The following is a 57,671-nucleotide window of genomic DNA, read 5'->3' as shown; positions in this document are numbered from 1 at the left end:
GTCTTCGCGGAGGGTTCGGAGGAAGTAGTTGGACATACGAATAGGCACCCCCCTACTTTACGGCGGCTCAGTTACGGAGAAAGCACCCTCGTCGCGCGAGGGTGCCTTCTCCGCAACTCAACGCGCGGGAAGGGTGCGTCGGGGCGGGAGGGGGCTACTTCGAGACGGTGACTACCGGGGCGCCGAGGGAATCCTCGCCCGCAGGCATCTCCGCGGCCAGGCGGTTGGCCTCTTCGATCAGGGTGGCGACGATCTCGTCCTCCGGCACGGTCTTGATGACCTCGCCGCGCACGAAGATCTGCCCCTTGCCGTTGCCGGATGCCACGCCCAGGTCGGCCTCGCGGGCCTCGCCCGGTCCGTTGACGACGCAGCCCATCACGGCAACGCGCAACGGCACGGTCATGCCCTCGAGCCCGGCGGTGACGTCGTTGGCGAGCTTGTAGACATCCACCTGGGCCCGGCCGCAGCTCGGGCAGGAGACGATCTCGAGCTTGCGCTCGCGCAGATTGAGCGACTGCAGGATCTGCAGGCCGACCTTGACTTCCTCGGCCGGGGGCGCGCTGAGCGAGACCCGGATGGTGTCGCCGATGCCCTCGCCGAGCAGGATGCCGAACGCCGTCGCGCTCTTGATGGTGCCCTGGAACGACGGGCCGGCCTCGGTGACGCCGAGGTGCAGGGGCCAGTCGCCGCGCTCGGCGAGCAGCCGGTAGGCCTTGACCATGATCACCGGGTCGTTGTGCTTGACCGAGATCTTGAAGTCGTGGAAGTCGTGCTCCTCGAACAGGCTCGCCTCCCAGACCGCGCTCTCGACGAGCGCCTCGGGGGTGGCCTTGCCGTACTTCTGCATCAGGCTCGGCTCGAGGGATCCGGCGTTGACGCCGATCCGGATCGAGACGCCGGCGGCCTTCGCGGCGGCGGCGATCTTGCCGACCTGGTCGTCGAACTTGCGGATGTTGCCCGGGTTGACCCGCACGGCGGCACAGCCGGCGTCGATCGCGGCGAAGACGTAGCTGGGCTGGAAGTGGATGTCCGCGATGACGGGGATCTGGCTCTTCTTCGCGATGATCGAGAGCACTTCGGCGTCGTCACGGGTCGGCACGGCGACGCGCACGATGTCGCAGCCGGATGCCGTGAGTTCGGCGATCTGCTGGAGCGTCGCGTTGATGTTCGTCGTGGGCGTCGTCGTCATCGACTGGACGCTGACTTGAGCGTCACCGCCGACGAGGACCTTGCCGACCTTGATCTGGCGACTCTTACGTCGCGGAGCGAGAACCTCGGGTACTTTGGGCATTCCCAAATTGATAGCAGCCACGGCCATATCCTAAGTCAGGCAACTGGGAGATGATCCGATTCGGCGGCAGGGACACGCCTCGGCCGTGACCTGGCGCCCGGGCGGCACGGCTACGCTCGGTGGACGACGCATGCCACGGTCCCACGAGGACGGCGCGCGAACACGGTTACACGAAGACGAAGGAGTCATCATGAGCTCGATCGAAGTGGTCATCCTGGCCGGGTCCCGCACTCCGCAGGGGCGGGTGAACGGCCAGTTGGCCGGCCTGAGCGCCGTGCAACTGGGCAGCGCCGCCATCACAGGCGCACTCGACCGTGCCGGGGTGTCCCCCGGCCAGGTCGACTCGGTGCTGATGGGGCAGGTGCTGCAGGCCGGCTGCGGCCAGAATCCGGCCAGGCAGAGTGCGATCGCGGCCGGCATCCCGTGGAACGTGCCCGCGATGACGCTCAACAAGGTCTGCCTCTCCGGCCTGGCCGCCGTCGTCGACGCGGCCAGGCTCATCCGTCTGGGCGAGGTCGACGTGGTCATCGCCGGCGGCCAGGAGTCCATGTCCCAGGCCCCGCACCTGCTCCCCGGGTCCCGCCAGGGCTGGCCGTACGGCAGCGTCACCGCGCTGGACCACGCGGCGCACGACGGGCTGACGGATGCCTTCGACGGGCTCTCGATGGGACTCTCCACCGAGCAGGTGAACGGCAGGCTCGGGATCGACCGGCCCGAGCAGGACGCCATCGCGGCCGCCTCGCACCAGCGCGCGGCAGCAGCCGCCCGCGGCGGCCTCTTCGACGACGAGATCACGCCGCTGAGCGTGCCGCAGCGCCGCGGGGACCCACTCCTGGTCACGGCCGACGAGGGCGTGCGCGGCGACAGCACCACCGAGACGCTCGGCCGGCTGCGCCCGGCGTTCACGGCGGACGGCACCATCACCGCCGGGAACTCCTCGCCGCTCAGCGACGGCGCGAGCGCGCTGGTGCTCTGCAGCCGGACCTGGGCGGAGGAACGGGGGCTGGACTGGCTCGCCGTGGTGAAGGCATCCGGCCATGTCGCCGGACCGGACAACTCGCTGCACTCCCAGCCGGCGAACGCGATCAAGCACGCGCTCGACCGGGAGGGCTGGGCCGCCGGTGAACTCGACCTGGTCGAGATCAACGAGGCGTTCGCGGCGGTCTCGCTCGAATCGACCAGGGAACTCGGGCTCTCGCCCGAGCTGGTCAACATCCACGGCGGCGCCATCGCGATCGGCCATCCGATCGGCGCCTCGGGTTCGAGGCTGGCGCTGCACGCGGCGCTCGAACTCGCCCGTCGCGGCAGCGGGAAGGCGGCCGTGGCGCTCTGCGGCGGCGGCGGCCAGGGCGAGGCTCTGCTGCTCTCGCGCTGACCTGCCGGCGCCCGGTTCGCAGCGCTATTGCGGCGGCGCGGCCGCGTCGTCGGCGCGGTTGGCCCGGAGCACCTCGAGCCTGGCCCGGTACTCGACCTCGTCGATGTCCCCCTGGGCGAACCGCTCGGCGAGGGTCTTCTCCGCGCTGCGGGTGTCCCCGCCGGCCTGCCAGTGCGACGGGCCGCCGGGGAAGCCCGGCCCGCCCGGGTATCCGGGGCCGGCCATTCCGCGCCGCCAGCGGCGGCCGAGCAGTGCGAAGAGGAGTGCGAAGAGCCCGAGGCCGAACAGCGGGATCAGGACCAGCAACCAGATCAGCCCGCCGCCCCAGCCGTGGCCGGGCCCGGGGCCCGGGTAGGCGGCGAGCCCGGTGAGTACCGCAGTCGAAAGCATGATGTGTCCATTCTGTGGAGAGGCCCGGTGCGCTGTTGCCCGGCGGAAGGTCCGCCCTGACCGGTATTCCTAGTCTCGCGAGCCGCCCCAGCCGCCGAATCCGCCCCGCGGCGACACTTCGGGTACTCCCCCGGGTGCAGTGCGCCCGCCCTACCAGCCTCCGACGAGGCCTTCCTCGTAGGCGATGATGACCAGCTGCACCCGGTCGCGAGCGCCGAGCTTGCTCATGATCCGCGACACGTGGGTCTTCGCGGTCAGCGGGCTGAGGAACAGCCGCACCGCAATCTCCGTGTTGGTCATTCCGCGGCCGACCAGGCCGAGAACCTCGCGCTCCCGTGCTGTCAGCGGCTCGAGCGAGGTGTGACCCTGCGGGGCCCGGAGCCCGGACTCCAGCCGTTCGAGCAGGCGCCGGGTGACGCCGGGCGAGAGCAGCGCGTCCCCGGCCGCGGCGACCCGCACCGCCCGGATCAGTTCGGTCGGTTCGGTGTCTTTGACCAGGAAGCCGCTGGCCCCGGCCCGGATCGCCTGGGCGACGTAGTCGTCGAGCTCGAAGGTCGTCACGATCACGATGCGGGTGCCGGCGAGCGCCGCATCCGCTGCGATCCGCTCGGTCGCCCACAGGCCGTCACCGCCGGGCATCCGGATGTCCATCAGCACCACGTCCGGCCGGTGCCGGGTGACCTGGTCAACGGCCTCCGCCCCCGTCGCAGCCTCCGCGACCACGTCGAAGTCGGGTTCCGACTCCAACAGGGCGCGAAACCCGGCCCGGATCAGCTGCTGGTCGTCGGCGATGACGACGCGGATCATCGGGGCCTCCGCAGCGGAAGGCGAGCCTCGACCAGGAACCCGCCGGCCGGCATCCGCTCGACCCGCAGGCTGCCGCCGAGCAGTTCGGCCCGCTCCCGCATCCCCAGCAGGCCGCCGCCGGGCATGATCGAGGCATCACCCGGGCGCGTCGTGCCGTCGTCGGTCACGGTCAGCCGTACCTCTGCGCCGTCGACGGCCAGGTGCACGGATGCCGCGCGAGCCCCCGAATGCCGCAACACGTTCGTGAGCGCCTCCTGGCAAATCCGGTACAGGGCGAGCTGGGTGGCGGCCGGCGCTGAGGTCCCCTCCGGGCCGAGCTCGTTCACCAGCTCGACCCGCAGGCCCTGGGCGCTGAACGACTCGACCAGGGCAGGCAGCCCCGCCAGGTCCGGCTGGGGCGTGCGGGGGGCGTCATCGTCTGCGCCGGATGCGCCGGATGCGCCGGATGCACCGGATACGCCCGATACGCCCGACGGGTCGACGTCGGAGCGCAGGATCCCGAGCACCGTGCGCACCTCGTCGAGGGCGTTCTTGCTCGTGGCCTTAATGCTGGCCAGGGCCTCAGCGGCCTTGCCCGGCTGGCTGTCGATCAGGTGCAGCCCGACGCCGGCCTGCACGTTGATCTGGGACAGCGAATGGGCGAGCACGTCGTGCAGTTCCCGGGCGATCCGCACCCGCTCGCGCTGCTCGGCGGACTGCCGCCGCGCATCCGCCCGGCGACGCAGGTCGTGGATCTGCTCCCGCCGGGTGCGGATCGCCTCGCCGAAACCCATCAGCAGGGCCAGGCCCAGGGTGGTGAGTGCGATCCGGCCCGGCTGCAACGGGATGCCGTAGAGCCCGGCGAGGCCGATAGTGGCCACCCAGACGGCGGCGACCGAGGCATACACCCAGACCCGGGCGCCGCGCACGATGCCGAGCACGATCGCGAAACCGACCGCGACGTAGGGCAGCCCGATGTCGGGCCGCAGCAGCACGAGCGCGCCCGCGGCCGCGGCGGCGACGGTCACGACGGGGCCAGGGTAACGGCGGGCGCCGATCAGGGCGAGCGGACCGATGAGGGCGAGCACCACGGCGAGGTACCAGCCGGGCCGGAGCCCGCCGTGCACGAGTTCCCGGCCGAACACCCGGCCGATCTCCCGGCCGGCGTCTGGGCCGAACTCACGGCCGGAACGGGCGAGGACCGCGACCGCGGGGACCTGCACGAGGAAGGACACGACCACCGGGATCCACAACCGGGCCGCAGCCGGGATCCGGGCGCCGTAGCCTCCGCCGGGGCGGCCGCGGTCGTGGTCGTACCACGGAGCGTCCGAATCCCAGTGCGGTGGCATGTTCTGATGCTACGACCCGGGCGGGGACGCGGCATCCGCCCGGGGGCCGTCTCCGGCTACTCCCCCGGGAGTAGGCGCGGGAAGCCGGGTCAGCCGAACAAGCTGATCGGCTTGACGATGTCGGCGTAGATCAGCAGCAGGCTCATCCCGCCGAGCACGATCACGACGGCGAAGGTGAGCGGCATCAGGCTGGCGGTGTCGACGGGGCCCGGGTCGGGGCGCTTGAACAGCCGGGCGATCCAGCGTCGCAGGCCTTCCCAGAGCGCCCCGGCGACGTGACCGCCGTCGAGCGGCATCAGCGGGATCAGGTTGAACACGAACAGGGCGATGTTGAGCGAGGCGAGCAGCCCGAGCATGCTGGCGATCTTGCTGTTCACCGGGATGCTGTCGATGCTCGCGATCTCGCCGGCGACGCGGCCGACGCCGACCACGCTGATCGGGCCGTTGGGGTCGCGCTCGCCGGGGCCGAAGGCGGCGTTCGCGATGTCGACCATCCGCTGCGGCAGGTTGGCGATCATGTGCACCACGGCGCCGATGTTGTCGCCGACGGCCGGGAGGACCGCCGTGGCCGGCTGTTGCACGAGTTCGCCTGCCGGGCCGATGCCGACGAAGCCGACCTCCTGGGTGAGCGCCTTGCCGGACTGGTCCTTCTCGACCTTGCCCGCGGCATCCATCACATACCGCTCGGTGAGCTTGGGCGTGATCGTGAGGGTCTGCTTCGCGCCGTCGCGCTCGACGACGACGGTGAGCGGGATGCCGGGCGAGTTACGGATCAGGTCGGTGGACTGGGCCCAGCTGTCGATGGCCGTGCCGTTGATGCTGATGAGCCGGTCACCGGGCTTCAGACCGGCCGCGGCGCCGGGAGCCTTCTCGTCGGACGCCTCGCAGGACTGCCGGGCGCTGGTGGCCGGCAGCACGCAGGCTGAGACGCTGCCGACGGTGGTGCTCGCCTGCGCGGTGCCGAAACCCATCAGCAGCACGGCGAACAGCACGAGCGCGATGAGCAGGTTCATGGTCGGCCCGCCGAGCATGATGATGATGCGCTTCCAGACCGGGAGCCGGTAGAACGCGCGGTGGTCCTCACCCTCACCGATGGTGTCGGCGCTGGACTGGCGCGCGTCGTCGACCAGGGTGGCCAGGGCGTTCGGTTTCTTCTCCGGTGCGCCCTCCTGAACGAGCTGGTTGAAGAAGCCGGTGCTGGAGACCTGGACCTTGCCACCCTTCTTCGCCGGCGGGAACATCCCGATCATCGAGATGTAACCGCCCAGGGGGATGGCCTTGACGCCGTATTCGGTCTCGCCCTTGCGGCGAGACCACAGTGTCGGACCGAATCCGATCATGTACTGGGTGACCTTCACCCCGAACGCTTTGGCCGGCAGAAGGTGGCCGATTTCGTGCAGGCCGATGGACAGGGCGAGCCCGATGACGACGATGACGACGCCCAGGAGATACAGCAGCACGGTTTCCACAGTCGTAGATTACCCACTTCAAGCTGCGAAGGCGCTGGCCGTTCCCGGCCCAGGGTGTGGTTTGCTTAACCGTTGGACCTACTAGGAGGACCCCTCTGTCTGAGCCTCGCATTCCCAGCCCGATCGGCGTTCGACTCGCCGACCGGTTCCGCATCGACCGTTTGATCGGAACGGGCGGCATGGCAGTCGTCTACGAGGCGACGGATGTCGTGCTCGGGCGGACCGTGGCGGTCAAGCTTTTCCGCATGGACACCGCCGACGACGCCGGCCCTGAGCGCCAGAGCGGCGAGGTCGCCGTGCTGGCGAGCCTGAACCACTTCGCCCTGGTCACCCTGTTCGACGCCGGAACCGCCGTCATCGAGGGCGTCCCCCGCACCTTCATCGTGATGGAGTTCGTCAACGGGCGCGACCTTCGCAGCCGGATCAACGACGGCCCGGTGCTGCCGGCGGAGGTCGCCGAGATCGGCGCCGACCTGGGCGAGGCCCTGCATTACGTGCACTCTCAGGGAATCATCCACCGCGACATCAAACCGGCCAACGTGCTGCTCGCGCCGTCCGGTTTCCCCGGCCGGGGCATGCACGCCAAACTCGCCGACTTCGGCATCGCCCGGCTGTTCGACGCCACCCACCTCACGAAAACGGGGGCGCTGCTCGGCACCGCCGGCTACCTCAGCCCCGAGCAGGCGTTGGGCGAACCGATCGGACCGCCCAGCGACGTCTACTCGCTCGGCCTCGTCCTGCTCGAGTGTCTGACCGGCGAGCGGGCCTTCCCCGGCCCGGCGATCGAATCCGCGATGGCCAGACTGGCGCGTGACCCCGTCATCCCCGAATTCCTCGGCAGCGGCTGGGCCGAAGTGCTCGGCGGCATGACCAACCGGGTCGTCGAGGAGCGGTTCACCGCCGAGCAGGCCGCCGTGCGCCTGCGGGCACTCGTGGCCGAGCCCGGACCGGCCGCGGACGCGGCGCACTCAGTGCTCGACGACGCCGACGGGACCGCACTCCTCGAACCCACGGCAGCAACCGTGCTGCTGGAGAAGACCGCGGCCCTCGACAAGACCGCCCTTCTGGAGAAGACCGCCCTTCTCGAACAGACCGCCGGGCTGGAGAAGACCGCCCTTCTCGAACAGACCGCCGGGCTGGAGAAGACGGCCCTGCTGCCGACACCGTCCTCCGCGACCTCTGACGCCTCCGCGGAGGATTCCAGGGCCGTGCGGGCGGACGCGCCGACCGAGTTCCTTCCCGCCCGCGGACGAACCGGCCTGACCCGCCCCTCCCCCGCTGCCTCGCCGTCGACCTCGACTTCGAGCCGGAGACCTACCCGCCGCACGATGGGGGTCGTCGCCGTCGCCGTGGTGCTGGTCGCCCTGGCCGCGATCCTGTTCGCCCCCCGTCTCGCCGCCCCGGCGGCCACGCCCGCGAGCTACCCGGCCGTCGACGGCACCCTCGGCACCCACCTCCGGCAACTCCAGGAAAGCCTCAGACCATGACCATCCGCTCCCGCCTCTCCGCCGGCGTTGTCGCCGCGCTCCTCGTCGCCGCCACCCTGACCGCCTGCTCCAGTGCATCGCCGGACCTGGCGACCCCGACGGCCGACAAACTGCAGTCCGGCGTGCTCGCTGTCAGCACCGCCGCGGCAGCCGGCGACTTCTCCGGAGCGCAGTCCGCCCTCACCGCCGTGCAGGCCGACCTGCTGACCGCCGCCGCGGCCGGGCAGGTTTCGGCCGCGCGGTCCGCCGAGATCCAGTCCGCGATCAACCTCGTGACCGGCGACCTCACTGACGCGATCGAGGCCAGCCGTCCCACCCCGACGCCCACTCCGACCGAGGACTCACCGTCGGTTGACAAGGACGGCAACAAGGACAACGGTAAGTGCAAGAAGAACGACGATTGCGGCGACTGACCGCGTGGAGGATGCCATGACCGCCCAACTCGTCGTCGGTGCCGGTCTGATCGGGCGTCCTCTGGCCGAGCGCCTCGCCGCGCGCGGCGACCGGGTCACCATTGGCACCCGGTCCGGCTCCGCGGCCGCGGGGGCCACGGCGATCGTACTGAACGCCGGCGACCGGGAGGCGTTCACCCGTGCCGCCGCCGGTGCTGCGACGATCTTCCTCTGCACGAATCCGCCGTACACCGACTGGGCCACCCAGTGGCCGCCGATGATCGACGCGGCGATCCACGCGGCATCCGCCACCGGCGCGGCCCTGGTCGTGATGGGGAACCTGTATCCCTACGGCTCGCCGACCGGCCCGATGACCGAGCACTCACCGGAGACGACCACGGAGGCCAAAGGCCTCGTGCGGAAGGAGGGCTGGCGGAAGGTGCGCGAGGCCCACGGACGCGGCGAGCTGCGCGGCGTCGAGGTGCGCGCGAGTGACTATTTCGGTCCGGGAGCCACCGGCACGGCCCACCTGGGCGAAACCTTCTTCACCTCGATCCTCGCGTCGAAGACCGCCCGCGTCGTCGGCAGGCCCGGCCTCCCGCACAGCTGGAGCTACCTGCCCGATATCGTCAGCACACTGATCGCCGCCGCCGACCACGACGGGGAGTGGGGCCGGCTGTGGCACGTTCCCAGCGCCGCCGCCAGCCGGATCGAGATCGCGGACCAGGTCAACCGGCGGTTCGGAACGCACGGCAAGGTGGCCGCGTATCCGCAGTGGCTGCTTCGTTCCCTCGGCATGGTGAACCCGATGATGCACGAGATCTGGGCGTCGAGCTACCAGTTCACGGTGCCGTACCTGATCGACTCCACCGAGACCCAGCGCGAGCTCGGGGTGTCGGCCACTGTCTGGGCGGATGCCCTCGCCACCAGCGCGGAGAGCTACCGCCGCTGAGGTCCTCCCACTCTCCCGCCGGCGGGGCGGGTCAGCGGGCGAGGAGCTTGTCCGCCGCAGCGCGGGCCCAGTCCTCGGCGGCGGAGAGCGACTCACGGGTGAGCGGGCCGTCCTGCTCGTGCGCCTCGACGACCCGCTGGATGGTGTCGACAATGGCCAGGAAGCCGATGGCGCCGGCGTGGAATGCCGCGACGGCCTGCTCGTTCGCCGCGTTGAAGACGGCCGGGTAGGTTCCGCCGGCCCGGCCGACGTGCTTGGCCAGGTTGACAGCGGGGAACGCCGAATCGTCGAGGGGTTCGAAGGTCCAGTTCTGCGGGACGGTCCAGTCGATCGGGGCCCCGACCGCGGCCACCCGGTTCGGCCAGTCCAGGCCGAGCGAGATCGGCAGGCGCATGTCGGGCGGGGATGCCTGGGCGATCGTCGACCCGTCGATGAACTCGACCATCGAGTGCACGACCGACTGCGGGTGCACGACCACGTCGATGCGTTCGTAGTCCACGTCGAAGAGCAGGTGCGCCTCGATCACCTCGAGGCCCTTGTTCACGAGCGTGGCAGAGTTCGTGGTCACCACCGGCCCCATGTTCCAGGTCGGGTGGGCGAGCGCCTGCGCGGGCGTGACATCCGCCAGCTGGCCGCGGCGACGGCCGCGGAACGGCCCGCCGGATGCCGTCAGCACCAGGCGCCGCACCTCGCCGGCGGTGCCGGAGCGCAGCGCCTGCGCGATGGCCGAGTGCTCGGAGTCGACCGGCACGATCTGGCCGGGTGCCGCCAGCGACTTCACCAGGTCACCGCCGACGATGAGCGACTCCTTGTTGGCCAGGGCGAGGGTGCGGCCGGCGGACAGCGCCGCGAGGGTGGGGCCGAGGCCCACCGAACCGGTGATGCCGTTGAGCACGACGTCGGCGTCGACATCCCGCACCAGCTGTTCGGCCTCGTCGGCGCCGAGGGCGGTCGCGTCGACCTCGAACTCCGCGGCCTGGCGCTCGAGCAGCGCCCGGTTGCTGCCCGCGGAGAGCCCGACCACCTCGAACCTGGTCGGGTTCGCCTTGATGACATCGAGGGCCTGGGTTCCGATCGAGCCGGTGGACCCGAGAATTACTACTCGTCTTCGCACCCTCCCATGCTAGGTGCACGGTCGGGGATCGGCCGGACTTCCCGCTCACCGTCCACTCGATTCGCGGGCGTTGCGGGTGCGTCCTTTCGGCGTGCGGCGCCGCTGGCGGTAGTGTCGACGGGTGACCGGTGCCAAAGTCGAACCCCAGGACGAACCCCTCGCCGACCCGTCGGAGGCGACGCCGGAGCCCACGAAACGCCCCGGCTTCGTCTATTTCCTCGGCTACGGCATCATGGCGCCGATCGCCCGCCTGGTCTTCCGGCCGACCATCACCGGTCGCGAGAACATCCCGCGCCAGGGGCGGGTCATCCTCGCCAGCAATCATCTCTCCTTCATCGACAGCATCGTGATCCCGCTGTCCGCGCCGCGCCGGGTGCAGTTCCTGGCCAAGTCCACCTACTTCACCGGCACCGGGATCACGGGTTTCGTCTCCCGCACCTTCTTCACCTCGATCGGCGCGGTCGGGGTCGAACGCGGCGCCGGGCAGGCCGCTCAGGACGCCCTCGACGCCGGGCGGAACATCCTGGAGTCCGACAGCGCCTTCGCCATCTACCCTGAGGGCACCCGCTCGCTTGACGGCCGGCTCTACAAGGGCCGCACCGGCGTCGCCTGGCTCGCGCTTACCACCGGGGCGGTCGTCGTACCGGTCGGGCTGGTCGGCACCCAGGAGATCCAGCCCGTCGGGGCGAAGTTCCCGCGCATCCGCAAGGTCACCGTCACCTTCGGCACACCGATCGACCTGAGCCGTCACGGCTCGGCGGAATCCGGCAAGGCCAGGCGCGGCGCCACCGACGAGATCATGGCCGCGATCCACGCGTTGTCCGGGCAGGAGCTGGCCGGGAAGTACAACGAATCGCCGCCTTCAGGAACCCTGCAGAAACTGGCCGATCGCGTGTTCCCGCGCGAACGCGTCTAGCTCGTCCAGCGCGTGCGGGGCATCCGAAACACGGCGGAAACCGGCGCAACCTAAGCTGGGGGCATGTCTGCCCAGTATTCGGTCCCCCAAGAACGCAAACTCGTCACCGCCCTCCCGGGCCCCAAATCGATCGAGCTGCAGGAACGTCGCCTGCGCTCGGTGTCCCGCGGCGCGGGCACCCTCGCCAATATCTACATGGACCACGGGGCCGGCGCGATCCTCGTCGACGTCGACGGCAACCAGATCATCGACCTGGGTTGCGGCATCGGCGTGACGACCATCGGCCACGCCAACACCGAGGTGGCCGCCGCGGCCGCCGCCCAGGCCGCGAAGCTCACCCACACCCTGTTCACCGTCACCCCGTACGAGAACTACGTCGCCGTCGCCGAGAAGCTCGCCGAGATCACCCCCGGCGACTTCGAGAAACGCTCCGTGCTGGTGAACACCGGTGCCGAGGCCGTCGAGAACGCGGTCAAGATCGCCCGCAAGTTCACCGGCCGCCGCGCGATCGTCGCCCTCGACCACGCCTTCCATGGCCGCACCAACCTGACCATGGCGATGACCTACCGCCCCTGGCCGGAGCGCGCCGGGATGGGCCCCTTCCCCGGTGAGATCTACAGCGTGCCCACGAGCTACCCGTACCGCGACGGACTGACCGGCGAGGAAGCCGCCGAGAAGACCATCGACTACATCACGACCCACATCGGCGCCACCGAGATCGCCGCGTTCTTCGTGGAGCCGATCCAGGGCGACGGCGGCATCGTCATCCCCGCTCCCGGCTACTTCAAGCGGATCCGCGAGTTCTGCACCGACAACGGGATCGTGCTCGTCGCCGATGAGATCCAGGCCGGAATCGCCCGCACGGGAACCTGGTACTCGATCGAGCACCACGACGTCATCCCCGACCTGGTCACCACCGCCAAGGGGATCGCGGGCGGTTTCCCGCTCGCCGCGGTCACCGGCCGCGCCGACATCATGGACTCCGTGCAGCCCGGCGGCATCGGCGGCACCTTCGGCGGCAACCCCGTCTCCACCGCCGCCGCCCTGGCCGTGTTCGACCTGATCGAGCGCGATGACCTGCTCGGCGAGGCGAAGCGCGTCGAGAAGGCCCTCTGGGCCCGCATCGGCGACTGGACCGAAAGGTTCCCGGTCGTCGGCGACGTGCGCGGAAAGGGCGCCATGTTCGGCGTCGAGCTCGTGCACCCCGGCACGACCACGCCGTACCCCGAGGCGCTCACCGCGATCATCAAGCACGCGACCACCAACGGCGTGATCGTGCTGGATGCCGGCAGCTGGGACTCCGTGCTGCGCATCATGCCGTCGGTCGTCATCTCCGAGGCGCTCATCGACGACGCGATGAGCGTCATCGAGGAGACCCTCACGGCCCTCTCGGGCTCCTAACGCGGCAGGTCTCGGCGCGGCGTCGGGGCGCGGCACCCGGGGTGCGGCGTCGGGGCGCGGCACCCGGAACTGCGCCGTGAGCAGGCGCCGCGGACGGTGGTCGAGCCTGTCGAGACCGCGGACGGTGATCTCGACTGGCCCGATCACCGTGAGGCGGCGACGGCCTGCGGGGCGTGGCGGACCGGGAAGTTGACGGATGCCGCGATGAAACAGAGACTCGCCGCCTCCGCGTGCAGGCTCTGGGCCAGGTCGATCTGGCCGGGGTCCCGCACGGTCACCCTGGGGCGGAGGACGGCCTCGGTGAAGTGACCACCGCCATCCTTCGTCTGCACCATGGTGCCGGTCGCGTCGTCGGTGTAGCCGACCACGACGACCCCGTGCCGCACGGCGACGTGCAGGTAGGACATCAGGTGGCATTCGCTGAGCGCCGCCAGCAGCAGTTCCTCCGGGTTCCACCGGTCGGCGTTGCCGTGGAAGCTGCGATCGGCGGATGCCTCGATCGGCACCTTGCCGGTCGCGGTGATCGTGTGTTCCCGGCCGTACTCCCGGTAGTCGCTGGTGCCGGTGCCCCGGTTCCCGGTCCAGGCGACCGTCACGGCATAGCGGTGCTCACCATTCATGGCATCTCCTTCGGGTCCGCGGCTGCAGGAACCGATTCTCGCAGCAAATCGCCGCCGCGCGCGCCGGGCTGGTCGGTAAACTGGTTGCATCATGACTGACACGCTGACGCCCTCGACTACCCCGTCCACTTCCGCCGCACCGGTCTACACGGTGACGCAGGAACGCAAGATCGTGACCGCGATTCCCGGGCCGCGCTCCACCGAACTGCAGCAGCGACGCCTGGCCACCGTGTCGGGCGGCGTGAGCAGCGCGCTCCCCGTCTACATCGCCAAGGCGAACGGGGCGATCATCGTCGACGTCGACGGCAACCAGTTCATCGACCTCGGCGCCGGCATCGGCGTGACCACGATCGGCCACACCGAGACGAGCGTCGTCGCGGCCGCCGTCGCCCAGACCCAGGACTTCATCCACACCCTGTTCACGATCACGCCCTACGAGGAGTACGTCCGCGTCTGCGAACTGCTCGCCGCGCACACCCCCGGCGATTTCCCGAAGAAGTCGGTGCTGATCAACTCCGGCGCCGAGGCCGTGGAGAACGGCGTGAAGATCGCCCGCAAGTACACCGGCCGACGCGCCGTCGCCGTGCTCGACCACGCGTACCACGGCCGCACCGTGCTCACCATGGCGATGAACTACAAGGCGATGCCCTACGCGACCGGCTACGGCCCGCTCGCCAGCGACGTCTACCACGCACCCAGTTCCTACCCGTACCACGACGGCCTCAGCGGCGCGGATGCCGCCAACCGCACGATCACCTACCTCGAGAAGGTCGTCGGCCCGACCGACCTGGCCTGCCTCGTGGTCGAGCCGATCCAGGGCGAGGGTGGCTTCATGGTCCCGGCCGACGGCTATTTCACCGCCCTGCAGGAATGGTGCACGAAGAACGGTGTCGTCATGATCGCCGACGAGATCCAGAGCGGCATGGCCCGCACGGGCAGGTACTACGCCAGTGAGCACTTCGGCTGGACCCCCGACCTCGTGCTCACCGCCAAGGGCATCGCCGGCGGCATGCCGCTGGCCGCCGTCACCGGTCGCGCCGAGATCATGGATGCGTCCCAGCCCGGCGGCCTCGGCGGAACGTTCGGCGGCAACCCTGTCTCCTGCGCCGCGGCCATCGCGGTCTTCGAGTCGATCGAGAACAACGACCTGCTCGCCGAGGGCGCCCGGATCGAGAAGACGCTGCGTGCGGGTCTCGGCGCGCTCCAGGAGAAGTACGACATCATCGGCGACATCCGCGGACGCGGCGCCATGATCGCGATCGAGCTCGTTCAGCCCGGCACCGGGGACACCAGCAAGGAGCCCAACGCGGCCGCTGTCGCCTCGATCGCCGCCTACGCCGCGCAGCACGGCGTGCTGCTGCTCACCGCCGGCACCTACGGCAACGTGCTCCGTTTCCTGCCGAGCCTCGCCGTGACCGACGCCCTGCTCGCCGATGCCCTCTCGGTCATCGACGACGCGATCGCCGCACTGTAGTCCCGCCTGACCCCGTGACCTCTCCCTACACAGCCGCGACCCTGCACGGTCCGCACACGTTCACGGTCGCCGATGCGGTCGAACTCGCCGTCGTCGAGCGCAGCGGCTTCATCGAGTCCAGGCACGCGGGTTCCGCGGTCGTGCTCACCAGCGAGGGCGCGGTCCTCCGCGCCCTCGGCGACGTGACGACCCCTATCTTCCCCAGGTCGTCGATGAAGCCGTTCCAGGCCATCGCCGTGATGGCCAGCGGCGTCACCCTGCGCGGTGAGGACGCGGCGATCGCCACGGCCAGCCACAGTGGCACCCAGCGCCACGCCGACCTCGTGCGGGGCCTGCTGTTCCGGGCCGGGATCCCCGAGACGGCTCTCGCCTGCCCCGCCGCGTGGCCCGACGACTCCGCCACCCGCGATGCGCTGGTGCGGCTGGGAGCCGGCAAGGCCCCGGTCTACATGAACTGCTCGGGCAAGCACGCCGCGATGCTCGTCGCCTGCAAGCAGAACGGCTGGCCGCTGAACGGCTACCTGGACCCGGAGCATCCGCTGCAGAAACGCATCCTCGACGTCGTCGAGCGGTTCACCGGCGAACGGCCGTCCGCGACCGGGATCGACGGCTGCGGCGCGCCCGTGCACGCCCTCTCGCTGACGGCCCTGGCCCGCGGCATCGCCCGGATCGCCACGTCCAAGTCGAACTCGCCGTTCGCGATCTACCGCGAAGCCGGGTTCCTCGCCGAGGCGGTGCGGCAGAACGGCTGGGTCATCGCCGGCCCCGGGCTGCCCGACACCATCGTGATCGAACGGCTCGGCCTGTTCATCAAGACCGGCGCGGAGGGCATCATGGTCGCCTCGGCCGCGAACGGGATCACCGTGGCCCTGAAGATCCTCGACGGCAACCTGCGGGCGGCCACCATCGTGGCCCTGCGCCTGCTGGCGGATGCGGGCGCGATCGCGCACACCGACGTCGAGGCGCTGCTCCCCGACCTGGGCCTCGCCGTCTACGGCGGCGGACGCCAGGTCGGCCAGATCCACGCCAGCTACGTCTGACCCTCTCCGATCAACCCGACTTCGCGAGCCGTTTCGCCCGAGCCGCGGCTGACACCTGAGCGCTGACCACGATCACCAACGCCAGGATGAACACGGCGGAGGCCACCACGTTCGCCTCCGCCGGGATGCCGCGCGACGCCGAGATGTAGATGTACTTCGGGAACGTCGTCACCGCCCCCGAGTTGAAGTTCGTGATGATGAAGTCGTCGAAGCTGAGCGCGAAGGAGAGCAGCGCGGCGGCGAGGATCCCCGGCAGCAGCAGGGGGAACGTGATCCGCAGGAAGACCTGTCCCGGCGAACCGTACAGGTCGCGGCCCGCCTCCTCCAGGGCCGGGTCGAGGCCGGCCACCCTGGCCTTGACCGTGACCACGACGAAGCTGATGCAGAACATGGTGTGCGCCAGGATGATCGTCACCATGTCCTTGGGCACGCCCACGGACAGGAACTGGGCGGCCAGACCCGCGCCGAGCACCACCTCCGGCGTGGCCATCGGCAGGAACAGGAGCAGGCTCACCCCGGAGCGGAACCGGAACCGATACCGCACGATGGCGATCGCGATCATGGTGCCGAGCGCGGTCGCGGCCACGGTGGCGACCGCGCCGATGATGAGGCTGTTGCCGAACGCCTCGCAGACGGCGCCGTTCTGAACATTGCAGACGTTGAGCCACTTGTCGAGGGTGAAGCCGCGCCAGGTGATGTTCGACTTCTGCGAGTCGTTGAACGAGAAGATGAAGGTGTAAACGATCGGTACCATCAGGAAGAGCAGGGCGAGCACGGCGTAGACCGGCAGCAGCCACCGCCCGAGGGAGAATTTCACAGCAGCTCCTCCGTTCCGGCCCGCTTGACGTAGACGCTCACGATGACGAGGATCACGCTCATCAGGATGATCGAGAGCGCCGCGGCGGCCGGGTAGTTCTGCAGCACCAGGAAGTTGGCCTCGATCACGTTTCCGATCATCTGGCTGTCCGGCCCGCCGAGGAAGTCCCGGCTGGCGTTCACGTAGTCGCCGGCGGCGGGGATGAAGGTCAGCAGGGTGCCGGCCACGATCCCAGGCATCGACAGCGGGATGGTCACCTTGCGGAACACCTCGACCGGGTGCGCGTACAGGTCTCTGGCCGCCTCGAGGTAGCGCAGGTCGAGGCGTTCGAGGGTCGTGTACAGCGGGAGGGTCATGAACGGGATGAAGTTGTAGGTCAGACCGAAGATGACGGCTGCGGGCGTTCCGGTGAAGTGGGCATCCGGCGCCATCAGGGCCACCGCCTTCAGCGAGGTGATGATGAACGATTCATCGGAGAGGATCTGCTTCCAGGCGAGGGTGCGTAGCAGGAAGCTGATGAAGAACGGCGCGATGACGAGCACGAGCATGAGGCTCTGCGCCAGCGGCCAGCGCCTGGCCGTCACACCGATGAAGTAGGCGAGCGGGTAGCTGAAGACCAGCGCGAGCACGGTCGCGATCAGCGCGAAACCGAACGAGCGCAGGATGTGCGGCAGATAGTCGGTGACGACCTGCACGTAGTTCTCCCACCGGAACGCGTAGGTGTACTGGCCGATGTCCCCGAACTCGGACGGGGCCTGGAACGACGTCAACAGCAGGGAGACGAGCGGGGTGAGGAAGAACAGCACCAGGTAGAGGATGCCGGGAAGCAACAGCAGGAGCGCGACCGGGCTCTTGCGCCGCGGCACCTGCTCGGCCTCGCTGGTGGTCGTGGCGAACGCGGCGAACGCCATCGTCAGACCTCCTCGAGCTCCGTGATCAGGGACGCCCGCCTCTGCGCCGCGATGCTCCTCGTGGTGGTGTCCGCCTCGAACCGTGGCGTGTCGGCGGGCTCGTCCTCCAGGCCGAAGCCGTGCGTGATGTCCCAGCTGACCCAGACCTCCCCGCCCTCCTCAGCGACGGGCCCGAAGGCCATGTTCTGGGCGAAAACGATGAGGGTCCCCACCTGCGGGACGGTGATCAGATATTGCGTGCTCACCCCGCTGAAGGAGACGTCGATCACCCGGCCGGGGCCCATGGTGTTGCGGGCCGGGTCGTCGGCGGGGGCCGACAGGTGCAGGCTGAGCTTCTCGGGGCGGATCCCGATGGTGACCTCGCCGGCGTGGCGATGGGCCCGGGCGGCCGGCACCACGATCCTCTGCCCGGCGACCGCCACCGCGATGGCGTCGCTGGTGCTGCCGACGACAGGGCCGGTGAAGAGGTTCGACTGGCCGAGGAAGTTCGCCACGAACGCGGTCCTGGGCAGTTCGTACAGTTCCTCCGGGGCCCCCATCTGCTCGATCCGGCCCTTGTTCATCACCGCGACGGTGTCGGCCATGGTCATGGCCTCCTCCTGGTCGTGGGTCACGTGCAGGAACGTCAGGCCCACCTCTTCCTGGATGGTCTTGAGCTCGAGCTGCATCTGCCGGCGCAGCTTGAGGTCCAGGGCGCCGAGCGGCTCATCGAGCAGGAGCAGGGCCGGCCGGTTCACGATCGCCCGGGCCAGCGCCACCCGCTGCTGCTGTCCGCCGGAGAGCTGCTGGGGTTTGCGGGCTGCGAGGTGGTCGAGTTCGACCAGGCGCAGCGCCTCGTGCGCCTTGGCGACCGGTTCGTCGATCCGGCGCCGGCGCAGCCCGAACGCCACGTTCTCGAGCACGGTCATGTGCGGGAAGAGCGCGTAGCTCTGGAAGACCGTATTCACCGGCCTCTGGTAGGACTTCTGCCCGGTGATGTCCTTGCCGCCGATCAGGATGCGACCCGCAGTGGGTTCCTCGAGTCCGGCGACCAGGCGCAGGGTGGTGGTCTTGCCGCATCCGGACGGCCCGAGCAGGGCGAAGAACGACCCGGCCGGGATCTTCAGGTCCAGGTGTTCGATTGCCGTGAAACCGGGGAACCGCTTCTGAATGCCGACCAGTTCCAGGTCGGCCCCCTGCGCCGCGAACGCGCTCGTCGTCATGGCTCAGGACCCGAGCAGGATGCTCTGGAACGCCGCGTCATACTTCTGTTCTTCCGCCCCGGTCAGGGTGCGGAAGACCCGCGCCTTGGCCAGGGTGGCGTCGTCGGGGAAGATGAGCTGGTTGCTCGCGAGTTCCGGGTCGATCGCCATGGCCGCTTCCCTGGCCCCGACGACCGGTGTGATGTAGTTCACGTAGGCCGCGACCTCGGCCGCGACGGCCGGGTCGTAGTAGTAGTTGATCAGCTCTTCGACGTTCTTCTTGTGGGTCGAACCGATCGGCACGACGAAGTTGTCGTTCCACAGGGTGCCGCCCTTCTCCGGCACGACGAACTCCCATTTGTCGCCGTTCTCCGCGTTGAGCTGCACGATGTCACCCGACCAGACGATCGCCGCAAGGGTGTCCCCGTTGATCAGGTCCTCCTTGTAGGAGTTGCCCTTGATGTTGCGAACCTGGCCGTCGGAGACCTGCTTCTTGAGCACGTCGATCGCGGCGTTGAACTCGTCGTCGCCCCAGTCCCCGGAGATGTCCACGCCCGCGTCCAGCATGATCAGGCCCATGGTGTCGCGCATCTCCGACAGCACACCGACCCGGCCCTTGAGCTTGGGGTCCCAGAGTTCCTCGACCGAGGCGATCCCGTTCGGGAGCTTCTCCTTGTTCCAACAGATGCCGGCGAAGCCGCCCTGCCATGGCACCGACATCTTGCGACCCTTGTCGAAGCCGACGTCCTTCAACGACGGCTGCAGGTTGGCGAGGTTCGGGATGTTGGCGTGGTCGAGTTCCTGGGTGTAGCCGAACCGGATCAGCCGGCCCACCATCCAGTCGGTCAGGCAGACGGTGTCGGCGCCGATGTCCTTGCCGAGGGCCAGCTGGTCCTTCACCTTGCCGTAGTAGGTGTTGTTGTCGTCGACGGCCTCGGTGTACTTGACCTTGATCCCGGTCTTCGTGGTGTACGCGTCGAGCGTGGGGTAGTCACCGGCGTCGTCCACGTCGATGTAGAGCGCCCAGTTGTCCCAGCGGATGCTCTTCTCCGCGGCGGACTTGTCAGCCGCAGCCTTCGGCTTGGCGGCACCCCCGGTCGAACAGGCGGCAAGGGCCAGCGCGGCCGCTCCGGCACCCGCGCCGGTGAGGAGGGTGCGGCGACCCAGTTGGGCACGCTGGGCCTGACGAATGAGCTGCTGGATCATCGGGTCTGCGGGCAACGGCCTGGGCTTCATCTGTGGGGTCTCCTTGCGTCTTTCAGCGGGTGAACTCTCACGCGCAACAGTGCGGGTGGGTAGATACTCGCACAGCAGAGCGGTTTTGCCACCGAAGAGTGGCCAAATCGTTAATTGTGGATGGCTTAACTCGCGAAATCCGCGCTTTACGGCGTCATCCGCACTCGAAATCGGTGCTGGAGCCCCGCTAGAATCGCGTCCAGGGGCGGAACGGCCCCGTGCCGGTCGAAGGTCCCATGCCAGTCGAAGGAGCGCCATGAAGGTCGCAATCCCGTCAGAGGTCAAGAACAACGAGTTCAGGGTCGCGATCACCCCGGCGGGCGTGCACGACCTGGTGGCCCAGGGCCACCAGGTGCTGATCGAGACCGGCGCCGGGGCAGGCTCGTCGATCACGGACGAGGCATATGCCGTGGCCGGCGCCAGGATCATGCCCGATGCGGCATCCACCTGGTCGGAGGCGGACCTGCTGCTCAAGGTGAAAGAGCCGATCGACAGCGAGTACGGCTTCTTCCGGCCCGACCTTCTGTTGTTCACCTACCTCCACCTCGCCGCGGAGCCTGCCCTGACCCGTGCCCTGCTCTCTAGCGGCGTCACCGCCATCGCGTATGAGACCGTTCAGCTTCCCTCCCGCGCGCTGCCGTTGCTGGCACCGATGAGCGAAGTCGCCGGCCGCCTGGCGCCGATCGTCGGCGCCAACGCCATGCTCAAGCCGAACGGCGGGCCCGGTCTCCTGGTCCCGGGTGTTCCCGGCACCCACCCTGCCCGGGTCACCGTGCTCGGCGGCGGTGTGGCCGGCACGGCCGCGATGCAGGTCGCCCTGGGGCTCGGCGCCCAGGTGACCGTGCTCGACACCAACCTGTTCCGGCTGCGGGAGCTCGACGCCCTGCACTACGGCCGGGTACAGACGATCGCCTCCAACAGCTACGAGATCGACCGCGCCCTGGTCGAGTCCGACCTGGTCATCGGGTCGGTGCTGATCCCGGGCGCCAGGGCCCCCAAGCTGGTCAGCAATGAGCTGGTCTCCCGGATGAAGCCGGGCAGCGTGCTCGTGGACATCGCGGTCGACCAGGGGGGCTGTTTCGCGGATTCGCATCCGACAACCCACGCCGACCCCACGTTCGTCGTGCACCGGTCGCTGTTCTACTGCGTCGCGAATATGCCGGGCGCCGTGCCGAACACGTCGACATACGCCCTCACCAACGCCACACTGCCGTACGTTCGGCTGCTCGCAAACCGGGGCTGGAAGGACGCCGTGCGGGCGGATGCCGCGCTGGCGCTCGGCCTGTCCACGGCCGGCGGCCTGGTCACCAGCGCGCCGGTCGCGACCGCCCACGGTCTTCCGCTGGCCGAGATCGCCGACGTCCTCGCCTGAGTCCGGCACCGGTCAGCCAGGCGCCGGGAGCGTCGCCCGCACGACGGCGCCGTCGGGGCGCAGCACCCAGACCCGGCACCGGCCGGGGGCGAGCGGCGGTGGCAGGTCCCGGCGACGGCTGATGGCGCGGAAATCGGCCAGGCCGCAGCCGTCGAACACGATCGCCGTATGCGGGCGCAGCAGCCCGAGCAGCGACCAGTGTGCCTGCCAGGTGTCGGTGTCGCCGACCAGGACGGCACCGTCGTCGGCCAGCACCCTGAGCCGGCCGGCCTCCGCGCTTACGTTGGCGGAGAGGTCGATGATCTCCCCGGCACGGGCTGAGGTGAGAGCCGCGATGGTGCGGGCCGGCGAGGCTGCCACGACGAGCAGGGAGCGGTGCCCGGCGAGGGTGTCCCCCGCGGCGGCGTGCCCCACAGCGGTGTCCCCTGCGGCGGCGGCGGGGCCCCTTCCGGGTGAGGAACGAACGGCACCCGGCTCCGGCTGGAGCAGCTGGATGCGTGCGCCGTTCCAGCAACCGCCGCCCGGGGGCACGGCCGCGTCGAACAGGGCTGGATCCGCTCCGGCGGCGACGTGGGCGCCGGCATCCGGCATCCGCAGCACCAGCCGGCTCTGACAGAACGAAGGCAGCGCCTGCAGAGCGCCGGAGAGGTGTTGCACGGCGACGACGATGACCAGTCCGGCGGCCGGCCCGTCGCGGAGCAGACTGGTGAGCCGTTCGAGCGCGGCCGCCCGGTGTTCATCGCCCCACCGGGCGTACACCGAATCGAAGTCGTCCAGCAGGACGAGCCGGGCCTCCCGGGAGCCGGCGTCGAGGCAGGCTCGCGCCTGGGCGAGGGTGTCCCAGACCGATTCGACGTCAGGCGGAGGAGCCAGGACCGCGGCCATGCCGGAATGGGAATACTGGGCTGCGACGGATGCCAGCACTGTGCTCTTGCCGGCGTGCCCGGCCCCGACGACGAGGAGGTGGCCGTCGCGCTCCGGATCGTAGCGGGCGACCCGGTAGCGTTGGTGCTCCGGTTCGTCGAGCAGCCCGAGGAGAACGCCGGTGGCCGGTCCTCCTGGTTCCCTGGTCGTGGTCGTGGTCGTGGCCGCCGTCTCGACGCGGGCCAGGTCGTTCCGCGTCACCCGGCGGGGCAGCGGGTCGAGCCAGGGCCGGCGCGGGTTCGGCTCCGCACCGCGGCGATTCTCGCCGCACCGACCGACGATCGCCCTGAGGTCGGCTTCGGTGGTCGTGGCCACCTGGCAGAGCAGAGGGTCTCCTTCGAGCGCCGAGATGAGGCAACGCCCCGGCACGGCGGCCGGGAGCGCGGCGGCGGCATCCGTTCCCAGCACGGCCTGGCTGTCGGCGCGGTTGTTCACCCGCAGGGAGACCCTCAGGTTGCAGTTCGCGAGCAGGGCGTCGCGCACGACGCCGTTGGGGCGCTGCGTGCAGAGGATCAGGTGTACTCCGAGCGAGCGACCGCGCGCCGCGATGTCGAGGAAGAGCGCGTGCAGCTCGGGGAAGGCCGTGAGCATGGTGGCGAATTCGTCCACCACGATCACGAGGCGCGGGAGCGGATTCGACCGGGGACCTGCGCTGTTCAGTTCGGTGATGTCGCGGGCGCCGGCGGCGCGCATGGCCCGCTCCCGGTGCCGCAGCTCCGCGGCCAGGCTGGCCAGGGCGCGGGCGGCCTGCCGCCCGTCGAGGTCGGTGATGAGACCCACGCAGTGGGGCAGGGCGACCAGGGGGCGGAATGCGGCGCCGCCCTTGAAATCGATCAGCAGGAAGGTCACCGCGTCGTGCGGATGGGCCGCGGCCATCGCCGCGACCCAGGTCACCAGGAGTTCGCTCTTGCCGCTGCCCGTGGTGCCTCCGACGACGGCGTGCGGGCCGGCCGCGACGAGGTCCAGCGTCACCCTGCCTTGTTCGCCGATGCCGATCACACCGGCGAGGCCCGGCGGGCGTGACGATCCCGCCGCGGTCCCCGGCGACCGAGGCAGGACGGCCGCCGGGTCGGCTTCGGCCAGCTCCGCCAGGGTCACCGAGGCGGGAACGGGACCGTACCGGCCGATCAGCCCGGCCGTACGAGCTCTCTCGCCCAGCCGCACGGCGAAGCCGGCGGCCTGGTCACGGGTCACCAGCTCCGGGCGGAAGCGGAGTCCGGCGGGATGCACGGGCGACCGCACGATTTCGGCGCGCGTCGGCCCGTGCGCGCGCACGATGGTGTCGCAGCCGGTGGGGAGTTCCTCCAGGCAGCGGCCAAGCGCGATGAGCGGCCGGGATCCGGTCGGGACGCCGGCGGGCGTCTCGCTGTCGCAGACGGTGATCAGCCGGTCCGGCGACCGGGCCGCGGCGTGCGGGAGGGACGTCGCCCAGGCCCAGTGGCCGGGCGGCAGCGCGGCGAGGCCGACCGGGCCAGGGGGCAGGACCGCGGCCGCCTGCACCAGCAGCCCCCTGGCCATCGCCCGGCCCAGGGCCGGTGCCGCCACGATGCCGACGCCGTCGTGCAGGTCCGCGGTGATCGGCGCGCCGGTCAGGGTGGCCGCCAGCGCGCGGATTCCCGGTTCGTCGTCGGGGTCGGCACCCTCCAACCGCAGCCCGCTGGTCACGTCGCCGCTGCCCAGGCTGACCAGCACCGGCGCGGCCGGTCTCGCGCTCCAGTGCACGGTGCCGCCGGGATCCTGGAGGATGCCGGCCGCCGACGGGGTGCGACCCCAGGCGGCCCGGACCAGGGCGGTCCTGCGCTGTTCGACTTTCACGCGGAGCGCCGCCAGAGCGGCCCGGTGGGTCTCGTCCGCTCGGATCCGGGTGCGGCGCCGGGTGCGGCGGCCGTCGACCATGCTGCCCACTGCGATGACGGGGCCGAGGACGGCGAAGAGGAGCACGAAGGCCGAGCCGGTGAACATCCAGATCGCGACAGCGACCACCACCGGGGCGGCGCTGGCGATCAGCGGAAACCCGGGCGAGGGCGGATCGACCGGCCGCGCCGGCAGGATCAATGGGTCTTCGGGCCGGAACACCGGTCAAGGAGACCACGGGAGCGCCCGCGCCGGGACACCGGGCGGGCATCCGCGCAGCACCCAGGGAAGGCCGCGGTGGGGAGGGGAAGCTAGTTCACCATGAAGAACTGGTCGGCGATCTCGACCCGTGACCCCCGCGGCACGAGGTAGCGGCGGCCGGGCTCGCACCGCACGGACGTCGAGTCGGGGCGCCGGATGATGGTGCCGTTGCCCGAGAAGCGGTCACTGACCCAGAATTCGCCGTCATGCTGCCCGAATTCGAGGTGGCTCTTCGACACGGACATGCCCAGGTCGCTGACCTGCACCAGGATGTCGAAACGCTCGGTCGGTTGCGGAAGGGGCCGCCGGCCGACCAGCCCGGTGCCCTGGGCGGAGACCGTCTCGCCCGTGCTGAACTGAAGGACGAAGAGCGACGTGCGCGGCGCCGCGACAGGTGGCTGCAGCGCGGGAGGCTGCAGCGCGGGAGACGGCGGGGCAGCGGGGATGACGGCCGCGACCGGCGCCGATTCCGGTGCCACGGGCACTGCACCGTGCTTCGGGGTGGGCTCGGGTTGCTCTGCGGCCTCCGGCGCTGCGGCGGGAGGTAGCTGCACCCGGCCGTCGGCGCCGAGCGGGATTGAGATGACCACAGGCTGGCGCGGAAGCGGCTGGATGATCGTGGTGTCGCTGGGGCGCGGGTCGGGGCGTTTGCGGGTCTTCGGTGTGGCGGTGCTCGAGCTGCCGCATTCGCCGCAGAACATGGCGCCGGCCGGGAGCGCGGCACCGCAGATCAGGCAGTTCACGTCGCCGATCCTCCCTTGCCCCGCACCGCGCTGAGAACGGATGTCCCTCCAGCGTAGCGACCCAGCGACCGGAGCGAGACGAGCGCCGCAAGCCTCGTCCGGCGCGTCTTCCCTGCCGACAACCCGGCCCGCAACTGGGCGACGGACGCCCAGACCGTGTCAGCCTCCACCGTGCCCGGCCGGTCGGGTGCGAACACCGCACGGTCGACGACCGAAGCGAAGGCCATCGGCGCGGGGCCGCCCACAGTCTCGGCCACCTCGATCCTGGTTGCGCCGGCGGGCACGTCGATGCCGTAGTCCAGCGCATTGTCGGCGAATTCCCGCCAGCCGCCGCGGATCCGGTCCAGCGGCGCCGTGAGGCTTCGGCGGAGCCTCCGCCGCCGGGCCTTGGCGGCGATGATGAGCAGGAACGGCGCGGCCAGCACCGCAAGTCCGAGCAGGGTCCAGCCGGCCACCGTGGCCGCGGCGAGCAGGAAGGCGAGCAGCGGGTCGAGGGCCGCCGGGAGGTCGTCGATGGATCTTTCCGGCGGTGCCGCGTCGCGCTGTTCCGCGGTGTCGGGGACTGCAGGGGGTACGACCGACTGGGGGCGGGACACCACCGCGGGCTTGTCCGGCTGCTTCGCGGGGATGTCCCGCACTGCCGGGTTCGGGTCGATGGTGACCCACCGCCCGTCGGCCGACTGCACTTCGATCCAGGCCGAGATGTCGGCGCCGGTGACGGTCACGGAACCGGACCCGCCGGAAGCCGCGGGTACGAACCCGACCACGACCCTGGCCGGGAATCCCAGCCTTCGGGCGAGGAGGGCTGCCGCCACGGAGTATTGCTCGGCGTCGCCCAACATGGGCCGGTCGGTGAACAGCTGGCTGATCCGGTCTGCTCCGTGGCCCGAGCGGCTCACGGGCTCGTCGGCGCCGACCCCGTGACTGATGTAGCCATCCGTCTTCAGGCCGGCCAGCATGGCCTGGAGCTGGACTCCCGGCGGGTCCCCCGGCCGCACGTAGCGGGCGAGGACCTGGTCCAGATCGTCGGGGACCACGTCGAGGACCGGCAGAATGGCCGCACCCGGTTGCAGGGCGGCCAGGGCGGCCGGTTCCCGCGGCATCACGGCGACGCTTGTGTAGCGGTCCCCCCTGGTCAGTCCGGTCAGCACAGCGGCGGTGCCGATGTTGTCGTTGTAGAAGAACGCGTCGGAGCGGGCGAGGGCCGTCGGCCCGGAGAAGGTGATTCTTTCGAGCGCTCCGGAACCGGGAACCCAGATGCCGTTGTAACCGTCGACGGTCACCGCGAGGCTGACCTGTTCCCCGCCGGCCCCCGACTGGTCGAGCCGGTCGGGCAGCCTCGTGAAGGAGCCGGATACGCTGGTGGCGGCGGCGCTGCCCACCGAGTAGACGATGCCGTCGTAGCTGTCGAGGGCCGCGATTCGAATGCGCCCTCCCGTGGGGAGACCGCGCACCTCGAGCAGGGCCTCGTCGGCGGCGCCCGGTTCCAGGTAGCCGCGGAATGCGCTGAGCGGGCTGGGGTAGGACCGTGGATCGAACGGCTGCTGCACCCGCGCACGCAGCACGTCGCGGGGAACGCTCGCCGGGAGCGCGATCGCCGCGACCGTGCCTGCCGCGATGGCCACGGCGATGACCAGCGCGGCGCTGACCAGTCCCCTGGCCGCGCCGAGGCGGCGGTCGGCGGCGGACTCGATCGTCCGGCGGGATTGCTGTGCGACGAGGCGCACGATCGCGTGCCGGCGCACCCAGCGCAGCCACAGAAGCCAGAAGAGCAGCACCACGAAGAGTCCGAGGGCGGATTCGATCGGGGTGGCCGCCCTCGTCGGCCCCAGTCCGATCCCGGCGATGAAGAGCACCGCGGGCGGAAGTGCCGCGAGTTCGCCGATCCGGGTGCGAAGCGCAATCGACAGTCCCGCAACGGTGCTGAGCAGCACCAGGATCAGCGCCGGCACGAGCAGCGCCTGGTACGAGCCGACCGGCAGCACGATCGTGACGAGCTGCTTCCAGCTCAGGGCCGTGGCCCTGAGCAGGTCGAGCAGGCCCTGAACGGACGGAAAGACCCGGTTGATGGCTTCACCGGGGATGGCCAGGGGCACCCCTGCCAGCAGGAAGACGGCGATCGTGACGAGGCCGACGACCCATGCCGGCCAGCGGAAGATCGCGCCGGGCACGGCGACAAGCGCACCCAGGGCGAATGCGACGACGACGAGCACGACGAACTCGGTGCTCCGGTAGATCGGCCAAAGCGAGGTGGCGGCGACGAAGATGGCCGTCATCAGGCCGAGGGTGTTGCCGAGGATGAAGCCCCAGTCGGTGCGCGGCCGGCGGGCCGGCCTGGTCGCCCTGCGCGCGCTCATACGGCGGCCGCCCTGGCCAGGCTGTGCTGCAGGTCGTCCAGGAAGCCGATGGTGAGGACGCTGAGCTCGGCAACCCTCCGGAGGCTGGGGATGTTCTCCGGGTCGCAGACCACCGCGACCACCTCGACCCCGGCCGGGAAACGATGTGCGGCGGCGCGCAGTTCGGTCAGGCTGGTGGACGACCCCGTGACCAGGAACGCCACCGAGATGCCGGCGACCTTGTCGGCCGCCGCCTTGGCCAACTCACTGACAGGCAGCGCCGCAGCGGACAGTTCCACCCTGCTGAGGTCGTCGAGCAGACGCGTGCGGGTGAGCGTGCTCAGGCTGCGAACCACGGACGCCCGCCGCCGGGCACTGCCCGGAACCACCTCGCTGGCCACGACCGACACCGTTCGAGCATCACGGATGGCCCGCACACCGAGCGACCCGGCCACGCTGACCGCCATCTCGAACTCGTCCTCGGTCGCGAAATCGGACTCCGCCAGGCTCAGGGCCACCATCAGGTGGCTGCGGCGCGACTCCTCATACTGCCGAACCATGTAGCGGCCGGTTTTGGCCGTGCTCTTCCAGTGGATGCTGCGACGCTCGTCACCGGGCACGTATTCGCGCAGCGCGTGGAAGGACATATCGCTGTTGGTCAGGTCGCGGGTGGGATTGCCTTCGAGGTCGCGGATGAACCCGGTGCTCATGCTCGGGATCGGGATGGTGCGCGGATGCACGAAGAGTTCGACGCGCTCGGCCCAGACGATTTCCCGGCGCAGCAACCCGACCGGGTCACCGCGCACCGTGCGCACCGGTCCGATCGGGATGACACCCCGGCGGGTGGCCGGAACGATGAAGACGTCTTCGAAGCTGCCCCCGCGGGCAAGCCCCGGCATGGCGAATTCGGCCAGCCCGGCGCCGACCGGGACCTCCACGGCGACCCCGGGGAGCCGCTGCCTGGTCGGGTTCAGCACCGTCACCTCACCGGGCACCTTCGCCCCGACGACCACCCGGTCGACCGGAAGGGACAGGTGGATCTCATAGGCGTTGCGCCCGAGCAGGAAGCAGAACGCCGCCAGGACCAGGACGGACCCGGACCAGGCGATCGCAACGAGTTCGGTCCAGCCGAGGCCGTAACCGAAGAGGAAGGAGAAGAACACCACGACGAGGAGACACCAGCCGAGCGGAGTGACCACTGAGGCGACGAAGCCGCCGATGGTGGAGCCGAGCTCGGCCAGCGCCCGCCAGGCCCGAACCGTGGCGGTGATGGCGTCGGCCAGCCTGCCGTCCCGAACGGGCGCGTCCGGCCGGCCCGGCGCACCCGCCGGCACCTGAAGTGCGGTATCCGTTCGGCCGGTGCCACCGGGGAGGTCAGCGGTGCCCCGGGTCACCCCGCTGCCGGTGAGTTTGACCTGGCTCACACAGTCAGCCTGTCGCTGGGCGGCGGGGTCTCGATCAGGATCCGGGCGATCACGCTGGACGGTGTGACCCCGTCGAATTCGGCCTCGGGGTCGAGGAGAAGCCGGTGGGCGAGCACGGTTTCCGCGAGTTCCTTCACGTCGTCTGGGATCACGTAGTGGCGGCCGTTGGCAGCGGCCAGAGTCTTGGCGGTGCGGACGAGGGCCAGGGCGCCGCGCACGCTCACGCCCAGTCGAACCTCGGTGCTCGTGCGGGTGGCGTCGATCAGCCGGGCCACGTAGTCGTTGATGGTGGCGTCGACGAAGACCGTGCGGGCGAGGGCCGCCAGCTCGACCACGGTCTCGGAGGACACGATCGGCGGCACCACCGTCTCGTGCGCGCGCAGCCCGGCGCCCTCGAGGATGCGCACCGTGGAGGAATGGTCCGGGTAGCCGATCGAGGCCTTCATGATGAACCGGTCGAGCTGGGCCTCCGGCAACCGGTAGGTGCCCGCCTGCTCGATCGGGTTCTGGGTGGCGATCACCATGAACGGCGCCGCCACGGGATGGGTCACGCCGTCCGCGGTGATCTGCTCTTCCTCCATCACTTCGAGCAGGGCCGACTGGGTCTTCGGGCTGGCCCGGTTGATCTCGTCGGCGAGGACGATGTTGGCGAAGATCGGACCCCGGTGGAACTCGAAGGCGCCGCTGCGCTGGTCGTAGATGCTCACGCCGGTGATGTCTCCCGGCAGGAGGTCGGGAGTGAACTGCACACGGTTGCTCGAGCCGCGGACACTCTGCGCAATGGCGCGGGCGAGCGAGGTCTTGCCCGTTCCCGGCACGTCTTCGAGCAGAAGGTGCCCGCCGCTGAGCAGGGCGGTGAACGACATCCGGATCACGTGGTGCTTGCCGAGCAGCACCTGTTCCACCCCGGTCACGAGTCGGTCGAACACCTCGGCGAACTGGGTTGCCTGCTCCGCGGTCATCGTCATGGGGTGGTCACTTTCGTTCGGGGCATGGGCTCAGGCTCGGTGCGAGGCTCATTCTGCGTGGCTCATTTGTCATAGGAGAAGGCACGTCCGTTCACCGTCACGGTGAGCCGCACCGTGCCGGCCGGCTGCGGCGAGGAAAGGGTGCACGTGTTCGCCAGGCCGGCAACCGGGGTCACGGACGAGTCGCCCGGCACGAGGCACTCGTAGGTCGCGCTGAGCCCGTTGTTGTCGGGGCCGTTCGTCCAGGAGAACACGCCGGTCTCTGGAGTGTAGACCAGCCCCTGCACGGCGAAGCTCACGGATGCCTCCGCCGACGCCGGGTAGGTCCCGGACCAGGTCCCGCAGGAGCCCCAGACCGTGCAGGCCTGCACCTGGAAGCGAACCACCTGCCCGAACCGGAATCCGAGCGGCGCCCGCGGCCAGGTCGTCGCCGGGAAGGTGACATCGGTCCACGGCATCGGGTTGCCCGAACCGTCGACGGCACGGATGTTGTAGTGGTCGACGCCGGCGCTCGGGCGCACGCCGTCGATGCGAAGGTCCCAGGAATCGCCGTTCATCGCCATCGGGCTGTTCACGGAGGTGATGGCGCCCGGCGCCGGCCGCACGAGCACGGTCGCCACCGCGGTCGGGGCGCAGCCGGCCCGATTGTAGCCCCAGACGACGAACGAGTAGTGCCCGTTGTCGGCGAGGAGGTTGTCGAAGACGACGGAGGTGGTGCCGGCGGCGACCGTCTTCTGTTCGGCGACGATTCCGCCCTGGGTCGGCGCGACCAGCGTTCCGGGGGCCGGGCTGGTCACCGAGCAGGACTGGGCGCCGGTGGGCACCTGATCGGCGCTCACCCGCTGCACGAAGTAACCCGCGATGCCGTCTCCGCGGCCGTCGAATGCGTCCCAGCTCACCGTGACGGAGCCGCTCGAGTCGACCGAGTTCGCGCTGATCGCGCCGGCCCGGGCCGGGCCGAACGGCCGCCCGTTTCCGGTCGACGTGTTCCAGGTGGACAGCGCCGGGTAGGCGTCATTCCGCGCGCTGACCGTGAACGCGACATCCGTGCCGTTGACGAGTCCGCCGACGTCGATGGTGCAGGAGCCGGCGCTGCAGGACGGCCCGGATGCGCTCACCTCGCTTTGCGGAGTGCCGGCGACCGTGACGACGTAGCCGCGCATGGCGGTGCCTCCGCCGACCGGGTCGACCGTGTTCCAGTGCAGGCGCAGCCCGGAGTCGAGCGGCTCGGCCGTCAGCCCGTCCGGGGCCGGCGGGACGACGTCGGACCAGACCCGGTCGGCGAGCACGGTGGCCGCGGACAGGCCGATCCCGTTGCGGGCGGCGACGGCGACTCGCACCGCATTGCCCTGGCCATTGCCGGGGGTGGAGAGCTCGCAGGCCGTGGCCTGGCAGAGCGTGCTGCCGACGACGGCGCCCGTCGCTTCGCTGGTCAGGGTGATCTCGAAGCCGGAGACGGCGGAGTTGTTCGACGCTCCCGCGTTGAACGACACCGAAATCCGGCGGTCGGCGAATGAGGTCACCCGGAGGCTCGACACCGGGTCGGGTTTGTCCTGCACCGAGATGCGCACCGTGCCCCAGGCGAACCGGTCAGGGTCGCCGGTCGCGTCGGCCACCTGATATTGCAGGTTCGTGTCGGCGGGCGCGGCCTCCGGCGCGACCTTGACGGTGAGGCGGCTGTTGTCGGCGCTGGGGGTGATGCTCACACCCGCGGGCACCCCGGCTCCGTCGACGCCGCGCACCGCCACGACCCGCAGCGGCACGGCCGGGAACGGGTTGGTGGCGCCGTCGTTCGCGAGCACATCGACGACGGTGCTCTGGCCGCGCGGGGCGATCACGGCGTCGGCGGCGGGCACGGCCAGCGGCCGGGTCGACGCGACCACGCCCATCTCGATCCGGCCGGCCTTCCCGGCGTTGATGCCGTCGCGCACGCCGATCGTGATCGTTCCGCGGCCGCCCTTGGGAGTCGACTCGGAGGCGTGCAGGGTCAGCTGCTGGCCGTCGAGGGAGTAGCTGAAGCCGACGGGTCGAGGCTCGAGCACCGTGTAGGCCAGTTCGGCCTGGTCCTTCGGGTACGGGTAGGAGGTGAGCCGGGTCAGGTCGATGACCTTCGTCTGGTCAGGCTCGAAATCGAGCACTGCGCCGTCGAAGCCGGGCGGCTGGTTCTCGCGCGGGGTGACGTCGATCGGCAAGACGATCGTCGCCGTGCGACCGTCCGGGTCGCCTGCCCGGGTGCCGTCCGTCACCTCGAAGGAGATCGAGGCCGGTCCGTAGTACTGGTCGCCGCTGGTGAACACGAGACGAGTGTCGGAGGAGACCAGGTCGGCTCCGTCGGAACGGGTGGCCTGCACGAGGCTGCGATCGGTGAGGCGCACACGCCGGCCGCCGACGGCGACGACGTAGTCGTTGATGTCGATCGTGAGGGTCGATTCGCTCTGGACCTTGAGCGGAGACATCCCCTTCCGTAGTTGCGGCAGGGCGTCGTTCGAACCGGGAACCCAGATGAACGCATAGGAGACGATGCTCGCGTCGTCCGGGTTCGCCACCTCGAACGGGATGATCCGGCTGCTCTCACCGATGCTCACCTGCACGCGGTGCTTGCCGGTCACCTCGGCGACACTCGAGAAGCGGGCCGGGACGGACAGGTCCAGGCTGCCGGCGGGCCCGTCGGCGAAGAACACGTTGGCGAGCACGTCGACGTCTATGGTGCGCCGGTCGAGCACGTCGGAGAGCGCCAGGTGCGTGTCGCGGGCGTCGGGCCGGGAGCGCGGGGCATCCGCCCGCACGACAACGGTGAGGAAGGTGGAACTCGAGCCGCCGCGATCGTTCTGGATGTCGTAGATGAATCCGTAGCGTCCCTCCCTGGCCGGCGCGTGCACGGAGACGGCGTCGCCGACGACGACGGCCTTGCCCCGAGAGTCGGCGGTGCCGGTAGGTTCGACGCCGGTGATGGTCAGCACGCCGCCGTCGGGGTCCGAGTCGTTTCCGAGCACGCGCACCCTGACCGTGGAACCCGGGCGCACGATGACCTCATCCGGCGCGGCGACCGGGTTGCGGGCGCCGTCCAGCCGCGGGCTGATTCCGACCCGCACGGTGCCGACGGCGCGGGCGCCGAGGGCGTCGACGACCGAGTAGGTGAAGGTGTCCGTGCCGGCCGAGTAGTCCCCCGCGGTGTAGTCGATCGAGTCGGAGCTTCCGATCGTCACCGAGCCCTTGCCGGGGTTGGTTTCCTGGCCGACCAGTTGCACAGAGTCGCCGTCGGGGTCGATTCCCGACAGCGGGATGGGGATGCGCACCGTGTCGCCGGCAAGCACTCGGGCGGTCACCGTCTTCGGCACGGGCGGATTGTTCGAGTTGGGGTCGGCTTCCCGCACCGAGATGCGCACCTCGGCGTTGGCGAACTGGCCGTCCGGCGCGTTCACCCGGTAGACCGCGGTGAAGTTGCCGGTCGTGTTCGGGGCAAGGTAGCGCAGCACGGTGCCCGACGCGAAGAGCAGGCCTGCTTCGGCCGGGAGCCCGGTGGCGAGGGTGGGATCGAGCGTGAGGATGTCGCCATCGGGATGTTCGTCGTTCGCCAGCACGGGCACATCGATGGCATCGCCGACCCGCACGGAGACCGTGTCCGGCACGGCGAGGGGTGCCTGCTTCCGGGCCGGTGGCGGGATCTCGATCACCGTCACCATCCCCTCGGCCTCGGCCAGTCCATTGCTGATCCGGTAGCCGAACGCGACCGAGCCGTTCTCGAGTGGCTTGGTGAGGGTGACCCTGATGATGCGCTGGTCGAGGATCTCGACGCGCAGCCCGCTCACGGGCGGCACGTTCATCGTGCCGGTGACCAGCAGCACGCCACCGGCCGGGTCGATGTCGGTCGCCAGCACGTCCACCAGGGTGGCTTGCTGGCCGCGCACGAACGCGGTGTGCGGAACGGTGATGGGGGTGCTGTTGGCGTCGGGTGCCGCGGAAACGTTGACGCGGATGCGACCGGTCGCGGTGAGCGCGCCGTCCGTCACCGCGTATTCGATCTCGTGCACACCGATCGCGCTGCTGGCGAAGCGGAAGCTTCCGCCGTCGTAGTCCGGGGTGATGGTCACATCCGGCTTCGCCGGCACGCTGCTCAGGCGGAGGGGCGCCGATCCGCCGCGGACGTGCTCGAGCGGAGACACCGTCACCTCGACGCCGGCGGTGGCGAGCACGACGAAGGCTTCGGCGACTATCGGCACCGATCCGGAGGGACGGACCGTCACCTGGAGCGTCCCGGTGCCCGTCGCCCGGCCGTCGGACACGGTGAGGCCGATCGACTTCGCGTCGGAACTGCTGCCGGCATCCGTGTAGACGACGGCGCCGCCCGGGGTGAAGCTGATCTGGTCCGGCGCCACGGCGGTCGCCTCGGTCAGGTAGATCGGATCGCCGTCCGGGTCGACCCAGTCGCCGAGCACCTGGCTGGTCACCCGGCCGCCGGCCCTCACCGTCGTGTGGGTGCCCCGCGCCTGCGCCGGGGCCGAGTTCTCCTCCGGGCCCCGGATGGTGACCGTGACCGTGGCCGAGGCTTTGCCGCCCCGGCCGTCATTGACGGTGTAGCCGAAGCTCACCGCTCCCGTCGCGGTCGGTTCCAGCGTCAACTGAACCTGCTGGGTGTTCCCGACCAGGTCGAGTCTCCCCGTCTCGGGTCGGAGGGTGGTGAGCGAGTCGATCACCAGGACGTCGCCGTTCGGGTCGAAGTCGTTCAGCAGCACGGGCAGGATGACGGTTCGCCCTGGCCGCGCCCCGAACGCGTCGTCGACGGCGACCGGCGGGACCTGCGCCTTCTCGAACTCCGGCGGGGTGTCGTCGTTGTTCTCCACGACCCTCTGCTGGTCCTGGTTGGTGTCGATCAGCTCGGCCCAGTTGTCGATGAGCTCGTTCCCGTGCTGCACCGCCCACGCTGCCCCATTGAGAGCGTCGTTGAGCACCATCCCCGTGCCGTTGCGGCGGAAGGCGAGCCGGGCGTCGCCCGCGAGGCCGGTGAGGGTCTCGGTCCTTCCGTTCGCCGGGTCGCCCGCACAGTCGCGCCACACGGTGCCGTCTCCCCAGGCGGCATATGAGCAGCTGTCGTCCGAGGCTGGGGCGACGGTCTGCCCGGATCGTCCGCTGACCACGGTCGACGCGGTCCCGCCGGCCAGGGGAACCGCCTCGAGCCCACCGCCGTGCGCGACCAGTACCCGGTCGCCGTGAACGCCGGGCTCCTGCAGCTTCGGTCTGTCGCCGGCTCGGATGTCCCGGGAGAGGTCGGTCTCGCCGCCGGGAAGGAACAGTCGCAGGGTCGTCGCGTTGAAGAGCGCCCACTGGCCGGCGACGCTGGTCAGCTGGTAGCTGTCTTCCGGGGCGCCGGCGGCCACCGCCACGGTTGAGGCGATCGCGTCCGGACGGGCCGGTTCGACGAGCGACAGGGAGCCGGTCGCCGGTGTGAAGGCGTACAGCATCCCGTCGGCGTCCGCGCTGACCACGGACCCGGCGCCGAAGGAGAGCCCCGGCTCTGCCGTGCTGTCGAAGCCGGCGAGCCGGTCGGCCGCCAGATTCCAGACGTCGCCGTTCGAGACGACGACGGCACGATCACCGGCGAGGAAGATGCCCGGCGCCTTGGGCGGCAGCGCCACGCTCTCGGTGACCTTCGCCGTTGCCGGGTCGACGATGTCGACGGAGTTGTTGCCGCGGTCGAGCACCAGGACGGTGGCTCCCTGCTGCACGACATCGAGCCGGGAGCTGCCGGCTTCGACAACGGTGTTGAGCTCGAACACGGCCGTGTTGGCTCGTCCGACGACCTGGCGGGCCTCGTTCGTCACCCAGACGGCGGCATCGCCGAGATCGAGCCGCTGGGCGGTGTAGCCGCCCGACACAATCGCCACGGTGGCAATGACCGCCACGATGACGGTGCCGCTCAGCATCGTGGTGAACAGCGACCGGTGGGCGGAGAGCCACCGGCGGATCATGGGCCGTCACCAGCGGTGTCGACGCACTTCTCCCCACTGGGCGTCCCGCCCTTGCCGTCGCGGTTGACGGTCACGGTCACGCAGACCCGGGGCTGGCCCTTGGGGTCGACGCTGAATTCGGTTCCGCGCTGGATGCTGCTCTCCCCGGTACGCAGCGCCACGACGTAGCTGTCACCGTCCCTCACCCCCGGGTCGGCCCAGCTGAACTGCACCGTGCCGTTCCGGAGCTCCCCCGACACGTCGCTGACCGTGGGGATGCCGGAGCCGACCTGGCGAACGAGGACCGTCGCTGCGGTGGCGGCGAGGCCGACGATGATCACCGCTGCCGCAATGAACGCCCAGAGGGTCAGGGTCCGCCGCCCGGGTCGGTGCGCGGTCGTCACGGACTCGCCGCCGGTGAGGCTGGGCGGCCGGGTCGCCGAACGGGCCAGGCTCGTCGCCGCCTCCGGCCTGCGGCGGCGGCGCCGGCCGGCGTAGGCGTCGACCGAGTTGACGGCGGTGATCCGGGTCTTGTCCGACTGGTCGGCGACGGTGTCCGTGGCCCAGCCATCCATCACGACTTCGAGCGGGGTCTGCGGCAGACCCAGTTCCGCCTCCACCGATTGCAGCTCGCGGATGAGCTCGAGCACACTGCGCTGCCGCAGCTCCGGGCGCCGGGACATGGTCTTCGCCAGGATGAATTCGAGCCGGGCCGGCACATCCGCCCGGTCCAGGGCCGGGATCCTGGCCTTGTTGATCCTGGCCATGATCCGGGCCGAGCTGTTCTCCTCGCCCGGCAGCTCGAACGGGGACCGTCCGGCCAGCAGCGAGTACAGGGTCGCACCCAGCGACCACACCTCGGAGGCGATCGAGCCGGAAATCTCGTCGAGGAGCACCTCGGGGGCCGACCAGGGTATCGACAGCCCGATCGCTTCGGAGTTCTCCACCTCGCCGAGGGTGGCCGCGATCCCGAAGTCGGACAGGACCGGATGACCATAGGCCGTGACCAGGATGTTCGACGGTTTGAGGTCGCGGTGCAGCACCCCGCTCTGGTGGGCGGTCTCCACCGCGCTGGCGATCTTGATGCCGATCCGCAGCACCTCGGGCACCGACAGAGCTTCGACCCGATACCGCTGGCTGAGCGTGGAGGAACAGTACTCCATCACCAGGTACGGCCGCCCGTCGGCGGACACACTGGCTTGGAAGACCGTCAGGATCGACGGGTGCGAGCTGAGCTGTGCCATCAGGTTGGCTTCGGCCTGGAACAGCTGGCGCACATGGTCGTTCACGATTTCGGCCAGTAGCACCTTGACGGCAACCTGGCGCCTGGGCATGTTCTGCTCATACAGGAACACGTCGGCGAAGCCGCCTGATCCGAGCACCCTCAGGTAGGAGAAGCCCGGGAGATTCGGGGGCGTCGAGGGCAATCGCCGAGCCATGTTCGCCTCCCCGTGTAACGGTGCGTGTCGAGCGTGCTGTGAACGCTCGTCGAACGGGTAAAACGAACGAGCGTCTGATAAGTCTAGGCAACGGTCGAGCCGCACAGCCTGAAGCGACTACCCCAACTCTGGGGGTACGGCTGAGGTTAGACCTCGCCGACATCGATCACGTCGAGCACGATCACGGTGACATTGTCGCGTCCGCCGTTCTCGAGTGCGGCGTCGACAAGCGACTTCGCCGCGTCGGCTGCCCGCGGGTTCGAGATCAGGAAATGACGGATGCCGTAGGCCGTGAGTTCCTTGGTGAGGCCGTCTGAGCAGATCAGCAGTCGCATCCCCGGCTGGATCGGAAGCACCCGGTAGTCGGGGACCGGCGGCTCGTGGAATCCGACGGCCCGGGTGATGATATTGCCGTGGGGGTGCACATCCGCTTCATCGCGGGTGATGCGCCCGGCGTCGACGAGTTCCTGCACCACGGAGTGGTCGGTGGTGACCTGTTCGAGAACGCCGGAGGTCAACTGGTACACGCGTGAATCACCGATGTTGAAGACGATCCACTGGGGCACCCCGGAGACGACAGCGATGGCGACCCCGGTCACCGTCGTCCCGGTTCCGAGGTCCGTGACGCCTTCGCCCGTTGCCATGTCGGAGACGGCGAGACTGAGCGCCCCGTTGATCGCGTCGGGTTCGAGGTGATCGCGCCCGGCGAATTCGGCCAGCCGGGTGACCACCGCGGCACTGGCGACGTCGCCGGCCGAGTGCCCGCCCATGCCGTCGGCGACGGCGAAGATCGGCGGCTCGGAAAGAAGGCTGTCCTCGTTGACCTCGCGGCGGTGCCCGGTGTCGGTCAGCGCCGCCCAGGCCAGTGTGACGGTCTTATGCAGCGACGGAAGCTCGATCCTGATGCCGGTTGAGCTCTGACCAATCTGGGTCACGATTGTGCCTTCCAAAATTGGCGCGTGGACACGGAGCCGGCTAGTCGCCGTTCGTGGGGAGGATCTCGATGATATTACCGTCCCCGATGTCCAGTCTCGTACCGGGGAGCACGGCGAGGGACTGCCCGGAGACCAGCCGTTGCGGGCGTCGCCGGGGAAGCGTGACGACGGTGCCGTTCGTGGAGCCGAGATCTGTCACCACCACCGAGTCGCCGACCTGGCGGATGTCGAGGTGGGTTCCCGACACGGCCGAGGTCGGCGAAGCCACCTCGAACAGCCGCGGCGGCGGCACTTCGGCCACCCGGGCCGGACGCGGGTGCCGACCCAGCCGGCAGGCCGTATCGAGCCGCAGCTCCGTTCCGTCGGGCAGGCGCAGTCCATAGAGCACGCGGTCGGAAGCGGCCGGCCGGGCCTCCTGTCCCGCCTGTCGCCCCTGTCCCGCCTGACCCGCCGGGGCGACGACGTCGGCCGGAACGGACCCATGCCGCCGTCCCCGGGAACCCGGCGGCGGCAGGATCACCGTGTCCTCCTGCACCCTCGGCACGCGGAGCACCGTGTCCGCGTCGACGGCCGGCGGGCGCGGGGCGCGGATGATCGTCGCCTCCATGCTCTCGGGCTGATCCACGAGCGTCCAGAACAGCCGGCTCGCCGAGACCGTGCCGCCGAGGAAGAGTCGTCCGGAGTCGAGCAGCCCGGCCGGCACGACTGCGCGCCCCGGGCCGCCGATCACGAGGCCGGTCACGGCCCGGAAATCGGCGAGCAGCCACGGACGGATGTCTCCGGCCACGAATCGCCGTGACCCACCCACCGAGAACACGTCGACCGCGATCTCGCCGCGCACTATCACCGACACCGGCACGCCGTCCTCGTCGGTGGGATCCCGCTGCACGATCACCGCGAAGCTGGCGACCGCCTGGTCGCCGCGTAGCGGCAGCAGCGCGACCAGCGCCTCCGCCTCCACCGTCTGCTCGCCGGACAGGGCGTCCAGCGCGGCCACGACCGCGGTCGGCGTCGCCGCCGGGAGGGCGGCCAGGAATGCGCGCCCGACGACGAAGGACCACTCGGCCTCTTCCCCCGGCGCCACCAGGTACCCAACGCGTGCCATAGAACCGGCCTTCCGCTCAGTGTCCGACCCGACCCATTGTCCGGCACGACACATTGTCCGGCACGACTCATTGTCCGCACATCCCGCCGGCGACGAAAGGGCGACCAGTAATCCAGTCATAGCTCTGGATTCCGCAGTTTTGCACCCTTTTGGCTACGGAATCCCTTGCCGAATGGCAATCTCACTGACATAATCGCTGGATGAGCGCAAATGGACGTGGTGCGGCAGCGAAGCCCGCCCAGCTGGACGAGGTATCCAAGAAGATCATCGAACAGCTGCAGGTCGACGGGCGGCGTTCCTATGCCGAGATCGGCAAGGCCGTGGGCCTCAGCGAAGCAGCGGTGCGGCAGCGGGTGCAGAAGCTCACCGAGTCCGGCGTCATGCAAGTGGTCGCCGTGACCGATCCGATGCAGCTCGGCTTCTACCGCCAGGCCATGATCGGCATCCGCGCCAGCGGCGACACCCGGATCCTGGCCGACAAGCTCGCCGCCATCCCGGCCGTCGACTATGTCGTGCTCACCGCTGGATCGTTCGACATCCTCGCTGAGGTCGTCTGCGAAGACGACGACGAGCTCATCGCTCTGCTCAACTCGCAGATCCGCAGCCTCGAGGGAGTCAACTCCACCGAGACCTTCGTCTATCTCAAACTCCACAAACAGCTCTACAACTGGGGAACACGGTAAAAAATGACAATCACTGCGCCTGAAACCACCGAAACAATCTCCGCCGAAGCATCGCCTCCCGTCTTCACCGACGCCGAGAACGCGGCGATGCAGCAGAAGGCGAAGGACCACCTCTGGATGCATTTCTCCCGCCAGTCCGTGCTGGAGTCCGGCGCCGGGGTACCGATCATCACCAAGGGCCTCGGTCATCACATCTGGGACTCGCACGGCAAGAAATACATCGACGGGCTCAGCGGCCTGTTCACCGTGAACGTCGGCCACGGGCGCAAACGCCTGGCCGAGGTGGCGGCCAGGCAGGCCGAGGAACTGGCCTTCTTCCCGATCTGGTCCTATGCGCACCCGAACGCGATCGAATTGGCCGACCGGCTGGCGTCCTACGCTCCCGGCGACCTGAACCGCGTCTTCTACTCCACCGGCGGCGGCGAAGCGGTCGAGACCGCCTTCAAGCTGGCCAAGTACTACTGGAAACTGCAGGGCCGGCCGACCAAGCACAAGGTGATCTCCCGCAACGTCGCCTACCACGGCACACCGCAGGGCGCCCTGGCGATCACCGGGATCCCGGCCATGAAGGAGATGTTCGAACCGGTCACGCCCGGCGGTTTCCGGGTTCCCAACACCAACTTCTACCGCGCGGACGAGATGGGCTCCGGCCTCGGCGACGACGTGGAGAAGTTCGGCCTGTGGGCCGCGAACCGGATCGAGGAGATGATCCAGTTCGAGGGCCCGGAGACGGTTGCCGCCGTGTTCCTGGAGCCCGTCCAGAACTCTGGCGGATGCTTCCCGCCGCCCCCCGGCTACTTCAAGCGGGTCCGCGAAATCTGCGACCAGTACGACGTGCTGCTCGTCGCGGACGAGGTCATCACCGCCTTCGGCCGGATCGGCAACATGTTCGCCTCCACCACCTTCGGGATCGAGCCGGACATGATCACCTGCGCGAAGGGCATGACGAGCGGCTACTCGCCGATCGGCGCGACCATCGTCAGCGACCGCATCTACGAACCGTTCAAGCACGGCGACACCACGTTCTACCACGGCTACACTTTCGGCGGCCACCCGGTGTCGTCGGCTGTGGCGCTGGCCAACCTCGACATTTTCGAGGAGGAGAAGCTCAACGAGAACGTGCGCGAGAATTCGCCTGTCTTCCGCGCCGAGCTCGAGAAGCTGCTCGACCTGCCGATCGTGGGCGATGTGCGCGGCGAGGGCTACTTCTTCGGCATCGAACTGGTCAAGGACAAGGCAACCAAGGAGACTTTCACCGACGCCGAGTCGGAGCGCCTGCTGCGCGGCTACCTGTCCAAGGCCTTGTTCGAGGCGGGCCTCTACTGCCGGGCCGACGACCGGGGCGACCCGGTGGTTCAGCTCGCTCCCCCGCTGACCATCGGACCGGCCGAGTTCCGCGAGATCGGCGAAATCCTGCACGGGGTGCTGTCGGAGGCGCCGAAGTACCTCTAGCCCGGGCCGGCAGACGGACCCTCACTTCAGGCCCCGGCCGGACTCGTCGTCTCCGGTGGCCGTTCTTCATCGAACGGCACCGCGAACGCCCAGTCCGGCAGGTGCCCTGAGGAGACGAGCGTGTCCAGCAGGTCCGCCATGCCGTAGCGAGGGTCGACGGCCAGCGCCCGGTCGACGAAGATGCCCGCCACCGAACCGCGGCCCATCGCCCAGGACAACCAGGCGAGCATGCAATACGGGGCAGGCCTGGCCCGGCGCGGGGCCAGGGCGACCACGGTCAACAGCAACCGCACCGCCCGTTCGATGCGGTCGGGGTCCGGCCGCACGGTCGTGAGACCGAGGATCAGGTCGCTCGTCCGTTTCGCGTCGGGTTCGTCGTCACCGTTCCGTTCCCGCTCGGCCCGCACGATGTCGTCCATGCTCTGCCCCGTGGCGCCCTGGATGGCCGCGTACCGCAGGTTCAGCGCGTGGGTGAGCGCGCCGACCGCCTCACCGAACGCGAACTGCAGCATCATCTGGTCACGGCAGGCAGGGCCCTGCAGCAGGAAGAGCAGCGCCGCCACGTCCGCGGGATCGAGGGCGCCCGGATCCCAGTCCAGGGCCGCCTCCGCTCTGGCGACCGGATCGAGGATGTCACCGACCATCGCGAGCAGCTCGGGAACGGTCTCCTCCTTTCCGCCGAGCCTCTGGTAGCGGGCCAGCCGGCGGCCGACCCGCTCCCGCGCGGCGAGGTCGACACGGGGCAGGTCGGCCCGGCTGCGCAGGCTGGCCAGGTCACGGCGGGCCTCGGCAGGGATGGCCCGCTGCACCTCCGATCCGGCGATGTCCGCCAGCGGATGCCCGCCGGCCGGGCAGGACGGGTCACGGTAGGACCCCCAGCCGTCCGGTGCGACGCAGAGCGCGTCCCGAACGAGGAAGCCGGACAGTTCCGCCCGCGCACACACGGTTTCGGCGAACCGCTCCGCCGGCAGCCCGGCCACCGACGCGAACGTCTCCTCCGTGTAGACCACCGGCACGACAGCGTCCACCCCGGGGATCCGGCACAGCGTGCCGACGAGGGTAGACGCGATTCTCCGCAACACTGTGCGGGATGCGCCGGCTGCCGGCAGGTTGAAGCGCATGGCCCCGCAGGTGCGGTTGCCTCGGAACGCCACGAGCACCATGCTCCGTTCCGGCTGGAATCCGACGAGTTGCGGCACGAGCGCGAGGAAGTCATGCGCTTCCCTGGTCTTGACGATTGTCCTGTTCATGCGGCAACCCTTGCCTTTCGGCCGAAGCTGCGACCGCCTCCGACGCAATCGGTGGACAACCGCACCTTCAGGCTGCCTGTGGATGACTCCCACGAATGATGCGATGGCGCGGCGGCACCGTACTCTTGAGCAAGAAATGCCGAGGGTGAACGCCGGGCACCGACGAAAGCGCAGGGTCCACGAATGCCAGGTTCAACGATTGTTGACATCCTCCTGGTCCTGCTGCTGGTGAGCTACCTCGCCTCGGGCTTCCGCAGCGGCCTGATCGGCAGCCTGAGCAGCATCGCCGGGCTCATCGCCGGTGGCGTCGCCGCCTACTTCCTCGTTCCCGTGGTCGGCACCTGGGTTCCCGCCGCCGAATGGCGCACGGCCGCCACCCTCGCAACGGCCGGGGTGCTCCTGGTCGGCGGCCTCTCACTCGGCAGCTCGATCGGCCGGTCCCTTCGCCCGCACAGCGCCCGCACCAAGCTGCGCCTGGCAGACCGGATGCTCGGCGCCGGAGCCGCGGTCGTCGCCTCCGCCCTCGTCGTGTCGATGCTCGCGTTCAGCATCGGCGGGCTGGGCGTGCCGTTGCTCTCTCCGGCCATCGCCTCCTCCGGCGTGATCCGGTCGATCGACACCCTGACCCCCGACCCGCTGAAGTCGTTCCTCGCCCAGCTGCGCTCCGTCGTCGTCAGCGAAGGGCTCCCCCGGGTGGTCGAGGCCTTCAACGGGCCGATGCCGACCATCCCGCCTGTCTCCGCCGACACCGACGCACTGCTCGCGGCCCGGCAATCCGTGATGAAGATCACCGGCACCGCCTACGCCTGCGGGCAGAACCAGTCGGGCAGCGGTTTCGTCATCGCCGAGGACCGCGTGCTCACCAACGCCCACGTCGTCGCCGGGGTGACCGAACCCGTCGTCGTCACGCCGGGCGGCAACGCCAGGCCAGGCCAGGTCGTCTACTTCGACCCGGTCGTCGACCTGGCCGTCATCGCCGTGAGCGGCCTCTCCGCCCCTGCGCTCGAACTCGGTCCCAACCTCGCCCCGGGCAGCCGGGCCGTCAGCGACGGCTACCCCTACGGCGGCCCGTTCGATTCCGGGCCGGCCCAGGTCGTCGCCGTGGCCCCGGCGCTCGTCGCCGACATCTACGGCCAGGAACCGGCGCAGCGGCAGCTCTACACGCTCGCTGCGGACGTGCAGCACGGCGAATCCGGGGGGCCGCTCCTGAGCGAGGCCGGCCAGGTGGCCGGAGTCATTTTCGCCAAGTCAACCGTCACGAACAACCTCGGCTACGCTCTCGCGATGGAGGAAGTCGACCCGGTGGCCGCCCAGGCGGCGGCGCTTTCGGCTCCGGTCTCCTCCGGGGACTGCATCAAGGGCTAGCCTCCGTTCCGGCGGCGAAAGGCCGCCGGGCCCTGGTGGGAGACCGCCAGCCGCAGTCGCTCGGCGTGGGTGTCCGGCAGCGCCGGGAGCGCGTCGAGGGGCCACCACGCCGCCGCCGTGTTCTCACCGTCGGCGGGGTGCGGCTCTCCGCTCACCCACCGACAGCGGAAGACGAGGTCGAGGTATTGCGCCTGGTCCCCGTTCGCGTAGCTGAGCGGCTCGCGGGTGAAGACGCCGACGAGGGCTTCCACCTCGGCGACGATACCGGCCTCCTCGAGGATTTCGCGGGCCGCAGCATCCGCGGGCTCTTCACCGGGATCGATGACGCCGGCCACGGACGACCAGTGGCCCGTGTCGACGCGGCGCACGAGGAGCACCTCGGCATCCCGCACGACGACAGCGGTGACGCCGCTCAGCCATAACGGGGCATGCCCGATGCTCTCGCGGAGTCCGAGGATGAAGTCGGGAGTGGCCATGAAAAGAGCCTAGCGGCGGGGTCGCGGTCGTCCCGGTGGCAAAATGGACAGGTCCCGGTTCACGGGACCAGACGAAAGGCCAGCAATGACCATCATCGCCGCCGCTGACGGCTCCGCGCTCGGCAATCCCGGTCCGGCCGGATGGGCGTGGTACGTCAACGACTTCTGCTGGGCTGCCGGCGGGTGGGAGCACGCCACGAACAACCAGGGCGAGCTCAAGGCCGTGCTGGAGCTGTTCCGGGCGACCGCGCACCTCGAGGACGACCTTCTCGTGCTCTGCGACAGCCAGTACGTGATCAACTCCGTGACGAAATGGATGCGCGGCTGGAAGGCCAAGGGCTGGCGCAAGGCCGACGGCAAGCCCGTGCTCAACCTCGAACTGCTGCAGGAGATCGACGCCGCGCTGGTCGGCCGCAGATACCGGTTCGAATGGGTCAAGGGGCACGCGAATCATCCGCTGAACGAGGCCGCGGACAGCCGCGCCCGCGCCGTCTCCGAGGCGTTCCAGCGCAAGGTCCCGTTCAAGCCCGGCCCGGGGTGGGTGCGAACCGGCGACCTCGTGCCGGCCCCCGACGCCTCAACCGCCGTCGTTCGCAGCACGCCGGCGCGGCGCGGTGCGGCGGAGCGGCCTGCCACCGCGCCACCGGCCTCGAAGCCCGCCGGCCGCTCGGCGCATCCCGAACTCTTCTCGTTCGATTCCGCCGGGCCGGAGGCGGCCGCCGCACCCGGCCGCACGATCTCGCTGACGCTTTCCGTCGACGAGCACGCGCGCCTCGCCGAGCGGGCCGGCCGCCTCGGGGTCAGCTCCGAGGAGCTGCTGCGCGGCCTGATCTAGGATCAGACCCTGACGGGCACCTTCTCCGCGGCGAGCCTCGCGGCGGCCTTCTTCGCCGCGTTCTTCGGCGGCAGCAGGGTGTTCGCCTCGTCGAGCGACATCCCGTTGGTCTCCGGGATCTTGGTCAGGACGAAGACGAAGGACAGTGCCGCGAACACCGCGTACATCCCGTAGGTCAACGGCAACGACAGCGCCGCCAGCGGTGGGAACGTGACGGCGACCAGGAAGTTGGCGACCCACTGCGCGGCGGCCGCGATTCCGAGGGCCTTCACTCGGATCGTGTTCGGGAAGATCTCCCCGAGCAGCACCCAGACCACCGGACCCCACGACGCACCGAAGAAGATCACGAACACGTTCGCCGCGACCAGGGCGATCGGACCCCAGGCGCCGGGCAGGCTGAGTTCACCGTTCACGGTCACCGCCTGGCTGAACGCGATCGCCATGGTGGCCAGCGACAGGGTCATCCCGATCGAACCGGTCATCAGGATCGGCCGCCGGCCGATCCGGTCGACGAGTGCGATGGCGACGAAGGTGACCAGGATGTTGGTGAGACCGGTGAACACGGAGATGGTCAGGGAACTGGACTCCTCGAAGCCCACCGCCTTCCACAACGTGGTCGAGTAGAAGAAGATCACGTTGATGCCGACGAACTGCTGGAAGACGGACAGGATGATCCCGACCCAGACGATCGGCCGGAGTCCCAGGGCCTTGCCCCGGAGCGAACCGGAGCGGGCAGCGCGCTTGTCGACCGCGATCGACGTCTTGATGTCGCGGATCTCACGGTCCACGTCGCCGTTCGGCCAGAGCTTCGCGAAGACGGCGCGGGCCTCGTCCTCGCGTTCCTTGAGCACGAGGAAGCGCGGCGATTCCGGCAGGAGCCTGGCGATGACGAAGTACACGGCGGCGGGCAGGGCGCAGGCGAGGAACATCCAGCGCCAGGCGTCGAGCCCGAACAGGGACGGTTCGCCGGCGCCGCCGGCGGTATTGGCGAAGACCGCGTCGGAGAGCAGCGCCGAGAAAATGCCGATGGTGATGGCGAGTTGCTGGAGCGATCCCAGCCGCCCACGCATCTGCCGGGGCGAGATCTCGGCGATGTACGCCGGAGCGACAACGGAGGCGAGTCCGATCCCGAGGCCACCGACAATGCGCCAGAGCACAAGGTCGAAGACGCCGAAGGCGAAGGCCGATCCAACCGAGCTAATAAAGAACATAATCGAGCCGAGCAGCATGACGGGGATGCGACCGAACCGGTCGCCCACGCTCCCGCCGAGATACGCACCGCCCGCGGCCCCGAGCAGCGCGCTCGCCACGGCCAGACCCGTCAGGGTGGCGTTGAGCGAGTACTCATCCTGAATGGCATTGACGGCGCCATTGATGACCGACGCATCGAACCCGAAGAGGAATCCTCCGAAGGCCCCGGCTACCGCGAGTGCGATGACCTTTCCGTTTGTCGACGGTTGTAGTTTTTGCTTCATTTTCGGCGACCTCAGTTCTGTGGGACAACCTTCCGAGGCTACGCCCGGCGGTCTCTGCCGGAAAAATCGGCCAAATTTTACCGGATGCCCTGGTGCAGGCGGAACGCCCACTTCGGGTGACAGGCGCGTGTGCTATCTATGACGCATGACGCGATTCCTCGGAGTTGATCTGGCCTGGGCCGAAGGCACGGCCACCAAACCGGCCAACGAAACCGGCCTGGCCTGCATCGACGAAGAGGGCCAGGTCCTCGGCGCCGGCTGGGCCAGGGGCACCGAGGCCGTGCTCGAGTGGATCGACTCGATGTGGGAGCCGGGCGCGGTGCTCGCGATCGACGCCCCGCTGGTGGTGAACAATCCTTCCGGGATGCGACTGTGCGAACGTGAGACCGGCAGCCGCTACGGCGGCTGGTTCGTCTCCGCGAACGCCTCCAACCTCGCCCGCCCGTGGCAGGGCGGCGTATCGATCCGTCGTCGGCTCGAGGCATCCGGCTGGACCTACACCGACGGCCTGTCGCCGGTGGACCCGGCCACCGCCAGTTTCTTCGAGTGCTACCCGTACACGACCCTGGTCGGCGCCGAGGAGTTCGGGTACGACGACAAACGGCCGCGCTACAAGCGGATGGGGTCGGCCCTCCCTCCCGACCAGCGTCGCGCCGCCCGGGCGTTCGTGTGCGACGACCTCATCCAGCGGCTATGGCGGCTGCATGCTGCGACGCCACCCCTGGACCTGTCCACCCACCCGGTGTCGGATGCCCTGGTCACCAGCCACTCGCCGCTGCTCGACCGGGCCTACAAACACCGGGAGGACCTGATCGACGCCCTGGTCAGCGCGTGGACCGCGTCGCTCTGGTGGCACCACGGCATCGAGCGTAGCCAGGTGCTCGGTGCGGACGACCAGCTCTCCCCCGATGGGCACCGGGCCACGATCATCGCGCCGGCCCGGCCGGAGCAGCGCCGGCCGCGCTGAAGCACGGTGGGCCCGGGCGCCTGAGCGCCGCCGGGCGGGTCAGCGCACCGGGAGCCAGCGACCTCTGATCCGTTCGGTCACCCGCCAGGACTGCGGATCGGCCACCCTGCCGGTGGCGACGAGCACGGCGTGCCCGATCCGGAGCGCGTCTGACGGGTCGTCTGCGCTGAACCGCACGGTCGCCCGGGCCGCACCGGCCACGACGGCCAGGTCGGAGGCCTCCACGGTGGTCAGCGCGGCGGCCGCGGCGGCTGCGGCGGGGAGCACGGACTGCGGGGCGACACCCGGTTTCACCGCGCCGATGGTCATTTCGATGCGGAACGAGGGCATACAGCCAGCGTAGGCTCAACCGGCCGGTGCCGGGTCGGCCTGCCCCTCGTCCGGGAACCGCACTTCGACCCTGGCGCGGTCGGCCAGCTCATCGCCGGCCGAGTCCCGGATCGCGATGATCACGACGCTCGGCGACCGGCCGAGCCGGTCCAGAACCTGGCCGATCTCGATCGCGGAGTATGGGTCGTCGATGTCGAGCACCTCCGGGCGCACGCCGAACAGGTCCTCGGCCTCGTCGATCAGCAGGACAGCCCCCCGGTGCTCGGCCTGCTCGAACAGCGCGGTGAGATTGTGCTCGGTTTCGTCCATGTCGCGGCTGACGATCGAGGCGAGCGGCACGGTCACGAGGGCCTTGCCCAGTTCCTGCGCCACGGATGCCGCCGCGGCCGCCTTCGCCGCCGCATCCGTGCCGCTGAACACGGCGATCGCCCCCGCCCCGGCGAGTTGCACAACGTCGTGCACCGTGCCGACCACGGCGACCCGTTCGGCCGCGTCGAGGGTGAACGACGCCATCACCCCGAAGGACAACCGCAGCGGCGCCCCTGACGCCAGCCAGAGAGCGGTGAGCGACTCGGCGGTCAGGGGCGACGAGGTGAGCCAGACCTGGAGGCTGTCCGCCGACCCGACCGGCACGGTGAGCACCGGGTGCCGCTCGATCGCGGCCCTGGCGGCGCCGAAGGCCCGGTGGCTGGCGGCATCCGTGTCTCCGTCGTCCGCGGGAAAAGCGCTGACCAGGTAGTGCAGCTCGGCGATGACCCGGCTCGGGCCGTGCTGGGTGCTGGCCTCACGGTAGCTGATCAGGCCGTCGCTGTAGAGGAACAGGTTCACGGACGCCCCGGTCAGGCCGGTCCGGGCCTCGCCGGGCGCCCGAATGGTGGCCTGCAACCCGACCAGCGGAGAGGCCAGCAGTTCCTGAAGCGCGATGGTGGTCGATGCGATCGCCTGGCCGTAGTTTGTCAGTGACGACATGACGACTCCGTCTTCTGGCCGCGGTGAGCCCGCACCCAGTTGTCACCGTACTCCGGCGACGGTTCGAGGTCGACCCTTTCTAGATCACACTGTCCAGGAATGCCCGGGTGCGTGGACTCTGCGGGTTGTCGAGCACCTCGGCCGGCGGCCCGGACTCGACGACGACCCCGCCGTCCATGAAGACCACAACGTCGGCAGCGCCCCTGGCGAAGCCGATTTCGTGGGTCACGACGACCATGGTCATTCCGTCCGCGGCGAGGGTGCGCATCACATCCAGCACGTCGCCGACGAGTTCGGGATCCAGGGCGCTGGTCGGCTCGTCGAAGAGGAGCAGCTGGGGATCCATGGCCAGCGCGCGGGCGATCGCGACGCGCTGCTGCTGCCCACCGGAAAGCTGGGCCGGATACGACTGGGCCAGGCTGGCCAGGCCCACGCGGTCGAGAAGTTCGAGGCCGCGGTCCTTCGCGTTCTGTTTGGAGATCCGGCGCACCCCGATCGGTGCGGCTGTGATGTTCTCGAGCGCGGTCATGTGCGGGAAGAGGTTGAAGCGCTGGAAGACCATGCCGATCCCTCGACGCTGCCTGGCAACCTCGCGAGGGTTCATCTCGAAGATGCGGTCTTTGCGCTGGGCGTAGCCGACGAGTTCACCGCCGACCGAGATCCGGCCGCCGTCGATGCGCTCGAGGTGGTTGATGCAGCGCAGGAACGTGGACTTCCCCGAACCCGACGGCCCGAGGAGGCACATGACCTGCCCCGGGTTCACGGCGAGCGAGATTCCCTTCAGCACCTCCACTCCGCCGTAGCTTTTGCGCACTTTGAGGGCACTGAGCAGCGGTGCGACCGCAACCCCGTGGGCATCCGGCTCGGAGGCGAGACTCGCGGTTGTCGCTCGCGAGGTCGCCACGGACGTGCCTGGGTCTGCTCCGGTCATGAGGCGTCCTGACTGTCGGTGCGGTGAGTGTTGATCGGGGTGCGCCGGAGAGCGGCGCGGAGTCGTTGGAACGGGGTCGGCGGGAGGCTCCTGGCCTTGCCTCGGCCGTAGTAGCGCTCGAGGTAGTACTGCGGGATCGACAGCACAGAGGTGAGGAAGAGATACCAGCAGCTCACGACGAGGAGCAGCTCGACCTGGCGCAGATTCTGGGAGGAGATCTGGGTGGCGACCGTGTAGAGCTCGAGCACGGCGATGACCGACAGCAGGGAGGTGTTCTTGAGCATCGAGATCGTCTCGTTGCCCATCGGCGGGATGATCACCCGCATCGCCTGGGGCAGGACCACCTTGAACAGGGTGAAGACCGGGCTCATCCCGACTGAGTAGGCGGCCTCGTACTGGCCCTCGTCGACGGAGAGCATGCCGGAGCGCACGATCTCCGCCGAGTAGGCGGCCTGGTTGAGGGTGAGGGCGAGGAGCCCGGCGGTGAGGGCCGGGATCAGCGTGTTCGTGTCGACGGAGAAGATCGTGAAATCGGTGAACGGGATGCCCATCGAGATCTGGGAGTAGAGCAGCCCGAGATAGCCCCAGAACACGATCTGGATCAGCAGGGGGGTGCCACGGAACGCCCAGACGTAGAGCCAGGCCAGGGTGTTCATCACCGGGTTGTTCGAGAGCCGCATCACGGCGAGCAGCACCCCCAGCACGGAGGACACCAGCATGGCGACGACCGTGAGCATGATGGTGAGCACGACGCCACTGAGGATCCGGGGGTTGAAGATGAATTCGGTGATCGTGGGGTGGTCGATGTTCTCGTTCTGCCAGAGCGAGATGCCGAGGCTCACGAATCCGATCAGCAGGAAGACGGCGAGGATCCAGCGCCACGGATGCCCGAGCGGCACGGCGACGATGTCATCCGGGTCGATCTCGACCGCCGGGCCGGCGGGGGCACGGCCCGGCCCGGTCAGGGTTGCCTGCGTCATCCGGTCACGACCCGAGGTTGAGGCCGGCAGCGTCGACGGCGTAGTCGCCCATGTCGTACTTCTTCAGGATCTCCGCATAGGAGCCGTCGGCCACGACAGCCTGCAGCGCGAGCAGCAGGGCCTGGCTCAGCCCGGAATCCTTCTTGAGCACGCCGATGCCGGTGTAGACCGGGTTGTAGCCGGCCGGGTTGGCCGGGTCGCGCACGACTTCGAACAGCTTCCCGCCGCCCGCGGTCTGGGCAGCGTAGGAGGCGACTGCGGAATCGACGACATCGGCGATGGCCTTTCCTGAGCGAACCGCCGTTTGCACGTCCGTCTCCAGTGGGAGTTCGGCGATCTTCATCGGGCCGGAGCCGGCCGCCGTGCACTCGGCGTCGTAGCCGCGCAGGATCTCGGCCTGCACGGTCGCCTTCTGCACGGCGACGTCCTTGCCGCAGAGGTCGAGCACCGTGGCGATCTTGCCGGGGTTCCCTGCGGGCACGAGGATGGAGAACCCGGCGTGGAAGTAGTCGACGAAGTCGATCGTCTTCTGGCGCTCGGGGGTGTCGTTCATCCCGGACATGATCACGTCGTGCTTGCCGGACTGGAGCGAGGGGATGATGCTGTCGAAGGCCTGGGTCTGCAGTTCCATGGTCACGCCGAGTCTGGCGCCGATGGCCTGGGCGAGGTCGTAGTCGAACCCGGTGAGCACCTGGTTGTCGTCGAACATCTCCATCGGCGGGAACGGGATGTCGGAGGCGACCTTGATGGTGCCTGCGTCCTTGTACTTCGCCGGCAGCGCCGCCGCCGCGGCAGCGTCGACGTCGGCAGTGGACGGCGCCTGCGGCGCCGGCGAGGTACCCGAGGCGGAGCACGCCGCCAGCACCAGCGCCGCGGTGACCCCGATCGAGGCTGCCAGCAGAACGGACCGGCCGGTTCGTTTGTCAATCTTCATTCGTGCTCTCCTGACTGGGGTGGCGCGGGGTAGGGCGAAACTGATGCAGCGGAAAAGAGGTGAGGCGGGGCAACTGCGAGGCGGACGGGCCGACCTGCTAGAACCTGATGTCGGTCCTGGCCGTCGTGACGTCGGCGAGCACGTCGGGCAGAACGTCGACGCCGATGCCGGGCCCGGTGGGCACCCGCAGGTGACCGTCCTCGAGCACGAACGGGGCGGTGAGATCCTGGGCGTAGTAGCGGTTGGAGGCGGAGGTGTCCCCCGGCAGCACGAAGTTCGGCAGGCCGGCCAGGGCGACGTTCGCGGCCCGCCCGATGCCGGTTTCGAGCATGCCGCCGCACCAGACCGGGACTCCGTGGGCCGCCGCGACGTCGTGGATGCGCCTGGCCTCGAGGTAGCCGCCGACCCGGGCCGGCTTCACGTTGATGATGCTGCACGCGCCGAGCGTGATCGCCGCCGCCGCGTCCCGGGCGGACTCGATCGATTCGTCGAGGCAGATCGGGGTCTTGATCAGCCTGGCGAGGGCGGCGTGGCCGAGGATGTCGTCTTCCTTGAGCGGCTGTTCCATCAGGAGCAGGTCGAACGGGTCGAGACGGGCGAGGTGGCGGGCATCCGCGAGGCTGTAGGCGGTGTTGGCGTCGACCTGCAACAGGATCTCGTCACCGAAGCGCTCCCGCACGGCGCGAACGGGCAGCAGGTCCCAGCCCGGTTCGATCTTCAGCTTGATCCGCAGGTACCCCTCGGCGAGGTAACCGGCGACCGCGTCGAGCAGTTCGTCCAGCGAATCCATGATGCCCACCGAGACGCCGGCCGGCACCATGTCGTGCACGGCGCCGAGGTACCGGCCGAAGGAGACCCCGGTCTCCTTGAGCTGGGCGTCGAGAATGGCCGTCTCGAGCACGGCCTTGGACATCGGGTGTCCCTTGACCGGGGCGAGGGCGGTGGCCACATGTTCGGCGGTGAGCGCGTCTCCCAGCGCCTGCAGCCGCGGCACGAGGTGGTCACGGATGACCAGGTCGGCTCCGTCGAGGAATTCGGGGCTGTAGAGGGGGTCAGGTTCGGCGGCGCATTCCGCCCACCCCTCCGCGTCGGCGGTGCTGACCCGCACGAGAGTGGTCTCGCGTTCCGTCGAGGTGCCGAAAGAGGTGCGGAACGGGCTCACCAGCGGGAGGGTGACGCGACGCAGTTCGATGTTTTCGATTCTCATTGCTGTCCTTTGATTGCGAGCCGGTACCAGCCGGATCGGGTGACCCCGTGGGCGGCGAGCCCGGAGGCGAATGCCGTGGTGAAGAGTGTGCGGGTCGCGGTCCGCCAGGCGGCGGCCTCGCCGGGGTCCCTGACCCGGAGCGCGACGATATCGGTCGGCACGCGGCACCAGGTCGACCCGGCTGCCTGGACCGTGCTGGGGTGGCCGTCCGGGCCGGTGGCGCGCACCTGGTCCGGGGTGAAGGCCGGCAAATCCGTGGCGAGGGGGGCGCCCTCGCTGCAGGCGACCGCCTCCGGGCTCGCCAGGGGCCAGATCGCCGCGAGCCGGTCGCTCTCGTCGTTCGCGTTGATCTCGTCCGCCATCGGGCCGTAGAAGTCCTCGAGGTACTCCTCCGCGTGCGCGCCCAGTTTCGTGAGGTTGAACCGGGCGTTCCTGCTCACCAGTGGGTCGAAGGTCCAGGTCATCGTGTCGATCCCCCGGGCCAGAGCCCAGGCCCGTTGGTGCTGTTTGAGCGCGAACCCGACGCCGGCGTCGCCCAGGCCCGGAAGGACTCCCGCGATGAGCGAGTACATCCCGGCGTTGCCCGGTGACACGATCGCCACGGCGGCACCGCAGAGGACCCCCTCGCCGGTGTAGGCCACCGTGACGTTGCAGCCGGCGTGGCTGATGCTCCGGAGCAGGTCGGTCGGGATCGGGGCGCCGTGCTGCGTGGTGCCCCACACCGTGACCAGCAGTGCTTCGACCTCGCGGAGGCGCTCCAGCTCCGACTCGTCGCCCACCCGCACGCCGGCGAGCACTGCGGCACGGGCCGCCGCGTCCTGCGCCTGGCGGACGACGGGGCTGACTTCGAGGCTGACTTCGAGGCTGTGCAACATTGTTCCAGTGTGGCCACCCGGAACCGCCGTGTCGTCGTCGCACAGCATGAAGATAGTGGTCTTTCATTGTCGCGGGGCACAATCGGCGACTACGGTGATCGATATGCGACCATCACGGACACCTCACTCCACAACTGCGGCCTTGGCCGTGGCCGATGCACGGGATTCCCCGGCGGGCGGCATCGGTGTGTCCGAGCTGCTGGCGGTGCTCGACGGGTCGGGACTGCGGCTGGCCTCACGGCCGAGCTCGCTCCGGTTGCCGCTGACCAGCCCGACCCTGTTCGATCCGTTGAGCGTCTCGCCCGGGCCTCATGCCGGCATCCTGCTCGGTATCGGAGTGCACCCGACCGACGCCGACTCACCCCGGATCGTGCGCGACGCCGCCCGCCGGGGATTCGGCGCGGTCATTGTGAAGTCGCTCGGCCTGTCCGTCGACACCCTCGCCGCGGTGGCGGACGCCGAGGGTGTGGCCCTTCTGGTGGTGGACGACGAACTCGACTGGCGCCAGGTGGACACCCTGGTCAACTCCGCTCTGGCCAGTGCGAGCGAGGCCGACAACTCCCTCTCGGCGACACCGGTGGGCGACCTGTTCGCCCTGGCGAACGCGATTGCCGCGATGATCGGCGGCGCCACGGCGATCGAAGACCTCCAGACGCATATCCTGGCCTACTCGACCGTGCCGGGGCAGATCATCGACGCCGATCGGCGCGAGGGAATCCTCGGCCGACGGGTACCGGACCTGCCGGAGAACGCGGCCCAGTACGCGGCGGTGTTCCGCGCACCGGGCGCCGTGCGGGTGCCGGGGCTCACACCGGGCCTCGACCGCCTCGCCGTGGCCGTTCGCGCCGGCGCGCAACCGCTCGGGTCGATCTGGGTCGTCGACGCGGCCGGGGACCTGGACGCGGATGCCGAGCGCGCGCTGGAACGCGCCGCCGACATGGCCGCCCTGCACCTCCTCCGAGCCCGGAGCACGGCCGACCTGGCCCGACAGCAGCGCGCCGAACTGCTGCGGCGCCTGCTCGAGGGCGGCGACGACTCGCGTCTCCTGGCCTCCCAGCTGGGCCTCGACCCGGCCGGGCCGTTCGTGGTGCTCGCCTTCCAGCCCGAGCTCGCGCCGACCGGCGACGAGATCCGTCTGCTGCGGCTGATCGACCTGATCGCCATCCAGTGCGAGGCACACCAGCCTGGCTCGGAGTGCGTCGTCATCGGCACCACGATCTACGCGCTGTTCGGCGGGCAGGCCGGGTCAGCACCGGCCGAGGTCGAGGCGGTGGCGGAGCGTGTGGTGGCGCGGTCCGGGTCCGCGTTCGGGATCACGGTGCGCGCCGCGGTCGGATCGTCGATGCTCACCCTCGGCGGCATCTCCCGGTCGCGCCAGGACGCCGACCTGGTGCTCCTGCTGGTCGGCGGCAGACCAGGAGGCGGCCGGGTGGCGAGCGCGCGGGATGCCCGCAGCCAGCTGACCCTGCTGGAGCTTGCCCAGGTCTTCCGGGACACGCCCCGGTTGGTCTCCCCCGTGGCCAGGCGCATCCGTGAACTGGATGCCGGCACCGGCACCGAATACGCGCGCACGGTGCGCACCTACCTTGATTGTTCCCGGGATTCCGCTGTGACGGCCGACCTGCTCTCGGTGCACCAGAACACGCTCCGTTACCGGCTGCGCCGCGCCCGCGAGTTGTTCGGCGTCGACCTCGGCAACCCCGACGACACACTCACCCTGTGGCTCAGCCTCCGCGTGGCCGAATTCGACTGAGCACCGAGACCGCGCGGCGCCAGGGTCACCACTGCGTGCGCGTGCGCTCCTGTTCGACGACCGCGTCCCGGTCGACGAGACGGCGCAGGCCGGCGAGCGGCTGTTGCATTCGGTGATTACCCCGGATGCGCGGCTCCACCCGGTCGAGGAAGGCCCAGTATCCGGCGGTGAACGGGCAGGCATCCTCGCCGAGCCGCTTCTTCGGGTTGAAGGTGCAGGAACCGCAGTAGTCGCTCATCTTCGAGATGTAGGCACCACCGGAGGCGTACGGCTTCGTGGCGACGATGCCTCCGTCGGCGTGCTGGGACATCCCCACCACGTTGGCGGGCATCACCCAGGGCGTGCCGTCGACGAACGCGTTGGTGAACCATTCGGTCAGTTCGGCAGGCCGATAGCCGCGCTGCAGCGCCCAATTGCCGAGGATCATCAGGCGCTGGATGTGATGTGCATAGCCGGTGCGGCCGACCTCGTCGAGCACGTGGCTCAGGCACCGTGCCCGCACGGTGCGGCCGTCGAGTTCGAGGAACTCCCTGGGCAGGGGCGTCTGCGCGTCGAGGTGATTGCTGCGCCGCACGTAGTCCTCGCCGAGATGCCAGTACAGGTGCCAGACCCAGTCCCGCCAGCCCATGATCTGCCGAACCACGGCCTCCACGCTCTGCAGCGGGGCTTCCCCGGCGTGATAGGCGGCGACCACCGCATCGATCACCTCCCGCGGATGCAGAAGCCCCAGATTGAGCGGAACGCTCAGGCGCGAATGGGCCATCGCGTCATCACCCAACAGCGACGCATCCTCAAACGGTCCAAAATCACCCAGCCGGGTCTCGACGAAGTCGGCGAGCGCCGTCAGGGCCTCGGCTCGGGTGGCCGCGAACCGGCGGGGGCCGTCCTGCCCGATCAGACGGATGCGTCCCTCGGCCTCCAGCCGGTCGAGGTCGGCGCGAACCTGTTCGTCGATGTCGTCCTCGACCGGACGGTACGGATCTGGCAGGCCGAGGCCCGACGCCCCCTTGGGCGGCGGTCGGCGGTTGTCGTGATCGAAGTTGAAGCGGCCGCCCTCAGGGTCGGGACCACGCATGAGCAGCCCGGTGCTGGTGCGCACATGCCGGTAGAACTGGTCCATGACCAACCGGGACGGGGGTCGGCCCTGGGCCCAGGCCGCGAACTCGTCCTCGCTCGTGACGAAGCCGCGGCTGGGCAGCACCCGCGCGCCGAGTTCGCGCACCAGTGCCCGAGCACCCCACGAAGTGGGATCAACGGCTTCAAGATCGCGTCCCGCCAGCACGTCTCGATAGTGCTCGGCGTGCAGGAGCTCGACCCGGTCGCCCAGCTCCCTGACCCGGTGACGCAGGGCGCTGAGGATCAGGTGGGCCTTGGCCCGGTGGTACGGATGCCGGCCGAGCACGCCGACCGCTTCCACCATGAGCAGCGGACCGCCGTCGTCGAAGTGCGGGCCGAGCTGGTCGGCAAACAGGAAACGCGACACCGCCATGGTCCCGATCCTAGAGCGGCCAGGCCCTCAACGGCCATCGCGGCGAGGTAACCGGGCCGCGGGCGCGCCCCTTTTCGCAGCCCGCCCCTGCCGTCGAGCCTGTTGCTTTATGGGGCTGCCCACCGGCAGGGCGTGTCGTTCCTGGGCGTGTTTGAGGGGTCTGAGAAAATGGTTCATGGCCCTTCATTACCGT

Annotated in this window: 47 protein-coding genes (1 of these 47 running past the window's edge); 15 read left to right on the top strand and 32 right to left on the bottom strand. The window is 69.7% G+C overall.

Translation table 11 applies throughout. From position 1 onward, the window contains the following. Together E3O32_RS01405 and ispG are read right to left on the bottom strand one after the other, a co-directional pair. A protein-coding gene (locus tag E3O32_RS01405; protein WP_134506305.1) for a proline--tRNA ligase crosses the window boundary here: on the bottom strand, positions 1-36 show its start. 1,716 nt of this gene lie to the left of the window's left edge; 36 of the gene's 1,752 nt are visible here — the first part of the coding sequence; it begins with the start codon at positions 34-36; its stop codon lies off the left edge, out of view. A 118-nt stretch (positions 37-154) separates the two neighbouring features. Then, entirely contained in the window at positions 155-1,312 is a 1,158-nt protein-coding gene (gene ispG, locus E3O32_RS01400; RefSeq protein ID WP_174774791.1) for a flavodoxin-dependent (E)-4-hydroxy-3-methylbut-2-enyl-diphosphate synthase, read from the bottom strand. Positions 1,313-1,481: 169 nt separating this feature from the next. Between ispG and E3O32_RS01395 the strand changes: the two genes are divergently transcribed. Further along, positions 1,482-2,666: an acetyl-CoA C-acetyltransferase gene (locus E3O32_RS01395; RefSeq protein WP_134506267.1), complete on the top strand. Its 1,185-nt coding sequence runs from the start codon at positions 1,482-1,484 to the stop codon at positions 2,664-2,666. A 24-nt stretch (positions 2,667-2,690) separates the two neighbouring features. Here the strand turns inward: E3O32_RS01395 and E3O32_RS01390 are convergent, their stop codons facing one another. The 4 genes from E3O32_RS01390 to E3O32_RS01375 form a co-directional block, all read right to left on the bottom strand. Further along, positions 2,691-3,056, bottom strand: coding sequence for an SHOCT domain-containing protein (locus E3O32_RS01390; RefSeq protein ID WP_134506265.1), 366 nt, complete (start codon positions 3,054-3,056; stop codon positions 2,691-2,693). A gap of 150 nt (positions 3,057-3,206) precedes the next feature. Beyond that, complete coding sequence (locus tag E3O32_RS01385; protein ID WP_134506263.1) at positions 3,207-3,863, bottom strand: response regulator; 657 nt, start codon at positions 3,861-3,863, stop codon at positions 3,207-3,209. Further along, complete coding sequence (locus E3O32_RS01380; RefSeq protein ID WP_134506262.1) at positions 3,860-5,191, bottom strand: sensor histidine kinase; 1,332 nt, start codon at positions 5,189-5,191, stop codon at positions 3,860-3,862. Before E3O32_RS01380 ends, E3O32_RS01385 begins: the two co-directional genes overlap by 4 nt. Before the next feature lie 89 nt (positions 5,192-5,280). Continuing rightward, a complete protein-coding gene (locus E3O32_RS01375; RefSeq protein WP_166790743.1) occupies positions 5,281-6,660 on the bottom strand; it encodes a M50 family metallopeptidase in 1,380 nt (459 codons plus the stop codon). Between the two features lie 56 nt (positions 6,661-6,716). Here E3O32_RS01375 and E3O32_RS01370 point away from each other — a divergent pair, with 56 nt between their 5' ends. Genes E3O32_RS01370 through E3O32_RS01360 form a run of 3 tightly spaced genes read left to right on the top strand, consistent with a single transcriptional unit; the run spans position 6,717 to position 9,491 of the window. Continuing rightward, positions 6,717-8,147 (top strand): serine/threonine-protein kinase, encoded by a 1,431-nt coding sequence (locus tag E3O32_RS01370; protein WP_255455467.1) that lies wholly within the window; start codon positions 6,717-6,719, stop codon positions 8,145-8,147. Continuing rightward, positions 8,144-8,560 carry an outer membrane protein assembly factor BamD gene (locus E3O32_RS01365; RefSeq protein WP_134506258.1) on the top strand — a complete coding sequence of 139 codons (417 nt, stop codon included), beginning with the start codon at positions 8,144-8,146 and terminating at the stop codon, positions 8,558-8,560. The genes E3O32_RS01370 and E3O32_RS01365 overlap by 4 nt, the downstream gene beginning before the upstream one ends. 16 nt (positions 8,561-8,576) lie before the next feature. Continuing rightward, positions 8,577-9,491 carry an NAD-dependent epimerase/dehydratase family protein gene (locus tag E3O32_RS01360; RefSeq protein ID WP_134506256.1) on the top strand — a complete coding sequence of 305 codons (915 nt, stop codon included), beginning with the start codon at positions 8,577-8,579 and terminating at the stop codon, positions 9,489-9,491. Positions 9,492-9,522: 31 nt separating this feature from the next. Here the strand turns inward: E3O32_RS01360 and dxr are convergent, their stop codons facing one another. Next, positions 9,523-10,605 carry a 1-deoxy-D-xylulose-5-phosphate reductoisomerase gene (gene dxr, locus E3O32_RS01355; protein ID WP_134506254.1) on the bottom strand — a complete coding sequence of 361 codons (1,083 nt, stop codon included), beginning with the start codon at positions 10,603-10,605 and terminating at the stop codon, positions 9,523-9,525. 121 nt (positions 10,606-10,726) lie between these two features. On the opposite strand from dxr, the gene E3O32_RS01350 reads away from it, so the two are divergent. Together E3O32_RS01350 and E3O32_RS01345 are read left to right on the top strand one after the other, a co-directional pair. Next, a complete protein-coding gene (locus E3O32_RS01350; RefSeq protein WP_420898085.1) occupies positions 10,727-11,521 on the top strand; it encodes a lysophospholipid acyltransferase family protein in 795 nt (264 codons plus the stop codon). A gap of 63 nt (positions 11,522-11,584) precedes the next feature. Further along, positions 11,585-12,922: an aminotransferase class III-fold pyridoxal phosphate-dependent enzyme gene (locus E3O32_RS01345; protein WP_134506252.1), complete on the top strand. Its 1,338-nt coding sequence runs from the start codon at positions 11,585-11,587 to the stop codon at positions 12,920-12,922. Between the two features lie 143 nt (positions 12,923-13,065). On the opposite strand, the gene E3O32_RS01340 is transcribed toward E3O32_RS01345, so the two are convergent. After that, complete coding sequence (locus E3O32_RS01340) at positions 13,066-13,542, bottom strand: OsmC family protein (protein WP_134506250.1); 477 nt, start codon at positions 13,540-13,542, stop codon at positions 13,066-13,068. Positions 13,543-13,633: 91 nt separating this feature from the next. On the opposite strand from E3O32_RS01340, the gene gabT reads away from it, so the two are divergent. Then, positions 13,634-15,016, top strand: a complete 1,383-nt coding sequence (gene gabT, locus E3O32_RS01335) for a 4-aminobutyrate--2-oxoglutarate transaminase (RefSeq protein ID WP_134506248.1) — start codon at positions 13,634-13,636, stop codon at positions 15,014-15,016. A gap of 14 nt (positions 15,017-15,030) precedes the next feature. Further along, positions 15,031-16,056, top strand: coding sequence for an asparaginase (locus tag E3O32_RS01330; protein WP_134506246.1), 1,026 nt, complete (start codon positions 15,031-15,033; stop codon positions 16,054-16,056). A gap of 10 nt (positions 16,057-16,066) precedes the next feature. On the opposite strand, the gene E3O32_RS01325 is transcribed toward E3O32_RS01330, so the two are convergent. Genes E3O32_RS01325 through E3O32_RS01310 form a run of 4 tightly spaced genes read right to left on the bottom strand, consistent with a single transcriptional unit; the run spans position 16,067 to position 20,201 of the window. Further along, positions 16,067-16,873, bottom strand: coding sequence for an ABC transporter permease (locus E3O32_RS01325; RefSeq protein WP_174774790.1), 807 nt, complete (start codon positions 16,871-16,873; stop codon positions 16,067-16,069). After that, positions 16,870-17,784: an ABC transporter permease gene (locus tag E3O32_RS01320; protein ID WP_134506244.1), complete on the bottom strand. Its 915-nt coding sequence runs from the start codon at positions 17,782-17,784 to the stop codon at positions 16,870-16,872. The genes E3O32_RS01325 and E3O32_RS01320 overlap by 4 nt, the downstream gene beginning before the upstream one ends. Before the next feature lie 2 nt (positions 17,785-17,786). Continuing rightward, complete coding sequence (locus tag E3O32_RS01315; RefSeq protein WP_134506242.1) at positions 17,787-18,986, bottom strand: ABC transporter ATP-binding protein; 1,200 nt, start codon at positions 18,984-18,986, stop codon at positions 17,787-17,789. Between the two features lie 3 nt (positions 18,987-18,989). Further along, entirely contained in the window at positions 18,990-20,201 is a 1,212-nt protein-coding gene (locus E3O32_RS01310; RefSeq protein ID WP_134506240.1) for a polyamine ABC transporter substrate-binding protein, read from the bottom strand. A gap of 256 nt (positions 20,202-20,457) precedes the next feature. Between E3O32_RS01310 and ald the strand changes: the two genes are divergently transcribed. Continuing rightward, positions 20,458-21,573: an alanine dehydrogenase gene (ald, locus tag E3O32_RS01305; protein ID WP_134506238.1), complete on the top strand. Its 1,116-nt coding sequence runs from the start codon at positions 20,458-20,460 to the stop codon at positions 21,571-21,573. A 12-nt stretch (positions 21,574-21,585) separates the two neighbouring features. Here the strand turns inward: ald and E3O32_RS01300 are convergent, their stop codons facing one another. The 9 genes from E3O32_RS01300 to E3O32_RS17430 all read right to left on the bottom strand — a co-directional run bounded on the left by E3O32_RS01300 (position 21,586) and on the right by E3O32_RS17430 (position 39,507). After that, positions 21,586-24,573, bottom strand: a complete 2,988-nt coding sequence (locus tag E3O32_RS01300; protein WP_134506236.1) for an FtsK/SpoIIIE domain-containing protein — start codon at positions 24,571-24,573, stop codon at positions 21,586-21,588. Between the two features lie 89 nt (positions 24,574-24,662). Further along, positions 24,663-25,355 carry an FHA domain-containing protein gene (locus E3O32_RS01295; RefSeq protein WP_134506234.1) on the bottom strand — a complete coding sequence of 231 codons (693 nt, stop codon included), beginning with the start codon at positions 25,353-25,355 and terminating at the stop codon, positions 24,663-24,665. After that, entirely contained in the window at positions 25,352-27,712 is a 2,361-nt protein-coding gene (locus tag E3O32_RS01290) for a transglutaminase-like domain-containing protein (protein WP_134506232.1), read from the bottom strand. The genes E3O32_RS01295 and E3O32_RS01290 overlap by 4 nt, the downstream gene beginning before the upstream one ends. Continuing rightward, positions 27,709-29,115 (bottom strand): DUF58 domain-containing protein, encoded by a 1,407-nt coding sequence (locus E3O32_RS01285; protein ID WP_241974444.1) that lies wholly within the window; start codon positions 29,113-29,115, stop codon positions 27,709-27,711. Before E3O32_RS01285 ends, E3O32_RS01290 begins: the two co-directional genes overlap by 4 nt. After that, the gene (locus E3O32_RS01280; RefSeq protein WP_134506230.1) at positions 29,112-30,083 is read right to left on the bottom strand and encodes an AAA family ATPase; all 972 of its coding nucleotides are present in this window, start codon (positions 30,081-30,083) and stop codon (positions 29,112-29,114) included. Before E3O32_RS01280 ends, E3O32_RS01285 begins: the two co-directional genes overlap by 4 nt. 62 nt (positions 30,084-30,145) lie before the next feature. Continuing rightward, positions 30,146-36,049, bottom strand: a complete 5,904-nt coding sequence (locus tag E3O32_RS01275) for a fibronectin type III domain-containing protein (RefSeq protein WP_134506229.1) — start codon at positions 36,047-36,049, stop codon at positions 30,146-30,148. Beyond that, complete coding sequence (locus E3O32_RS01270) at positions 36,046-37,467, bottom strand: serine/threonine-protein kinase (protein WP_134506227.1); 1,422 nt, start codon at positions 37,465-37,467, stop codon at positions 36,046-36,048. Before E3O32_RS01270 ends, E3O32_RS01275 begins: the two co-directional genes overlap by 4 nt. A gap of 146 nt (positions 37,468-37,613) precedes the next feature. Further along, entirely contained in the window at positions 37,614-38,402 is a 789-nt protein-coding gene (locus E3O32_RS01265; protein WP_134506225.1) for a PP2C family protein-serine/threonine phosphatase, read from the bottom strand. A 40-nt stretch (positions 38,403-38,442) separates the two neighbouring features. After that, positions 38,443-39,507, bottom strand: coding sequence for an FHA domain-containing protein (locus tag E3O32_RS17430; RefSeq protein ID WP_241974442.1), 1,065 nt, complete (start codon positions 39,505-39,507; stop codon positions 38,443-38,445). A gap of 200 nt (positions 39,508-39,707) precedes the next feature. Between E3O32_RS17430 and E3O32_RS01255 the strand changes: the two genes are divergently transcribed. Together E3O32_RS01255 and E3O32_RS01250 are read left to right on the top strand one after the other, a co-directional pair. Further along, positions 39,708-40,190, top strand: a complete 483-nt coding sequence (locus tag E3O32_RS01255; protein WP_134506221.1) for an Lrp/AsnC family transcriptional regulator — start codon at positions 39,708-39,710, stop codon at positions 40,188-40,190. A gap of 3 nt (positions 40,191-40,193) precedes the next feature. Beyond that, a complete protein-coding gene (locus tag E3O32_RS01250; protein ID WP_134506219.1) occupies positions 40,194-41,642 on the top strand; it encodes an aspartate aminotransferase family protein in 1,449 nt (482 codons plus the stop codon). Between the two features lie 26 nt (positions 41,643-41,668). Here the strand turns inward: E3O32_RS01250 and E3O32_RS01245 are convergent, their stop codons facing one another. Beyond that, positions 41,669-42,892, bottom strand: a complete 1,224-nt coding sequence (locus E3O32_RS01245; protein WP_134506217.1) for a DUF4192 domain-containing protein — start codon at positions 42,890-42,892, stop codon at positions 41,669-41,671. A gap of 183 nt (positions 42,893-43,075) precedes the next feature. Between E3O32_RS01245 and E3O32_RS01240 the strand changes: the two genes are divergently transcribed. Beyond that, positions 43,076-44,257 (top strand): MarP family serine protease, encoded by a 1,182-nt coding sequence (locus E3O32_RS01240; protein WP_134506215.1) that lies wholly within the window; start codon positions 43,076-43,078, stop codon positions 44,255-44,257. On the opposite strand, the gene E3O32_RS01235 is transcribed toward E3O32_RS01240, so the two are convergent. Then, positions 44,254-44,733: an NUDIX hydrolase gene (locus E3O32_RS01235; protein ID WP_134506213.1), complete on the bottom strand. Its 480-nt coding sequence runs from the start codon at positions 44,731-44,733 to the stop codon at positions 44,254-44,256. The genes E3O32_RS01240 and E3O32_RS01235 overlap by 4 nt on opposite strands. Before the next feature lie 85 nt (positions 44,734-44,818). Between E3O32_RS01235 and E3O32_RS01230 the strand changes: the two genes are divergently transcribed. After that, the gene (locus E3O32_RS01230; RefSeq protein WP_134506211.1) at positions 44,819-45,568 is read left to right on the top strand and encodes an RNase H family protein; all 750 of its coding nucleotides are present in this window, start codon (positions 44,819-44,821) and stop codon (positions 45,566-45,568) included. 2 nt (positions 45,569-45,570) lie between these two features. On the opposite strand, the gene E3O32_RS01225 is transcribed toward E3O32_RS01230, so the two are convergent. After that, entirely contained in the window at positions 45,571-47,043 is a 1,473-nt protein-coding gene (locus E3O32_RS01225) for a sugar porter family MFS transporter (protein ID WP_134506209.1), read from the bottom strand. Between the two features lie 145 nt (positions 47,044-47,188). Between E3O32_RS01225 and E3O32_RS01220 the strand changes: the two genes are divergently transcribed. Next, entirely contained in the window at positions 47,189-48,010 is an 822-nt protein-coding gene (locus tag E3O32_RS01220; protein ID WP_134506207.1) for a DUF429 domain-containing protein, read from the top strand. A gap of 39 nt (positions 48,011-48,049) precedes the next feature. Here the strand turns inward: E3O32_RS01220 and E3O32_RS01215 are convergent, their stop codons facing one another. The 7 genes from E3O32_RS01215 to E3O32_RS01185 form a co-directional block, all read right to left on the bottom strand. Continuing rightward, positions 48,050-48,340, bottom strand: a complete 291-nt coding sequence (locus E3O32_RS01215) for a hypothetical protein (RefSeq protein ID WP_134506205.1) — start codon at positions 48,338-48,340, stop codon at positions 48,050-48,052. Between the two features lie 15 nt (positions 48,341-48,355). Further along, positions 48,356-49,309, bottom strand: a complete 954-nt coding sequence (locus tag E3O32_RS01210; RefSeq protein WP_134506203.1) for a Pvc16 family protein — start codon at positions 49,307-49,309, stop codon at positions 48,356-48,358. Positions 49,310-49,388: 79 nt separating this feature from the next. After that, positions 49,389-50,240: an amino acid ABC transporter ATP-binding protein gene (locus E3O32_RS01205; protein WP_134506201.1), complete on the bottom strand. Its 852-nt coding sequence runs from the start codon at positions 50,238-50,240 to the stop codon at positions 49,389-49,391. Further along, positions 50,237-51,220, bottom strand: a complete 984-nt coding sequence (locus E3O32_RS01200) for an amino acid ABC transporter permease (protein WP_134506199.1) — start codon at positions 51,218-51,220, stop codon at positions 50,237-50,239. The genes E3O32_RS01205 and E3O32_RS01200 overlap by 4 nt, the downstream gene beginning before the upstream one ends. Before the next feature lie 4 nt (positions 51,221-51,224). Further along, positions 51,225-52,154, bottom strand: a complete 930-nt coding sequence (locus E3O32_RS01195; protein WP_134506198.1) for an ABC transporter substrate-binding protein — start codon at positions 52,152-52,154, stop codon at positions 51,225-51,227. A 97-nt stretch (positions 52,155-52,251) separates the two neighbouring features. Beyond that, entirely contained in the window at positions 52,252-53,361 is a 1,110-nt protein-coding gene (menC, locus tag E3O32_RS01190; protein WP_134506196.1) for an o-succinylbenzoate synthase, read from the bottom strand. Then, positions 53,358-54,236: a hypothetical protein gene (locus E3O32_RS01185; RefSeq protein ID WP_134506194.1), complete on the bottom strand. Its 879-nt coding sequence runs from the start codon at positions 54,234-54,236 to the stop codon at positions 53,358-53,360. Before E3O32_RS01185 ends, menC begins: the two co-directional genes overlap by 4 nt. A gap of 148 nt (positions 54,237-54,384) precedes the next feature. On the opposite strand from E3O32_RS01185, the gene E3O32_RS01180 reads away from it, so the two are divergent. Beyond that, positions 54,385-55,989 carry a PucR family transcriptional regulator gene (locus tag E3O32_RS01180; RefSeq protein ID WP_134506192.1) on the top strand — a complete coding sequence of 535 codons (1,605 nt, stop codon included), beginning with the start codon at positions 54,385-54,387 and terminating at the stop codon, positions 55,987-55,989. Positions 55,990-56,014: 25 nt separating this feature from the next. Here the strand turns inward: E3O32_RS01180 and E3O32_RS01175 are convergent, their stop codons facing one another. Next, on the bottom strand, positions 56,015-57,478 hold the full coding sequence (locus E3O32_RS01175) for a cryptochrome/photolyase family protein (protein ID WP_134506190.1): 1,464 nt from the start codon (positions 57,476-57,478) through the stop codon (positions 56,015-56,017). Positions 57,479-57,671 lie beyond the last annotated feature (193 nt).

It is taken from the genome of Cryobacterium mannosilyticum (genome assembly GCF_004402705.1).
GTDB lineage: Bacteria > Actinomycetota > Actinomycetes > Actinomycetales > Microbacteriaceae > Cryobacterium > Cryobacterium mannosilyticum.
The sequence above is the reverse complement of the archived record's forward strand: the minus strand, read 5'-3'. Positions and strand labels throughout refer to the sequence as shown.

Coding starts and splice junctions, on each gene's coding strand:
- E3O32_RS01395 (WP_134506267.1), top strand. CDS start 1,482: ATGAGCTCGATCGAAGTGGTCATCCTGGCCGGGTCCCGCACTCCGCAG.
- E3O32_RS01390 (WP_134506265.1), bottom strand. CDS start 3,056: ATGCTTTCGACTGCGGTACTCACCGGGCTCGCCGCCTACCCGGGCCCC.
- E3O32_RS01385 (WP_134506263.1), bottom strand. CDS start 3,863: ATGATCCGCGTCGTCATCGCCGACGACCAGCAGCTGATCCGGGCCGGG.
- E3O32_RS01380 (WP_134506262.1), bottom strand. CDS start 5,191: ATGCCACCGCACTGGGATTCGGACGCTCCGTGGTACGACCACGACCGC.
- E3O32_RS01365 (WP_134506258.1), top strand. CDS start 8,144: ATGACCATCCGCTCCCGCCTCTCCGCCGGCGTTGTCGCCGCGCTCCTC.
- E3O32_RS01360 (WP_134506256.1), top strand. CDS start 8,577: ATGACCGCCCAACTCGTCGTCGGTGCCGGTCTGATCGGGCGTCCTCTG.
- E3O32_RS01345 (WP_134506252.1), top strand. CDS start 11,585: ATGTCTGCCCAGTATTCGGTCCCCCAAGAACGCAAACTCGTCACCGCC.
- E3O32_RS01340 (WP_134506250.1), bottom strand. CDS start 13,542: ATGAATGGTGAGCACCGCTATGCCGTGACGGTCGCCTGGACCGGGAAC.
- gabT (WP_134506248.1), top strand. CDS start 13,634: ATGACTGACACGCTGACGCCCTCGACTACCCCGTCCACTTCCGCCGCA.
- E3O32_RS01320 (WP_134506244.1), bottom strand. CDS start 17,784: ATGGCGTTCGCCGCGTTCGCCACGACCACCAGCGAGGCCGAGCAGGTG.
- E3O32_RS01315 (WP_134506242.1), bottom strand. CDS start 18,986: ATGACGACGAGCGCGTTCGCGGCGCAGGGGGCCGACCTGGAACTGGTC.
- E3O32_RS01310 (WP_134506240.1), bottom strand. CDS start 20,201: ATGAAGCCCAGGCCGTTGCCCGCAGACCCGATGATCCAGCAGCTCATT.
- ald (WP_134506238.1), top strand. CDS start 20,458: ATGAAGGTCGCAATCCCGTCAGAGGTCAAGAACAACGAGTTCAGGGTC.
- E3O32_RS01290 (WP_134506232.1), bottom strand. CDS start 27,712: ATGAGCGCGCGCAGGGCGACCAGGCCGGCCCGCCGGCCGCGCACCGAC.
- E3O32_RS01280 (WP_134506230.1), bottom strand. CDS start 30,083: ATGACGATGACCGCGGAGCAGGCAACCCAGTTCGCCGAGGTGTTCGAC.
- E3O32_RS01275 (WP_134506229.1), bottom strand. CDS start 36,049: ATGATCCGCCGGTGGCTCTCCGCCCACCGGTCGCTGTTCACCACGATG.
- E3O32_RS01270 (WP_134506227.1), bottom strand. CDS start 37,467: ATGGCTCGGCGATTGCCCTCGACGCCCCCGAATCTCCCGGGCTTCTCC.
- E3O32_RS17430 (WP_241974442.1), bottom strand. CDS start 39,507: ATGGCACGCGTTGGGTACCTGGTGGCGCCGGGGGAAGAGGCCGAGTGG.
- E3O32_RS01255 (WP_134506221.1), top strand. CDS start 39,708: ATGAGCGCAAATGGACGTGGTGCGGCAGCGAAGCCCGCCCAGCTGGAC.
- E3O32_RS01250 (WP_134506219.1), top strand. CDS start 40,194: ATGACAATCACTGCGCCTGAAACCACCGAAACAATCTCCGCCGAAGCA.
- E3O32_RS01245 (WP_134506217.1), bottom strand. CDS start 42,892: ATGAACAGGACAATCGTCAAGACCAGGGAAGCGCATGACTTCCTCGCG.
- E3O32_RS01240 (WP_134506215.1), top strand. CDS start 43,076: ATGCCAGGTTCAACGATTGTTGACATCCTCCTGGTCCTGCTGCTGGTG.
- E3O32_RS01235 (WP_134506213.1), bottom strand. CDS start 44,733: ATGGCCACTCCCGACTTCATCCTCGGACTCCGCGAGAGCATCGGGCAT.
- E3O32_RS01230 (WP_134506211.1), top strand. CDS start 44,819: ATGACCATCATCGCCGCCGCTGACGGCTCCGCGCTCGGCAATCCCGGT.
- E3O32_RS01225 (WP_134506209.1), bottom strand. CDS start 47,043: ATGAAGCAAAAACTACAACCGTCGACAAACGGAAAGGTCATCGCACTC.
- E3O32_RS01220 (WP_134506207.1), top strand. CDS start 47,189: ATGACGCGATTCCTCGGAGTTGATCTGGCCTGGGCCGAAGGCACGGCC.
- E3O32_RS01215 (WP_134506205.1), bottom strand. CDS start 48,340: ATGCCCTCGTTCCGCATCGAAATGACCATCGGCGCGGTGAAACCGGGT.
- E3O32_RS01210 (WP_134506203.1), bottom strand. CDS start 49,309: ATGTCGTCACTGACAAACTACGGCCAGGCGATCGCATCGACCACCATC.
- E3O32_RS01205 (WP_134506201.1), bottom strand. CDS start 50,240: ATGACCGGAGCAGACCCAGGCACGTCCGTGGCGACCTCGCGAGCGACA.
- E3O32_RS01200 (WP_134506199.1), bottom strand. CDS start 51,220: ATGACGCAGGCAACCCTGACCGGGCCGGGCCGTGCCCCCGCCGGCCCG.
- E3O32_RS01195 (WP_134506198.1), bottom strand. CDS start 52,154: ATGAAGATTGACAAACGAACCGGCCGGTCCGTTCTGCTGGCAGCCTCG.
- menC (WP_134506196.1), bottom strand. CDS start 53,361: ATGAGAATCGAAAACATCGAACTGCGTCGCGTCACCCTCCCGCTGGTG.
- E3O32_RS01185 (WP_134506194.1), bottom strand. CDS start 54,236: ATGTTGCACAGCCTCGAAGTCAGCCTCGAAGTCAGCCCCGTCGTCCGC.
- E3O32_RS01175 (WP_134506190.1), bottom strand. CDS start 57,478: ATGGCGGTGTCGCGTTTCCTGTTTGCCGACCAGCTCGGCCCGCACTTC.